Annotated in this window: 70 protein-coding genes (2 of these 70 running past the window's edge); 31 read left to right on the forward strand and 39 right to left on the reverse strand. The window is 61.8% G+C overall.

Features of this window, described 5'->3' with window-relative positions; genetic code table 11:
• The 3 genes in view from coaA to mscL are tightly spaced (at most 24 nt apart) and all read left to right on the forward strand, a layout consistent with a single transcriptional unit that may run on beyond the window.
• Positions 1 to 112, forward strand: the 3' end of a protein-coding gene (gene coaA / locus SMD14_RS14205) for a type I pantothenate kinase (RefSeq protein ID WP_321214048.1). It extends 884 nt beyond the left edge of the window; 112 of the gene's 996 nt are visible here — the last part of the coding sequence; its start codon lies off the left edge, out of view; the stop codon is at positions 110 to 112.
• Positions 113 to 117: 5 nt separating this feature from the next.
• Positions 118 to 999: a M15 family metallopeptidase gene (locus SMD14_RS14210; RefSeq protein WP_321214049.1), complete on the forward strand. Its 882-nt coding sequence runs from the start codon at positions 118 to 120 to the stop codon at positions 997 to 999.
• A gap of 24 nt (positions 1000 to 1023) precedes the next feature.
• On the forward strand, positions 1024 to 1428 hold the full coding sequence (gene mscL, locus SMD14_RS14215; protein ID WP_157241631.1) for a large conductance mechanosensitive channel protein MscL: 405 nt from the start codon (positions 1024 to 1026) through the stop codon (positions 1426 to 1428).
• A gap of 66 nt (positions 1429 to 1494) precedes the next feature.
• On the opposite strand, the gene glmM is transcribed toward mscL, so the two are convergent.
• A complete protein-coding gene (glmM, locus tag SMD14_RS14220) occupies positions 1495 to 2856 on the reverse strand; it encodes a phosphoglucosamine mutase (protein WP_321214050.1) in 1362 nt (453 codons plus the stop codon).
• Between the two features lie 194 nt (positions 2857 to 3050).
• Here glmM and SMD14_RS14225 point away from each other — a divergent pair, with 194 nt between their 5' ends.
• The 3 genes from SMD14_RS14225 to SMD14_RS14235 all read left to right on the forward strand — a co-directional run bounded on the left by SMD14_RS14225 (position 3051) and on the right by SMD14_RS14235 (position 8027).
• Positions 3051 to 4286 (forward strand): bifunctional glycosyltransferase family 2/GtrA family protein, encoded by a 1236-nt coding sequence (locus SMD14_RS14225; RefSeq protein ID WP_321214051.1) that lies wholly within the window; start codon positions 3051 to 3053, stop codon positions 4284 to 4286.
• Positions 4283 to 6160, forward strand: coding sequence for a glycosyltransferase family 39 protein (locus tag SMD14_RS14230; RefSeq protein ID WP_321214052.1), 1878 nt, complete (start codon positions 4283 to 4285; stop codon positions 6158 to 6160). The genes SMD14_RS14225 and SMD14_RS14230 overlap by 4 nt, the downstream gene beginning before the upstream one ends.
• Before the next feature lie 244 nt (positions 6161 to 6404).
• The gene (locus SMD14_RS14235; protein WP_321214053.1) at positions 6405 to 8027 is read left to right on the forward strand and encodes a glycosyltransferase family 39 protein; all 1623 of its coding nucleotides are present in this window, start codon (positions 6405 to 6407) and stop codon (positions 8025 to 8027) included.
• An 89-nt stretch (positions 8028 to 8116) separates the two neighbouring features.
• Here SMD14_RS14235 and rpsI read toward each other — a convergent pair whose 3' ends face one another.
• Entirely contained in the window at positions 8117 to 8623 is a 507-nt protein-coding gene (gene rpsI, locus SMD14_RS14240) for a 30S ribosomal protein S9 (protein WP_050684362.1), read from the reverse strand.
• Between the two features lie 38 nt (positions 8624 to 8661).
• Positions 8662 to 9105 (reverse strand): 50S ribosomal protein L13, encoded by a 444-nt coding sequence (gene rplM / locus SMD14_RS14245; RefSeq protein WP_015937805.1) that lies wholly within the window; start codon positions 9103 to 9105, stop codon positions 8662 to 8664.
• Positions 9106 to 9430: 325 nt separating this feature from the next.
• Here rplM and SMD14_RS14250 point away from each other — a divergent pair, with 325 nt between their 5' ends.
• The 10 genes from SMD14_RS14250 to SMD14_RS14295 all read left to right on the forward strand — a co-directional run bounded on the left by SMD14_RS14250 (position 9431) and on the right by SMD14_RS14295 (position 17529).
• Complete coding sequence (locus SMD14_RS14250; RefSeq protein ID WP_321214054.1) at positions 9431 to 10066, forward strand: prepilin peptidase; 636 nt, start codon at positions 9431 to 9433, stop codon at positions 10064 to 10066.
• A gap of 278 nt (positions 10067 to 10344) precedes the next feature.
• A complete protein-coding gene (locus tag SMD14_RS14255; RefSeq protein WP_321214055.1) occupies positions 10345 to 10545 on the forward strand; it encodes a Flp family type IVb pilin in 201 nt (66 codons plus the stop codon).
• A 9-nt stretch (positions 10546 to 10554) separates the two neighbouring features.
• Entirely contained in the window at positions 10555 to 10755 is a 201-nt protein-coding gene (locus SMD14_RS14260; protein WP_321214056.1) for a Flp family type IVb pilin, read from the forward strand.
• Positions 10756 to 10830: 75 nt separating this feature from the next.
• Positions 10831 to 11223, forward strand: a complete 393-nt coding sequence (locus SMD14_RS14265; protein WP_321214057.1) for a TadE/TadG family type IV pilus assembly protein — start codon at positions 10831 to 10833, stop codon at positions 11221 to 11223.
• A gap of 53 nt (positions 11224 to 11276) precedes the next feature.
• Positions 11277 to 12221, forward strand: a complete 945-nt coding sequence (locus SMD14_RS14270; protein ID WP_321214058.1) for a pilus assembly protein TadG-related protein — start codon at positions 11277 to 11279, stop codon at positions 12219 to 12221.
• Between the two features lie 21 nt (positions 12222 to 12242).
• Positions 12243 to 13019, forward strand: coding sequence for an RcpC/CpaB family pilus assembly protein (locus SMD14_RS14275; RefSeq protein ID WP_321214059.1), 777 nt, complete (start codon positions 12243 to 12245; stop codon positions 13017 to 13019).
• Positions 13016 to 14221, forward strand: a complete 1206-nt coding sequence (locus SMD14_RS14280) for an AAA family ATPase (protein ID WP_321214060.1) — start codon at positions 13016 to 13018, stop codon at positions 14219 to 14221. Before SMD14_RS14275 ends, SMD14_RS14280 begins: the two co-directional genes overlap by 4 nt.
• The gene (locus tag SMD14_RS14285; RefSeq protein WP_321214061.1) at positions 14218 to 15693 is read left to right on the forward strand and encodes a CpaF family protein; all 1476 of its coding nucleotides are present in this window, start codon (positions 14218 to 14220) and stop codon (positions 15691 to 15693) included. Before SMD14_RS14280 ends, SMD14_RS14285 begins: the two co-directional genes overlap by 4 nt.
• 2 nt (positions 15694 to 15695) lie before the next feature.
• Positions 15696 to 16643: a type II secretion system F family protein gene (locus SMD14_RS14290; protein WP_321216279.1), complete on the forward strand. Its 948-nt coding sequence runs from the start codon at positions 15696 to 15698 to the stop codon at positions 16641 to 16643.
• Between the two features lie 10 nt (positions 16644 to 16653).
• Complete coding sequence (locus tag SMD14_RS14295) at positions 16654 to 17529, forward strand: type II secretion system F family protein (RefSeq protein WP_321214062.1); 876 nt, start codon at positions 16654 to 16656, stop codon at positions 17527 to 17529.
• On the opposite strand, the gene SMD14_RS14300 is transcribed toward SMD14_RS14295, so the two are convergent.
• Positions 17526 to 17690 carry a hypothetical protein gene (locus SMD14_RS14300; RefSeq protein ID WP_321216337.1) on the reverse strand — a complete coding sequence of 55 codons (165 nt, stop codon included), beginning with the start codon at positions 17688 to 17690 and terminating at the stop codon, positions 17526 to 17528. The genes SMD14_RS14295 and SMD14_RS14300 overlap by 4 nt on opposite strands.
• Between SMD14_RS14300 and SMD14_RS14305 the strand changes: the two genes are divergently transcribed.
• The 10 genes from SMD14_RS14305 (at position 17637) to SMD14_RS14350 (ending at position 25698) form a co-directional block, all read left to right on the forward strand.
• Complete coding sequence (locus tag SMD14_RS14305; RefSeq protein WP_321216280.1) at positions 17637 to 17753, forward strand: hypothetical protein; 117 nt, start codon at positions 17637 to 17639, stop codon at positions 17751 to 17753. The genes SMD14_RS14300 and SMD14_RS14305 overlap by 54 nt on opposite strands.
• Before the next feature lie 267 nt (positions 17754 to 18020).
• A complete protein-coding gene (locus SMD14_RS14310; RefSeq protein ID WP_321214063.1) occupies positions 18021 to 18260 on the forward strand; it encodes a Flp family type IVb pilin in 240 nt (79 codons plus the stop codon).
• A gap of 90 nt (positions 18261 to 18350) precedes the next feature.
• Positions 18351 to 18740, forward strand: coding sequence for a TadE/TadG family type IV pilus assembly protein (locus SMD14_RS14315; protein ID WP_321214064.1), 390 nt, complete (start codon positions 18351 to 18353; stop codon positions 18738 to 18740).
• Positions 18728 to 19762, forward strand: coding sequence for a Tad domain-containing protein (locus SMD14_RS14320; protein ID WP_321214065.1), 1035 nt, complete (start codon positions 18728 to 18730; stop codon positions 19760 to 19762). The genes SMD14_RS14315 and SMD14_RS14320 overlap by 13 nt, the downstream gene beginning before the upstream one ends.
• A gap of 39 nt (positions 19763 to 19801) precedes the next feature.
• Complete coding sequence (locus SMD14_RS14325) at positions 19802 to 20572, forward strand: RcpC/CpaB family pilus assembly protein (RefSeq protein ID WP_321214066.1); 771 nt, start codon at positions 19802 to 19804, stop codon at positions 20570 to 20572.
• Positions 20569 to 21765, forward strand: a complete 1197-nt coding sequence (locus SMD14_RS14330; RefSeq protein ID WP_321214067.1) for an AAA family ATPase — start codon at positions 20569 to 20571, stop codon at positions 21763 to 21765. The genes SMD14_RS14325 and SMD14_RS14330 overlap by 4 nt, the downstream gene beginning before the upstream one ends.
• Positions 21766 to 23316, forward strand: a complete 1551-nt coding sequence (locus SMD14_RS14335) for a CpaF family protein (protein ID WP_321214068.1) — start codon at positions 21766 to 21768, stop codon at positions 23314 to 23316. It abuts the gene before it with no gap.
• 6 nt (positions 23317 to 23322) lie between these two features.
• The gene (locus SMD14_RS14340; RefSeq protein ID WP_321214069.1) at positions 23323 to 24255 is read left to right on the forward strand and encodes a type II secretion system F family protein; all 933 of its coding nucleotides are present in this window, start codon (positions 23323 to 23325) and stop codon (positions 24253 to 24255) included.
• An 8-nt stretch (positions 24256 to 24263) separates the two neighbouring features.
• Complete coding sequence (locus SMD14_RS14345; RefSeq protein ID WP_321214070.1) at positions 24264 to 25148, forward strand: type II secretion system F family protein; 885 nt, start codon at positions 24264 to 24266, stop codon at positions 25146 to 25148.
• 85 nt (positions 25149 to 25233) lie between these two features.
• The gene (locus SMD14_RS14350; RefSeq protein WP_321214071.1) at positions 25234 to 25698 is read left to right on the forward strand and encodes an Hpt domain-containing protein; all 465 of its coding nucleotides are present in this window, start codon (positions 25234 to 25236) and stop codon (positions 25696 to 25698) included.
• A gap of 7 nt (positions 25699 to 25705) precedes the next feature.
• Here the strand turns inward: SMD14_RS14350 and SMD14_RS14355 are convergent, their stop codons facing one another.
• Complete coding sequence (locus SMD14_RS14355) at positions 25706 to 26497, reverse strand: response regulator transcription factor (protein WP_157241613.1); 792 nt, start codon at positions 26495 to 26497, stop codon at positions 25706 to 25708.
• A 253-nt stretch (positions 26498 to 26750) separates the two neighbouring features.
• Between SMD14_RS14355 and SMD14_RS14360 the strand changes: the two genes are divergently transcribed.
• A complete protein-coding gene (locus SMD14_RS14360; RefSeq protein WP_321214072.1) occupies positions 26751 to 28421 on the forward strand; it encodes an ATP-binding protein in 1671 nt (556 codons plus the stop codon).
• 67 nt (positions 28422 to 28488) lie between these two features.
• On the opposite strand, the gene SMD14_RS14365 is transcribed toward SMD14_RS14360, so the two are convergent.
• The 8 genes from SMD14_RS14365 to SMD14_RS14400 form a co-directional block, all read right to left on the reverse strand.
• Complete coding sequence (locus tag SMD14_RS14365; protein WP_321214073.1) at positions 28489 to 29382, reverse strand: tRNA pseudouridine synthase A; 894 nt, start codon at positions 29380 to 29382, stop codon at positions 28489 to 28491.
• A 32-nt stretch (positions 29383 to 29414) separates the two neighbouring features.
• Complete coding sequence (gene rplQ / locus SMD14_RS14370) at positions 29415 to 29996, reverse strand: 50S ribosomal protein L17 (RefSeq protein WP_157241611.1); 582 nt, start codon at positions 29994 to 29996, stop codon at positions 29415 to 29417.
• Between the two features lie 71 nt (positions 29997 to 30067).
• Complete coding sequence (locus tag SMD14_RS14375; protein ID WP_013601812.1) at positions 30068 to 31078, reverse strand: DNA-directed RNA polymerase subunit alpha; 1011 nt, start codon at positions 31076 to 31078, stop codon at positions 30068 to 30070.
• 130 nt (positions 31079 to 31208) lie between these two features.
• Entirely contained in the window at positions 31209 to 31610 is a 402-nt protein-coding gene (gene rpsK, locus SMD14_RS14380; protein WP_018769149.1) for a 30S ribosomal protein S11, read from the reverse strand.
• A 54-nt stretch (positions 31611 to 31664) separates the two neighbouring features.
• Complete coding sequence (rpsM, locus tag SMD14_RS14385; protein ID WP_003803743.1) at positions 31665 to 32039, reverse strand: 30S ribosomal protein S13; 375 nt, start codon at positions 32037 to 32039, stop codon at positions 31665 to 31667.
• A 183-nt stretch (positions 32040 to 32222) separates the two neighbouring features.
• Positions 32223 to 32336 carry a 50S ribosomal protein L36 gene (rpmJ, locus tag SMD14_RS14390; protein WP_009358722.1) on the reverse strand — a complete coding sequence of 38 codons (114 nt, stop codon included), beginning with the start codon at positions 32334 to 32336 and terminating at the stop codon, positions 32223 to 32225.
• A gap of 70 nt (positions 32337 to 32406) precedes the next feature.
• The gene (gene infA, locus SMD14_RS14395; protein ID WP_009358723.1) at positions 32407 to 32628 is read right to left on the reverse strand and encodes a translation initiation factor IF-1; all 222 of its coding nucleotides are present in this window, start codon (positions 32626 to 32628) and stop codon (positions 32407 to 32409) included.
• Positions 32629 to 32795: 167 nt separating this feature from the next.
• Complete coding sequence (locus SMD14_RS14400) at positions 32796 to 33731, reverse strand: P1 family peptidase (protein ID WP_321214074.1); 936 nt, start codon at positions 33729 to 33731, stop codon at positions 32796 to 32798.
• A gap of 239 nt (positions 33732 to 33970) precedes the next feature.
• On the opposite strand from SMD14_RS14400, the gene SMD14_RS14405 reads away from it, so the two are divergent.
• From SMD14_RS14405 to SMD14_RS14415, 3 genes are all read left to right on the forward strand, one after another.
• On the forward strand, positions 33971 to 34927 hold the full coding sequence (locus SMD14_RS14405; RefSeq protein ID WP_197432481.1) for a carbohydrate ABC transporter permease: 957 nt from the start codon (positions 33971 to 33973) through the stop codon (positions 34925 to 34927).
• A complete protein-coding gene (locus SMD14_RS14410; RefSeq protein ID WP_321214075.1) occupies positions 34924 to 35844 on the forward strand; it encodes a carbohydrate ABC transporter permease in 921 nt (306 codons plus the stop codon). Before SMD14_RS14405 ends, SMD14_RS14410 begins: the two co-directional genes overlap by 4 nt.
• Before the next feature lie 74 nt (positions 35845 to 35918).
• Entirely contained in the window at positions 35919 to 37262 is a 1344-nt protein-coding gene (locus SMD14_RS14415) for an ABC transporter substrate-binding protein (RefSeq protein ID WP_321214076.1), read from the forward strand.
• Between the two features lie 86 nt (positions 37263 to 37348).
• Here SMD14_RS14415 and map read toward each other — a convergent pair whose 3' ends face one another.
• The 23 genes from map to rpsJ all read right to left on the reverse strand — a co-directional run bounded on the left by map (position 37349) and on the right by rpsJ (position 50519).
• Positions 37349 to 38176, reverse strand: coding sequence for a type I methionyl aminopeptidase (gene map / locus SMD14_RS14420; RefSeq protein ID WP_157241608.1), 828 nt, complete (start codon positions 38174 to 38176; stop codon positions 37349 to 37351).
• 72 nt (positions 38177 to 38248) lie between these two features.
• Positions 38249 to 38818 (reverse strand): adenylate kinase, encoded by a 570-nt coding sequence (locus tag SMD14_RS14425; RefSeq protein WP_197432583.1) that lies wholly within the window; start codon positions 38816 to 38818, stop codon positions 38249 to 38251.
• Positions 38819 to 38823: 5 nt separating this feature from the next.
• Positions 38824 to 40134 carry a preprotein translocase subunit SecY gene (secY, locus tag SMD14_RS14430; RefSeq protein ID WP_321214077.1) on the reverse strand — a complete coding sequence of 437 codons (1311 nt, stop codon included), beginning with the start codon at positions 40132 to 40134 and terminating at the stop codon, positions 38824 to 38826.
• A gap of 215 nt (positions 40135 to 40349) precedes the next feature.
• Positions 40350 to 40835, reverse strand: a complete 486-nt coding sequence (gene rplO / locus SMD14_RS14435; protein ID WP_157241606.1) for a 50S ribosomal protein L15 — start codon at positions 40833 to 40835, stop codon at positions 40350 to 40352.
• Positions 40836 to 41042, reverse strand: a complete 207-nt coding sequence (rpmD, locus tag SMD14_RS14440; RefSeq protein WP_078027228.1) for a 50S ribosomal protein L30 — start codon at positions 41040 to 41042, stop codon at positions 40836 to 40838. It abuts the gene before it with no gap.
• Positions 41043 to 41044: 2 nt separating this feature from the next.
• A complete protein-coding gene (rpsE, locus tag SMD14_RS14445) occupies positions 41045 to 41767 on the reverse strand; it encodes a 30S ribosomal protein S5 (RefSeq protein WP_321214078.1) in 723 nt (240 codons plus the stop codon).
• Positions 41764 to 42147, reverse strand: a complete 384-nt coding sequence (gene rplR, locus SMD14_RS14450; protein WP_157241605.1) for a 50S ribosomal protein L18 — start codon at positions 42145 to 42147, stop codon at positions 41764 to 41766. Before rplR ends, rpsE begins: the two co-directional genes overlap by 4 nt.
• A 2-nt stretch (positions 42148 to 42149) precedes the next feature.
• Positions 42150 to 42686, reverse strand: coding sequence for a 50S ribosomal protein L6 (gene rplF, locus SMD14_RS14455; protein WP_050054319.1), 537 nt, complete (start codon positions 42684 to 42686; stop codon positions 42150 to 42152).
• Positions 42687 to 42704: 18 nt separating this feature from the next.
• Positions 42705 to 43103 carry a 30S ribosomal protein S8 gene (gene rpsH / locus SMD14_RS14460; protein ID WP_041652213.1) on the reverse strand — a complete coding sequence of 133 codons (399 nt, stop codon included), beginning with the start codon at positions 43101 to 43103 and terminating at the stop codon, positions 42705 to 42707.
• A gap of 93 nt (positions 43104 to 43196) precedes the next feature.
• Entirely contained in the window at positions 43197 to 43778 is a 582-nt protein-coding gene (gene rplE, locus SMD14_RS14465) for a 50S ribosomal protein L5 (protein WP_102975105.1), read from the reverse strand.
• On the reverse strand, positions 43778 to 44140 hold the full coding sequence (gene rplX, locus SMD14_RS14470) for a 50S ribosomal protein L24 (RefSeq protein WP_102975106.1): 363 nt from the start codon (positions 44138 to 44140) through the stop codon (positions 43778 to 43780). The genes rplE and rplX overlap by 1 nt, the downstream gene beginning before the upstream one ends.
• Positions 44141 to 44143: 3 nt before the next feature.
• Positions 44144 to 44512, reverse strand: coding sequence for a 50S ribosomal protein L14 (gene rplN / locus SMD14_RS14475; RefSeq protein WP_009358299.1), 369 nt, complete (start codon positions 44510 to 44512; stop codon positions 44144 to 44146).
• A 636-nt stretch (positions 44513 to 45148) separates the two neighbouring features.
• Positions 45149 to 45454 carry a 30S ribosomal protein S17 gene (gene rpsQ, locus SMD14_RS14480; protein ID WP_013601827.1) on the reverse strand — a complete coding sequence of 102 codons (306 nt, stop codon included), beginning with the start codon at positions 45452 to 45454 and terminating at the stop codon, positions 45149 to 45151.
• Entirely contained in the window at positions 45451 to 45780 is a 330-nt protein-coding gene (gene rpmC, locus SMD14_RS14485) for a 50S ribosomal protein L29 (protein ID WP_013601828.1), read from the reverse strand. The genes rpsQ and rpmC overlap by 4 nt, the downstream gene beginning before the upstream one ends.
• A gap of 2 nt (positions 45781 to 45782) precedes the next feature.
• Positions 45783 to 46199 carry a 50S ribosomal protein L16 gene (gene rplP / locus SMD14_RS14490; protein ID WP_013601829.1) on the reverse strand — a complete coding sequence of 139 codons (417 nt, stop codon included), beginning with the start codon at positions 46197 to 46199 and terminating at the stop codon, positions 45783 to 45785.
• Positions 46200 to 47045, reverse strand: coding sequence for a 30S ribosomal protein S3 (gene rpsC, locus SMD14_RS14495; protein ID WP_321214079.1), 846 nt, complete (start codon positions 47043 to 47045; stop codon positions 46200 to 46202).
• The gene (gene rplV, locus SMD14_RS14500) at positions 47046 to 47411 is read right to left on the reverse strand and encodes a 50S ribosomal protein L22 (protein ID WP_009358304.1); all 366 of its coding nucleotides are present in this window, start codon (positions 47409 to 47411) and stop codon (positions 47046 to 47048) included. It abuts the gene before it with no gap.
• 38 nt (positions 47412 to 47449) lie between these two features.
• On the reverse strand, positions 47450 to 47731 hold the full coding sequence (gene rpsS, locus SMD14_RS14505) for a 30S ribosomal protein S19 (protein WP_003803803.1): 282 nt from the start codon (positions 47729 to 47731) through the stop codon (positions 47450 to 47452).
• Between the two features lie 12 nt (positions 47732 to 47743).
• Positions 47744 to 48583 carry a 50S ribosomal protein L2 gene (gene rplB, locus SMD14_RS14510; RefSeq protein ID WP_066277871.1) on the reverse strand — a complete coding sequence of 280 codons (840 nt, stop codon included), beginning with the start codon at positions 48581 to 48583 and terminating at the stop codon, positions 47744 to 47746.
• A 29-nt stretch (positions 48584 to 48612) separates the two neighbouring features.
• Positions 48613 to 48918, reverse strand: a complete 306-nt coding sequence (gene rplW, locus SMD14_RS14515; protein ID WP_102975110.1) for a 50S ribosomal protein L23 — start codon at positions 48916 to 48918, stop codon at positions 48613 to 48615.
• On the reverse strand, positions 48915 to 49538 hold the full coding sequence (gene rplD, locus SMD14_RS14520; protein WP_104998635.1) for a 50S ribosomal protein L4: 624 nt from the start codon (positions 49536 to 49538) through the stop codon (positions 48915 to 48917). Before rplD ends, rplW begins: the two co-directional genes overlap by 4 nt.
• Before the next feature lie 4 nt (positions 49539 to 49542).
• Positions 49543 to 50193 carry a 50S ribosomal protein L3 gene (rplC, locus tag SMD14_RS14525; protein ID WP_013601833.1) on the reverse strand — a complete coding sequence of 217 codons (651 nt, stop codon included), beginning with the start codon at positions 50191 to 50193 and terminating at the stop codon, positions 49543 to 49545.
• A gap of 17 nt (positions 50194 to 50210) precedes the next feature.
• Complete coding sequence (gene rpsJ / locus SMD14_RS14530; protein ID WP_003803825.1) at positions 50211 to 50519, reverse strand: 30S ribosomal protein S10; 309 nt, start codon at positions 50517 to 50519, stop codon at positions 50211 to 50213.
• Between the two features lie 410 nt (positions 50520 to 50929).
• Here rpsJ and SMD14_RS14535 point away from each other — a divergent pair, with 410 nt between their 5' ends.
• The gene (locus tag SMD14_RS14535) at positions 50930 to 52366 is read left to right on the forward strand and encodes a GH1 family beta-glucosidase (RefSeq protein WP_157241604.1); all 1437 of its coding nucleotides are present in this window, start codon (positions 50930 to 50932) and stop codon (positions 52364 to 52366) included.
• A 31-nt stretch (positions 52367 to 52397) separates the two neighbouring features.
• Here the strand turns inward: SMD14_RS14535 and SMD14_RS14540 are convergent, their stop codons facing one another.
• The 3 genes from SMD14_RS14540 to fusA all read right to left on the reverse strand — a co-directional run.
• A complete protein-coding gene (locus tag SMD14_RS14540; RefSeq protein ID WP_255428758.1) occupies positions 52398 to 52523 on the reverse strand; it encodes a hypothetical protein in 126 nt (41 codons plus the stop codon).
• Between the two features lie 101 nt (positions 52524 to 52624).
• Positions 52625 to 53815: an elongation factor Tu gene (gene tuf / locus SMD14_RS14545; protein WP_104998637.1), complete on the reverse strand. Its 1191-nt coding sequence runs from the start codon at positions 53813 to 53815 to the stop codon at positions 52625 to 52627.
• A gap of 264 nt (positions 53816 to 54079) precedes the next feature.
• Positions 54080 to 54808: the 3' portion of an elongation factor G gene (gene fusA / locus SMD14_RS14550; RefSeq protein ID WP_321214080.1), read on the reverse strand. The gene runs 1386 nt beyond the window's last position; only the last 729 of its 2115 coding nucleotides appear in the window; its start codon lies beyond the right edge, outside the window — the gene reads right to left on this strand; it ends in the stop codon at positions 54080 to 54082.

Raw genomic sequence — 54808 nt, forward strand, 5'->3', positions numbered from 1 at the left:
CAACGAGCCCAACCTGGAAGAAAACGTCCTTCCCACCCGGGGCCGTGCGCAGCTGGTGCTGACGAAGGAGGCGGACCACTCGATCCGCCGGATGCTGCTCCGGAAGGTTTAACTCAGGTGTGCCACAACTGCTCGCCCGGTGCGGCTGTCCCCCCGGTTGAATCAGGGGCGCCCAGCCGGCGCAGCTTCACCCGGTTCCTGGCAGCCGGCGCAGGACTGACTGTTTTGGCAGCGTGCACGCCGGAGGCACCCGCGGCGGTGGCGCCGTCGTCCACCTCCCCCGCGGGCGGTGCCCCCGCACCCGCCCCGGAAAGCACGACGGCGGCGCCCCCCACCGAGGTTGCCGCACCTGCCGCTCCGTCCCCCGCGCCGTCGCCCTCCGCAGTGCTGCCGGGGCAGTTCTCGCTCACAGACCCCGCGAGCCCCTGGCTGGTGGTCAACAAGCACCGCCCCCTGGTCCCGGCCGACTACGTCCCGGCTGATTTGGTGCCGCCTGCCGTCGCAATGACCGCGTCCGGCGAGGCAGCGCTGCTGAACAGCACGACGGCGGCGGCTGCGGAGGCGATGTTCGCCGCTGCCGGGCGGGACGGCGTGGCGATGGTCCTGGCCAGCGGGTACCGCTCGTACGGCACGCAGGTGGGGACCTACAACAACTACGTCGCTGCGCGGGGGCAGGCCGACGCGGACACGGCCAGTGCGCGCCCTGGCTACTCGGAACACCAGACGGGCTGGGCGTTCGACATCGTCGACGGCGGGGGCGCGTGCAGTTTCCAGCCGTGCTTTGCCGACCAGCCCGCCGCCGTGTGGGCCAAGGCGAACGGGCACCGGTTCGGCTTCGTGGTGCGGTACCCGTGGATGTTCCACCCCGTCACGGGGTACTACTACGAGCCGTGGCACCTGCGGTATGTCGGCGTGGAGGCGGCCACGGACATGGTTGCGCGCGGGATTTTCACGCTCGAGGAGTACTTCGGCGTGGAGGCGGCGCCGGGCTACCCATAAGGCAACTGCGCTAGTTTGGTTCCTATGCTGACTGGATTCAAGAACTTCATCATGAAGGGCAACGTCGTTGACCTTGCCGTCGCCGTGGTTATCGGCACCGCCTTCGGCGCGGTGGTGACTGCTTTGGTGAACAAAGTGCTCATGCCGTTCATCGCCGGGCTGACCGGTTCACCCAACTTTGACAGCTTCGCCAAGATTGACTTCAACGGGAACGCCATCGAGTTTGGCGTCCTGCTGACGGCGATCGTCAATTTCCTGTTGATCTCGGCCGCCATCTACTTCGTGGTGGTGATGCCCATGAACCTCATGGTGGAACGCCGCAACCGCAGGCTGGGGATCGGCCAGGACGTTAAAAAGGAGTCCGCGGAAGACCCGCAGATCGCGTTGCTTACCGAAATCCGGGACGCCCTCAAAACCCGCTCTTCCTAGCCACATTCCAGACGAAAGTGGCCCGTTTCCTTTTGGAAACGGGCCACTTCTTGTTATGTCGGTTTGTTACTCGCTGACCAGTTCCAGGGCGAGCTCGGTGCGCACCACCTGGGCCAGGTGTTCGGCGATGGACTGGGCTGTATCTTCGTCGGCTGCCTCCACCATCACGCGCACGACGGGCTCGGTGCCGGAGGGGCGGAGCAGGACGCGGCCAGTCTCGCCGAGGGCGGCCTCTGCCGCCGCCACGGCCTGGGCCAGGACTTCGTTCCTGCCCACCCGTGTGCGGTCAACGCCCTTGACGTTGATGAGCACCTGGGGAAGCTTGGTCATCACGGTGGCCAGTTCCTTGAGCGGCTTTCCGGTCAGGGCGATCTGGGCCGCCAGTTGCAGGCCGGTCAGGACGCCGTCGCCCGTGGTGGCATGGTCGGCGAAGATTACGTGCCCGGACTGTTCTCCGCCCAGGTTGAAGCCGCCGTCGCGCATTTCCTCCAGGACGTAACGGTCCCCCACGGCCGTTTCGCGGATGTTGATGCCCGCGTTGCGGAGCGCGATCTTGAGGCCGAGGTTGCTCATGACCGTGGCCACCAGGACGTCGTCCTTGAGTTTGCCGGACTTTTTCAGGGCAACTGCGAGGATGGCCATGATCTGGTCGCCGTCCACCTCGTTGCCCTCGTGGTCCACCGCGAGGCAGCGGTCGGCGTCGCCGTCGTGGGCAATACCGAGGTCGGCCTGGTATTTGACCACTGCTTCCTTGAGCGGGCCAAGATGCGTGGAGCCGACGCCGTCGTTGATGTTGTGGCCGTCGGGTTCGGCGCCGATGACGACGACGTCCGCGCCGGCGTCCTTGAAGACCTGGGGTGAGCAGCCGCTGGCGGCGCCGTGCGCGCAGTCCAGGACCACCTTGATGCCCTCGAGGTTGTGCGGCAGCGTGCGCAGGAGGTGGACGATGTAGCGGTCCTCGGCGTCGGAGAAGCGCTGGATCCGGCCCACATCAGCGCCGGTGGGCCGCACCGCTTCCTTGGACATCTGCGCCTCGATGGCATTCTCAACGTCGTCCGGCAGTTTCTGGCCGCCGCGGGCAAAGAACTTGATGCCGTTGTCCGGTGCGGGGTTGTGGGAGGCAGAGATCATCACGCCGAAATCTGCGTCCAGGTCAGCGACCAGGTAGGCCGCCGCGGGCGTGGGGAGGACGCCGGCGTCGTAGACGTCCACGCCTGAGCTTGAGAGCCCGGCTTCCACGGCAGCGGCGATGAACTCGCCGCTGGCCCGCGGGTCACGCGCCACCACGGCGCGCGGCCGCGTCCCGTTGGAGTTGCGGTCGTGGCCGAGCACGACGGCGGCCGCCTGGGCCAGCTGCAGCGCCAGCTCAGCAGTCAACAGGCCGTTCGCCAGTCCCCGGACACCATCAGTTCCAAATAATCTAGACACCGGTCAAGTCTAGAGGATGGGTTCGGGCCGGGGCGCGTTGGACGGACTCGCGCGACGTTTCTACTTGTTGGCGGGAGGCCAAGTACCTAGGTGCCATCAGGGCCAATTACTGGGACTACTTGGTTTATTTGGCCGGTACCTGTCTTTGCCCAAAAGCCTCGCCACGGCCATTTCGTCGCCCCTACGATCCATGCATGACACCTAGCTATGGGGGCTTGGCGCTCGAAATTGTTGTACCGGTCTTCAACGAAGAAGCGGTACTCGAAAGCAGCATCACGAGGCTCGCCGAATATCTGACGCACGAAATGCCGTCGGCGTGGAAAATCACGATCGCCGACAATGCAAGCACCGATCGGACTCCGGTGATTGCCGCTCGGCTCAGCGAGCACATGCCGAACGTTGAATACCGACGCCTTGAAGTCAAGGGACGCGGCTACGCCCTCAGGGATGCGTGGGGCGCATCTGAAGCAAAGGTCTTAGCGTACCTGGACGTAGACTTGTCCACCGATCTTGCGGCCTTGCCCCCTTTGGTTGCTCCCTTGCTGTCGGGGCATTCGGACATTTCCATTGGCACCCGGCTGGGGCAAAGCTCCCGGGTAAGCCGGGGACCCAAGCGTGAATTCATATCCAGGTCCTACAATCTTCTGCTGCGCCGGACAATGCAGGTGCGCTTTTCGGATGCGCAGTGTGGATTCAAGGCCATTCGTGCTGACGTAGCCAAGCGCCTCCTGCCGCATGTGGAGGACAACGGCTGGTTCTTCGACACCGAGCTCCTGATAATTGCGGAGCGTTCTGGTCTCCGGATTCACGAAATCCCTGTTGACTGGGTGGACGACCCCGACAGCCGGGTGGATATCAAGCAGACCGCCCTGGATGATCTGAGGGGCATGGTGCGCGTGGCAGGCTCCCTGGTAAAAGGGGTAATTCCCGTCCAAGCGATATACGCCGAACTGGGGCGCCGTCCCATTGTTCCGGAGAGCCGACCAAGCTTCTTCGGCCAGGTCCTTCGCTTCGGCATGGTTGGCGCGGTGTCAACCTTGGCCTTCGCGTTGCTTTACCTGGTTCTGCAGGGTCCCTTCGGGGCGCAGGAAGCAAACTTCTTGTCCCTGCTTATGACGGCCGTGGGCAACACGGCGGCCAACCGCCGGTTCACGTTCGGCATCAGCGGACCGGCGAAGCTGTTCACCCAGCAGTTCCAGGGTTTGATGGTGTTCCTGCTGGCCTGGACAATCACGTCGTCATCCCTGCTGGTTCTGCACGCCGTAAACCCAGATGCAGCACCGAATCTGGAACTGCTGACCCTGACGGCGGCTAATATCTTCGCCACTCTGCTGAGGTTTATCCTCTTGAGGCTCTGGGTGTTTAGGGTGCGGCAAGGAGAACAGGCGGCCGTACGTGGACTGCGTCCTGCCGGGGAACCTGTCCGGTGAGTGTGGCCGAGGCCAGCCGTGCCGCGGCTCCTTCAACGGTCCGTGGCGTCCGCACGCCACTGCCGTGGGAGTACATCGGGCTTGCCGCCCTCCTCACCGCCACAGCAGCAACATTCCTCTGGGGACTGGACAGGAACGGATGGGCCAACCCGTACTACTCCGCCGCAGCACAAGCCGGCTCCCAGGACTGGAAAGCCTTCTTCTATGGCTCCCTCGACGCCGGCAACCTCATCACCGTAGACAAGCCGCCCCTGAGCATCTGGATCATGTCCCTCTCAGTCCGACTCTTCGGACTGAACTCCTGGGCCCTGCTCGTACCCCAAGCACTTATGGGCGTCGCCACCACGTGGCTGATCTACAAAATCATCCGCCGCAGCCACTCCGCCGCACCCGCCCTCCTCGGCGGCCTGATCTACGCGACCACTCCCGTCGTTGTCCTCATGTCCCGGTACAACAACCCCGAACCGCTTATGGGTCTGCTGACCGTCGCAGCGGTCTACTTCGTCATGCGGGCCACCGAAGACAACCGCTGGACCTGGTACCTGCTCGCCGGCACTTCACTCGGACTGGGCTTCATGGCCAAGCAGATCCAAGCCTTCCTACCCATCCCCGCCCTCATTCTCGCCGTCCTGCTCTTCGGCGCGGGAACCATGGCATCCCGGTTCCTCCGGCTCCTCGCTTCGCTCGCCGCACTGGTCATCAGCGGCGGCTGGTGGATGACGATAGTCGAGCTCACACCCGCCGCCAACCGACCTTACGTCGGCGGATCCGCAACCAACAGCATCCTCGAACTCACCCTCGACTACAACGGCCTCGCACGATTCTTGCGTTTCAGCGCTGATCCTCAAACAGCGCCCGCAGCTCCGGGACCTGCCCCAGAGTACGACGGCGGGCTAAGCCGCCTGTTTAACGCAAACTTTGCTCCTGAGGGGGCGTGGCTCCTCTTTGCCGCGGCGACGTGCTCGCTGGCTTTGATACTGCTTTGGCAGCAGGCTGGCGGAAGCCGGACCGCGAAAGCATTGATCACCTGTGCCGTGCTTTGGCTCCTCACCGCCTACGTGGTGTTGAGTTTCATGGGCACCATGACACACACCTACTACGTATTTTCACTCGCGGCGCCGATGGCTGTAGTTGTTGCGTTGGGAACGCAGTTGCTGTGGAGCCAACGGCAGCGGATTGTGCCCCGGTGCTTAGGGGCGGTCCTCCTTGCCGGGACCGGGTACATGGCAATTCGTATTTTCCAATACAGCGATGCTTGGGGGGCCTGGCCCGCTGTTCTGCTTGGCGTAACGCTCCTGGCTGTGGTGGGGTGGCTGTTCCTCCGGCCACGATACTTAGAGCTTCTTGCCTTGGCGATGGTATCTATGGCCTTGGTGCTCGGCCCACTCGCGACAGACGTGATAACGCTATCCAAACCACACTCCGGAACTAATCCCCTTTCAGGACCAGTCGGGAACAATTTGGGCTCCCTATCGGCCCACTTGGACGCCGCCCGCCGAGGTGACCCGCCGCTTGCTAGACATCTGGGATTCGGTGTTGAGCCGTCTCACGAAATCACGTCGCTTCTTCGCGATTCTTCGCCGTCGACATGGGCCGCCGCAACATATACCGCGCAGAACGCAGCACAATATCAGCTCGCGTCCGAACGGCCCGTTATTGCCCTGGGAGGCTGGCTGGGCAACGACCCCGCACCAACGATCGACCAATTCAAAGCGTTCGTGCAGGAAGGAAAGATCACCTACTTCATTTGGCAACAGCCAATCCTTGATGAAGTACCGCTAGGAAGCGACGCCAGGGCCATAACCGACTGGGTTCATTCCAATTTCAAGGGGGAGGTTATCGATGGAGTCACGATCTACGATCTTAGGCAGTAGGGAGGCCTTCCGGCCAAAACAGGGCGTAGTCGCCCGCGGGCGATGGGAAAAATACTGTCTGGCCGGGATTCTGTCACTTGCCGCTATCTCGTATTCCTGGGCCCTTGGAGCAAACGGCTGGGCAAATGCGTACTATTCGGCAGCAGTCCAGTCCGGTCTTCATGATCCCTCTGCATTCTTGTTTGGTTCCGCCGACTGGGGCAATTCCATAACAGTGGACAAGCCTCCCTTGAGCCTTTGGATCATGGGACTCTCTGTCCGCCTTTTCGGGCTGAATACCTGGGCTATGCTGCTCCCACAAGCGGCACTGACGCTTGGCAGTGCCGCGCTCCTTTACACAATGACGCGCCGTCACCTCCCTGCGACAGTCGCCCTACTCTCGACTGCTGTCTTTGCCGCGACACCCATCACCTTGCTGCTCGCCCGCTACAACAATCCTGACCCTCTTATGGTTCTTCTGATGCTCTGCGCACTCCATGCGGGCATCAAAGCGACCGAATCATGCCAGGGCCGCCACTTATATCTCAGTGCAGGATTTCTCTCCCTCGGGTTCATGGCGAAACAACTGCAAGCTTTCCTGGTGCTTCCCTCGATCGTCCTGGTCTTCTGTGTCTTTTCGATTGTGATTTGGCGTGCGCGCCTCTTGTCGCTTGTCGCCGCAGGACTAATGCTCATCTCCGGGTCGCTTGCGTGGCCACTGATAGTGGACATAGTTGATCCAAGACGCCGCCCCTACATAGGCGGTTCCTCGAGCAACAGCATGGTCGAACTGACGTTGGGCTATAACGGCGTCGATCGTGTTCTAAAACGCGAAAATGATCCATGGTCAGCTCTCCTGCCGGAAAGCATGAGAACAGTAGAGACAGACTCCGGATTCTTCCGGCTCTTCAACGGAAACTATGGGCAGGAGATTGGCTGGCTTTTGCTACCGGCGCTGCTGTCAAGTTTGGCAGTTCTCACTTGCGTTGTGAAAAAGAAATACACGAGGGAAAAATCAGTATTTGCTGTAGCCGCAGCATCCTGGCTTTTGCTCACCTACTTGGTACTCAGCTTTATGGGAAGCAGTTTTCACTCCTACTACACCGCGTCCCTGGCCGCGCCTTTGGCACTATGCCTTGGCTTGGGCATGGAACTCGTGCTTGGGAGCGGGAGAACGCTATGGAGCCGTCTTTTTGTTTTCTTAGGCATGCTGATCAGCGCCGTCTTCTCCCATGCCATGTGGCAAATAAGCGATGCCTATCCGCAGTGGATTGGCCAACTATTGCTCTATATTGGCCTATCTGCGAGTGTCCTGGTGCTGATCCCGCCGCCGGCAAAATGGGTCATCCCTGCGGCCTCATGGTTGGTGTTATGCACCCTTATGGTCGGGCCCATATTTTGCTCCGTGATCACAGTGGGTTCTCCCCAAACTGGCTCAAATCCGTTGTCCGGGGGCATCTCCTCCAACCCAAATACGCTGAGTCGGTTTATGGCAGGGGCCAAGTCATTGGATCCGGCATGGGCAACAGGACTCGCCATCGGAAATGCGCCCGGGTCGTCCCTTAAACCCGTGCTTGAAAGCTCCAATTCTTCATGTACGTGGGCTGCGGCGACCTATCCGGGCCAAACTGCAGCCCGCTTCCAACTCGAGACAAACCGTCCGATCATGCCGTTGGGTGGGTTCGCCGCTACCGACCCAAGTCCTACCTTGGAACAATTCCAAGATTGGGTAGCTGGAGGTCGGCTCTGCTACTTGGTAGTTCAACCTGAGCAGCTCAAGGTCCCAGGCAACAGTGCAGAACTATTGGCCATCCATGAGTGGGTGCAGGGCGCATTTGACCCAGAAGTAATAGAAGGATTCACGGTTTATCGCCTGACCCGGGACTAGCCTGTCGGCGCCTACCATCCCACCTGCCGTCCAATTGCACGAAGAAGCCCGCCCCGCCAAAGGCGGGACGGGCTTCTGTGCAGGCGGATTTAGCGCTTGGAGTACTGCTGGGCCTTGCGGGCCTTCTTGAGACCGGCCTTCTTACGCTCGATGACGCGGGCGTCACGGGAGAGGTAACCGGCCTTCTTCAGGGTGGCGCGGTTGTTCTCGACGTCGATCTCGTTCAGGGAACGGGCGATGCCGAGGCGCAGGGCGCCGGCCTGGCCGGAGATGCCGCCGCCGTGGATGCGGGCGATGACGTCGTAGGCGCCTTCGAGATCAAGGATCTTGAAGGGCTCGTTGACGTCCTGCTGGTGCAGCTTGTTCGGGAAGTAGTTGTCCAGCGCACGGCCGTTGATGGTCCACTTGCCGGAGCCGGGGACAACGCGAACGCGTGCAACAGCTTCCTTGCGGCGGCCAACAGCTGCGCCGGCGACGGTCAGTGCCGGGCGCTCCTTCTTCGGCGCAGCAGCGTCGGCTGCTGAGCTTTCAGAGGTGTAGCTGGTCAGGGTTTCCTCAGCCTCAACGGCTTCGGTGGTCTCTTCGTTCTGAGCCACGATTCTCCTTGTATAGATAAGTTGTTTGGTGGCCAGGACTACTGGGCGACCTGGGTGATTTCGAAAGTCTTGGGCTGCTGGGCGGCGTGCGGGTGCTCAGCACCGCGGTACACCTTCAGCTTGCCGAGCTGCTGGGCAGCGAGGGAGTTCTTGGGGAGCATGCCCTTGATGGCCTTCTCCACGGCGCGGACCGGGTTGGACTCCAGGAGTTCCGCGTAGTTGACGGAGGTCAGGCCGCCCGGGTAGCCGGAGTGGCGGTATGCGCGCTTCTGCTCCAGCTTGGCGCCGGTCAGGGCGACCTTCTCAGCGTTGATGATGATGACGAAGTCGCCCATGTCCATGTGGGACGCAAAGGTGGCCTTGTGCTTGCCGCGCAGCAGGATTGCGGTCTGGCTCGCGAGACGACCAAGGACAACGTCTGTGGCGTCAATGACGTGCCACTGGCGGTTGATATCGCCGGGCTTCGGGGTGTACGTACGCACGGTGTTTGCCTCGTTCTTGTTCTGGCGTTCTTGTTTAGGTGTCACTAGCTCGTGCACCTACTATCTGCGCGCTACCGGAACAGAGGTGAGGGCTCTATGTAACCAGTCATCCTTTGCTTCCGAATGTGCACGTTGAGTAGTCATCCTGCAACCGGATTCTCAAGCGGGCACGCACCATCGGAATAGGACACGCACAACGACTACCAAGATTAGCGCGTTAAGGGGTTCAGGGTCAAAATGGGGTAGCCGGACGCTGGTGCGTGCCGAGCCGGATCGATGTTCGCAGGGGGACACAGTGCATTCTTGGGTCAACGATGGGTCCGCTGTGTGGCTTTTCGTCGTCGGAGCCGGCGTGCTTGGCGGCATCCTCTCCCCTGCCGCGGAGGTTGCCATCGCCCGCTTCCTGCCCAGGGCAGGAATCCGCCCCAGCATCCCTGTCCAAATTACGACGGCGGCAATTACCTTCGCAGCGTGCGCGGCCTTTTCCCTTCGCTTGGGAATTACCTTAAGCCTGCCCGCTTTTCTATTCTTGGCGGTTATGGGTACGCAGCTGGGGCGAATTGACGTAGCCCGGCACCTGCTGCCCAACCCACTTGTCTTAACGCTTCTTATTGGCGGCCTCCTCCTGTTAATGCTGCCGGCCCTATTCGATAATCAAGCTGGTGCACTCGGGCGAGCACTTGCTGGCGGCTTGATTTTGTTCTTCGCGTACCTGATTCTGGCGCTGATTTCACCCGCGGGCATCGGGATGGGCGACGTTAAGCTCGCTGCCCCCATAGGCCTCTACCTCGGGTACCTAGGCTGGACCCAGCTTCTCTACGGGGGGCTCCTGGGCTTCATTATCAACGGACTGGTCTCGGCGCTGGCCGCCGGCAGAAACCGCCGGATTACCGGGGCAGAAGTGGCGCACGGTCCATCCATGCTGCTCGCGACCACCGTCGTCGCACTTTTCGTCATCTAGTTAGATTCGGGCTTCATTGCCCGTCCCACTCCGCCGAGGCACGGGGTCCCCCAAGTAGTCGACGTCGGCAAACGGCCGGCTTCTGAGTACAGCGACCTCCATCTGAGTACGGCCACATCCGGCCTGGAAAAAAATTCGAGTACAACTACGCATTGTTGCCCTTCCCCCTCACTGACAATCTTTTCTTAGCGAAGTCCAGCCGCTAAAGAATTATGGGGGCAGCTGGAAATTCGTTGAAATCAAATACACCCTATTTCACCGAATTAAAGGAAATTACAATGACTTCACTTATGGTCTCGATGATGGCATTCGTTGCCGGCGTCAAGGATCGTTTCTCTTCTGAGAAGGGCGCCACCGCGACAGAGTACTCCCTCCTCGTCGCCTTTATCGCCCTCCTCATCATCATTGGCGTCACCGCCTTCGGAACCGCGCTGAACAACTGGTTCTCCACCCTCGGCTCCCGCGTCGGCACCTGGTAAGGACCTGAAATGACTTCACTCATGGTCTCCGTGCTTGCCTTCGTAGCTGGCGTCAAGGAGCGGATCTCTTCGGAAAAGGGCGCTACCGCAACAGAGTATTCGCTGCTCGTTGCGTTTATCGCGCTCCTCATCATCATCGGCGTCACCGCCTTCGGAACGGCCTTGAACAACTGGTTCTCCAGCCTGGGCTCCACCGTCGGCACCTGGTAGTCGAAACCCTCTTGAATGTGCCGCGCGTCGAACCGCGCGGCACATTCAAAAATCCAACCATCCTCGGGGGATCCGTTGAAGAAGATCTTCGTGAAAGACACGGAAAACAAGAGCCGTGGCGCCATCGCGGTGGAGTTTGCTTTAGTCGCTCCCGTGTTGCTGGCGCTCGTTGTCGGCATCGTGGAGTTTGCCAACGCCTACAACGCCCAAATATCTGTCACCCAGGCTGCGCGTGAAGCTGCCCGTGGGATGGCGGTTAAGAACAGTCAAACGGACGCCAAAGCAGCGGCGGTCGCTGGTGCCCCCGGAGTCAACTCGGCAGCGTTCGCGTATTCGTTCAGCCCCGCATCCTGCGCGCCCAACGCTACAGCCAAGGTGACCATCACTTACCCGGCTGCAACGCTAACGGGGCTTTTTGGCAGCTCAGTAACGCTTACCGGCGTAGGAGCGATGAGATGCAACGGATAGTCAAGGACCACAAGGATCACGAGAGGGGAGCTGCCGGGGTCATGGTGGCGGTCATGATGATCGTCCTCATCGGCGCCGGCGCCTTGGCCGTCGATACGGGGCAGATTTACGCCGAACGCGCCCAACTGCAAAACGCAGCGGATGCCGGCGCCCTTGCTGGTGTGGACATCTGTTCCGAAGCCGGGGGCTGCACGCAAGCGGACGCAAATGCGGTGGCCGAGGCCCTTGCCGACAGCAACTCCAACGACAACAAGTCCACGGTTCAGAGCGTGGACCTTTCTGTCCCAGGGGAGGTGACTGTCACCACATCCACGAAGGACGGGACCACGAACGCAGGCTTCCTCACCAAGATGTTTGCCAGCGCCTTAAACGCCCCGGCAGCCACGGTAGGAGCAACGGCCACGGCTAAATGGTTGTACCCAACTAAGGGAATCACGGTCCTCCCCCTGACATTTGCCCCCTGCGAGTTCAAGGATGACGGGCTTCCTCACAAAATTCTGATCCAGGGCGGGGCGCAGGACTGCAATGGCCTCAACCCGTCGAACCAGATCATTCCTGGTGGTTTCGCATGGCTTAATCCCGATGGCTCGACAGGATGCAATGTCACAGCGGAAATCGGCCAATGGAGCAAAACAAGCGCAGGAGCCGCAGTCCCTAATGGATGCATTGACCTCTTCAACCCCTCTCTGAACCCTTCGCTGGCGGGGTCCACAGTGGCACTGCCCGTCTACAAATACACCTGCGATGGAATGCCCGCTGCGCAGTTCGGCACCTGCAACGGCAGTTCCGTCCAGTACTTCATCGAAAAATGGGCCGGCTTCAAAATCCAGGCCTGGAACTTGTCCGGTCAGGCCAAATATGACCCGACCCCAGTGTTCAGCGGAAGCGAGAAAGGCCTTTACGGCACCTTCGTCGGTTACTCCGCAGATCCCAACCTCTTCACCGGAGGAACAACCACACCCACGGGCAACGTCGTTGTCCTGGGGCTGATCAAGTAAGCATCATCAAAGGGGAAGAAAGTGAAAGCACGCCTACTGGGAGGCATCGCCGCGTTGGTTATTGCGATAGCCGGCACAGTCCTTCTGATCACCTATGTACAAAGTGCCGACGCGCGCGCAATGGCAGGAACCGAAACCACCGAGGTACTTGTGGTCCAGGCACCCATTCCAGCGGGAACACCGGTCAGCGAAATAGGCGGGCTGGTGGTAAAAAAGCCGCTGCCAAAGTCCGCGCTGACGAGTGACACAGTCACTGACCTTGCTGATGAAGGAGCCAAAGTCACCGCGGTGTCGCTCGTTCCTGGTGAACAGTTGCTCGCCAGCCGTCTGGTCGAAGCCAACTCGTTCCTTGGTCCTTCCAGGGTTGCGGTCCCCGATGGCATGCAGGAGATCTCGCTCAAACTTCCTATTGAACGTGTTGTGGGCGGAAAAATAACCGCCGGTGACACCGTGGGCATCTTCGTCTCCCTGACGGACTCAACCGGAGAAGGCGCGAACGCCACTCAGTCCGCCGGCACGCAGCTGACATTCCACAAGGTCCTCGTAACCGCCACCCAGTTCAGCAACGGCAGCCCCGCCCAGCCGGACGCAGCGAAGGAAGGGCAGTCTGACGGCAAGCTGAGTTCCGGAGAAAACCAGAGCGACGGCACCTACCTCATCACGGTTGCCCGCAACTCCGTAGAAGCCGAACGGCTCGTATACGCTGCCGAATTCGGAAGGATCTACCTCTCCAAGGAACCCAGCGAAGCCACCGAGGGCAACAACGGTGTTGTGGATAAGACGAAGGTATTCCGATGAGCCGCTTCGTACTGATCACACCCAATACGGATTTTGAACGCCGGGTTCGTATGGCAACAGTCGGCATGCCCGGCTCCCTCCAGTACTTCCAAGCCGATTACCTCCCGCAGGGCCCTGAAGAGGTCCTCAGGCAGCTGCTGGGGGAACCACCCGAGGTATTCGTCCTCGGTCCGGGCCTTCCTGCGGACGACGCTCTGAAGTTCGCCGCCGTCATGGACCTGCAGTATCCGGAGATCAGCATGATCCTGGTGGCCGGTGAGTCCTCGGACGTGGCAATCCAAGCGATGCGCGCCGGAATCCGCGATCTTTTGGATCCAGCAGCGGACGTGGACCATATACGGATCATTGTGGAACGTGCCAGCCTGGCATCAGCAGGTCGCCGGCGCGGTTTGGCGCCAAGCAGCTCCGAGCACCACGAGCATGCCGCCGGCGGACGCATCATCGCTGTCATCTCACCGAAGGGCGGCGTCGGCAAGACAACCGTTGCAACGAACATCGCCATAGGGCTGGGGAAGATTGCACCAATGGGTGTGGTCATCGTCGACCTCGACCTCCAGTTTGGCGACGTTGCGAGCGGGCTGATGCTGGAACCTGAGCACACCATCACGGATGCTGTTGTGGGCGCGGCCAGCCAGGATTCCATGGTTCTCAAGACATACCTGACAGTTCATCCAGGCGGAATCTATGCACTGTGCGCGCCAAAAAACCCCGTCGAAATGGACAGGATTAGTGGAGAAAACGTCAGTCATCTCCTCTCACAGCTCCGCCAGGAATTCCAGTACGTTGTGGTTGACACTGCACCTGGGCTCGGCGAGCACGTTCTGGCCACGCTTGACATGGCCTCCGACGCCGTATGGATCTGCGGAATGGACGTTCCAAGCATCCGCGGCCTTCGCACCGGCAACCAGATTCTTGCGGAGTTGAACCTTCTGCCGGAACGGCGGCACGTGGTGCTCAACATGGCTGACCGCAGAAGCGGACTGACCCTTCAGGACGTCGAAGCAACTATCGGTGCGCCGGTGGATGTCGTACTCCCCCGTTCAAGGACCTTGCCGTTCTCAACCAACAAAGGCATACCGCTGCTCCAGGACGGCACCAGGGACCCCGCAACAAGGGGGCTCCGGCAGCTGGTAGAGCGTTTCAAGCCCAATTGGGAAGAAAGACCACACAAGAAGTTGCATAGAAGGGCGGTTGTCCAGTGAACCTCTCACGCAGGCTTGAAAAGGTACGCGGTACTGAGTCAACCGCGCCAGTAGCGGAAGTCGAGCCGCAAAACGTCTTCGTGCCAGCGATGGGCCCTCTTGAACCGGCCACTCTCGGGCGGATCCATGAGGCGAAATCAGCGGAAATAGCCGAGGTCGTTGAGTTGGCACCCACAGCCGCCGTGGCCAGCGGCGCTCTCAGCGCCCTGAAGGAACGTGCTAGCCAAGCGCTTTACGAGCGCCTGGGCGCGCGCATCACTGACTCGTCGCTTGAGGAGGCAGAGCTCCATCAATATGTCAAAGACGAGCTGAAAATCGTCGTCGACGAGGAGCAGGTCCCCCTCACATCCGCTGAACGGCAGCGGTTGATTCGGGAAATCATCGACGACGTCCTTGGCCACGGGCCCATCCAGCGATTCCTGGATGATCCGTCGGTCACCGAAGTCATGGTGAACCGGTTTGACCAGGTCTACGTGGAGCGCGCCGGCAAACTGACACTCACGGATACCAAGTTCGCTTCCGACGACGCATTGCGTCGCGTCATCGAACGTATCGTCTCCAAGGTTGGCCGCCGTATTGACGAGTCCTCTCCCCTGGTGGACGCACGTTTGGCTGACGGCTCCCGCGTCAACGCAATCATCCCGCCGCTGGCGGTCAACGGACCGGCACTGACCATCCGAAAGTTTGGAGGTGATGCGCTCACCGTACAGAAGCTGATTGGTTTTGGCAGCCTGTCCCCTGAGATGGCAGAACTTCTCCAGGCCTGCGTACTGGCACGAATGAACATCATCGTTTCCGGCGGTACGGGTACAGGCAAAACCACTTTGCTCAACGCACTGTCGTCCTTCATCCCGGCTTCGGACAGGATCGTTACTATTGAGGACGCGGTAGAGCTCCAACTGCAGCAGGACCATGTAGTGAGGTTGGAGAGCCGGCCCGCAAACATCGAGGGCAAGGGCGAGGTTGCCATCCGGGACCTTGTCAGGAACTCGCTGCGCATGCGGCCTGACCGAATCGTTGTAGGCGAAGTCCGCGGCGGCGAATGTCTCGATATGTTGCAGGCCATGAACACCGGGCACGACGGTTCCCTCTCAACGGTCCACGCGAACTCACCCAGGGACGCAATCGCCCGCCTGGAGACTTTGGTTCTGATGGCCGGCATGGATCTGCCGCTCCGAGCAGTAAGGGAACAAGTAGCTTCCGCCGTGAACCTCATCGTCCACATTTCCAGGCTCCGCGACGGAACCCGGAGAGTCACTCACATCACCGAGGTTCAAGGGATGGAGGGGGATATCGTAACCCTTCAGGATGCCTTCGTCTTTGACTACTCGGCCGGGGTAGATGCAAGCGGACGCTTCCTCGGGAAGCCCATTCCTACAGGCGTTCGCCCACGGTTCACTGACCGGTTTATTGAGCTCGGGATCCACGTTTCACCCCACATCTTTGGGGCCGACCCGATCAGGGGTCGATGACAATGGCAGTCGACACTCCTGTCGCGATGTTCATGGCCGGACTGTTCCTGGTCTATGCTGCACTGGCCTTGGTATTCACGGTTGTGTGGAGAGGCTCCGCCGTCCCCCTCTCGCGGAGACGTCCGGACATTGCCCAGCACTCTTCGAGCCTGTCCCGCCTGACCAACCAGGCCGTCGGGGTCCTGAACCGCAGCCTTAAGAAGCGACCCACCGGCCTCTTCAACAGGGAAAAGCTTGAGCAGGCAGGCCTCAATAAAGAGCCGGGAGACTACCTCCTGATGGCGGGAGCCATCACTCTTGCGGCAACGGTGGCTGGCTTCTTCCTCGGCGGTCTCGGCATCAGCATCCTCGCCTTCATCATGGCCCCAGTCCTCCTGTACGTTGCCCTCAACTTGCTTATTTCCCGGCGTCGAAAGACGTTCGATTCCCAAGTACCTGACACGCTTCAAATGTTCTCGGGAGGTCTTCGTGCAGGCCACAGCCTGCTCCGTGCCATCGATGCAGCCGCCCAGGAAAACGATGGTCCAATGGCCGAGGAGCTTAGCCGCATCGTCAACGAAACCAGGATCGGCCGGGACCTGGGCGAGTCCATGGCAGATGTTTCACGCAGGACGGCCAGCGAGGACTTCTATTGGATTGCCCAAGCCATAGAAATTCACCGCGAAGTGGGTGGTGACCTGGCGGAAGTATTGGACCACGTGGGTGACACCATCCGTGACCGGAACCAGGTGAAAGGCCAGGTAAGGGCTCTCAGCGCGGAAGGACGAATCTCCGCCTTGGTTCTCATGGCCTTGCCCATCCTGATGTTCATCGGATTGGTGACGTTCAACCCGACCTACGCGCGGGTGTTCACGACGACCTTCATTGGATTCGTTATGTTGGCCGCCGCGATCGCACTCCTCTCTCTCGGCGGGTTTTGGCTCAGCCGCATCATCAAGCCAAAGTACTAGGGGACACGACATGCAACCCATCGCTCTAGCAGCAATCTTGGCAATTATCGTTCCTATCTCCGGCATGGTCTGGCTGTCCTTCACGGGAGATCGTGCAGGATTGCGTCGAATCAAGGCCAACCTTGGCGGCCGCCCAAGTCAAGCCGTGCAGTCCCTCAACATCAGCCAGCAGGTCACGGATCTGTCAAAGCGCATTACGCCCAAGAGCTACGAAGCCTGGCTGGACAAGCAGCTGGCTGGTGCAGGTCGGCCGAAGCAGTGGCCGCTGACCCGGATTCTCATGGTGAAGCCACTGCTCGCTTTCGCTGGTGCGCTTCTTGGCCTCCTGGTTTTCCTGGGCGCACCCTCGGCCGGCAGGTTCGCCATCGCTGTGGTCATGGTTGCGCTGGCCTACTTCGTTCCCGACCTTCTTATCCGAAACCGGGCCCAAAAGCGGCGGGAGGAGATCCGTCTTGAACTCCCCAACGCCTTGGATCAGATGCTGATCTCCGTCCAGGCAGGGCTGGGTTTTGAATCTGCCATGGGCCGGGCGGGCGAGAACGGCCGGGGCCCATTGGCCGACGAGCTGATCAGGACCCTGCAGGACATCCAGGTGGGACGCTCCCGTAAGGAAGCTTATTTGGCGCTTTCGGAACGAGTCGATGTTCCGTCCGTCCGTACTTTCGTACGGGCCGTCGTGCAGGCCGACACGTACGGCATTGCCATCGCGGGCGTCCTCAAGGCGCAAGCGAAGGACATGAGAATCAAGCGCCGGCAGCTCGCTGAAGAACACGCAATGAAGATGCCGGTCAAGATGCTCTTTCCTCTCATCTTCTTCATCCTGCCTACGCTCTTCATCGTCCTGCTGGGGCCGGCCGTGCTTCAAATCATCTCGGTGTTCTCCTAGGGGAAGTCATGCATCGCCATATCAGCAGAAGCCCCGTTCGGCTTCCAGGGGCGCTCAAGACCCTTCTTGAGGACCAACGTGGCGCCACCGCCACGGAATACGGGATTTTGGTTTCGTTCCTGGCTCTGGCGCTGGTCCTTGGAGTCATGGCTTTCGGTCACGCCTTGAATCTTCACTATCAAAGCCTTACTGCGTCTCTAAGCGCAGCCTTAGGCATCCCTTAGCTCACCGGATGAAAGTACCGCGCCGCCTTGGCGCCCTATAGACCGGACCCCCTCGGCACCCAGAACCGAGGGGGTCCGTTTGTGTGCCCGGGCAATTCCAAACCCAGCGTTAGCGCAGCGAAAACCAAGGATAAGCGCAAGAAAAATACACTGCGTAAAGCCTTCGCGCAGGATGCTCCAAGATCCGGCCGCAGGGCTAGCGTCCGTTGCTACCTTGGTTTCAGAGCTGGTGCAGGACCAGCTTCCCCACTCGCTCAGGAGTCTCAAATGCTTTCTCTCTACACCAATCTCTCAGTCCGTCTTCGCAGCAACGAAAAAGGTGCCACCGCCGTCGAATACGGCATCATGGTCGCGCTCATCGCTGTGGTCATCATCGTTGCCGTTAGCCTCCTCGGTGGGTCGCTGAACGCCATGTTCGAGCAGGTAAAGTGCCAGGTCGGTGGCGGCACGTGGACGGCCGTCGCGCAGACAACCACAACCTCCGCGGGTGGAACCTGCACCCCCTAAGGCACCCCCAACAAAACACGTGAGAGTGGCGGTGGCATTCAAGCCGCCGCCACTCCGTGTGTCGAAGCAAGACCGAGTGAAAGGCGCCCCGTGTCCAAGGCATCCGAGCGCGGAGCAGTTGCGGTGGAGTTCGCCATCGTGGCCCCCGTCCTGGTCATGCTGCTCTTGGGCATCATGGAGTTCAGCCGCGCGTACAACGCTCAGGCCTCGCTCTCGGCTGCTGCCCGCGAAGGGGTTCGGGTGATGGCAATCACCGGCAACCAAACGACAGCCAAGTCAGCAGCAAAGACCACAGCTGTTTCTCTAAAGCCCGGGTTGCAGGACGCCGACATAGTCTTTGGGACGCCATGCCCCTCAACGGTCAGCACCGGGACCAGCCCCCAGGCCACCATTACCATCACCTATTCCCTATCCACGCTGACCGGAATAGCTGGACCGTTCACCTTGACCGGCAAGGGAGCCATGCTATGCGGCGGCTAGCACCAACGACGAAGAATAACGACGGCGAACGCGGCGCCGTGAGCGTGATCGTCGCCATTACGCTGGTGGTTCTTTTGGGCTTCGGCGCCATGGCCGTGGACGTGGCCATGATGTATTCAGAACGCGCTCAACTCCGGAATGGAGCAGACGCAGCTGCCTTGTCCGTGGCCCAAAAGTGCGCGAAGAACGCCGGCGACGTCGACTGCTCGAACACCTCCTCCCTGGCAAAGAGCCTCGCGAACCGCAACGCGAATGATGGACTGAGCAATATCAAGTCGATAGTGCTCAACACGACTACCCGCACCGTGACGGCCACCGTCGGATCCCAGGAAGCCGGTCACGCCCCAAACCAGGTGTCCCTCTTCCTTGCTCGCGCCCTGGGCTTCAACACCGCCGAGATCAATGCCTCCTCAACCGTCGCTTGGGGCAGTCCGGTCAAGGGACCGACTGTCTTTCCCATCACCGTCTCCATCTGCCAGGTCCGCGACAAGGCAGGAGTGATGCAGCTCTTGCAGCTGCATGGAAAGAACGCTAACGAAGACTGCAACTACGGACCGTCCGGCGCCGCGGTGCAAGGCGGGTTCGGAGGCCTAAAACAGGACCCCGGCCAGTGCGGCGCGCTAATCGACATCAAGGCGAGCACCGGCACCGCCGGCGGATCCACTGGCGTTGATCCGCCCTCCAATTGCGAAGCCCTCCTGAATGGCTGGGCGGCGGACATCAATGCAGGCAAGGACGTCATCATCTTGCTGCCGATATTCAATTCCGTCACAGGAACCGGCACGGGCGCTGTGTACGGACTCACCACCTTCGCCGCTTTCAAGGTGGCTGGCTGGAAGGTCGGCAACACGGGACTTCCCTACACTTTCCGCAACCGAACACCCGACGTTCCGGCCGCGCTTGAGTGCCGCGAGCCCTGCCGAGGCATCATCGGAACGTTCGTCAAATATGTTTCCCTCGCCAAGGGTTACACCTTGGGTGACGTCAACTCCGATGGCGCAACCGTCGTTGAACTCCGTTAGCCGGCAAACCATGATTTTTAGGATATTCAGGAGCAGTCAGTGAAGTCTCGTTTGTTAGCCGGTGTGGTGGCGGTACTGCTTGCCATCGTCGGCGCGGTCATTGTGGTGACCTACGCCCAGGGTGCCGACCAGCGGGCAGTCGCCAACCTCGATCCCGTGGGAGTCCTTGTGGTTAACAAAGCCGTGCCCGCAGGATCGTCGGTCGAAACTTTGAAAGCCTCCGTGGCGCTTCAGCAGTTGCCCGGCACCGCCGTCGCAAAGACCGCCCTGAACACCCTCGACGGATCGGCCGGAAAGGTCACTTCGGCGGACCTTGTCCCCGGTGAGCAGCTCGTAGCAGAGCGTCTGGTGTCCCCCGAAGAACTGAAGACATCCGGCTCCGTACCTGTACCCGCAGGGCTCCAGGAAGTCTCGTTCCAGCTTGAGCCGCAGCGCGTTGTGGGCGGCCGCTTGGCTCCTGGCGACACTGTCGGCATCTTCATCTCCCTGCCCAACGGCGGCCTTGAGGCGAAGCCAGACAAGGAAACTGTCCAGCTCTCGATCCACAAAGCCCTGGTGACGGCAGTCCAGCGGGCGCCTGAAGCAACAGCGGCAAAGCCTTCCGCCGCCGCAACCGACCCTGCCCAGCCGGACCCCCAGGACGTGAACCTTCCTACTGGCATGCTGATGGTCACGGTGGCCGTCAACGATGTGAACTCGAACAAAATTGTTTTCGCTGCAGAATACGCCTCCCTCTGGCTCAGCCGCGAACCAGTCGACGCCCAGGACAGCGGGCCGCGCGTCATGACCCGGCAGGACCTCTACAAGTGAGCCGCTTCGTCCTTATCACCCCTGACACCGACTTCGACGCCCGATTACGGCAAGCCGTTGCAGGTGGCCTTCAGGGTGGAGTGCAGACGTTCTTTACCAGCCTGCTGCCCGCTGACCCGCACCAGCTTTTCGCGAGCCTGGACCAGGAGCAGCCTGAGGTCCTGATTTTGGGGCCTGAGGTTCCCTTGGACGAAGCGCTTCGGTTCGCCACCGTCCTGAACGTCAGCTTCCCGGCGCTGGGCGTGATTGTGGCCGCCGAGCCCGAGCCCGACTTCCTCCTGCATGCCATGCGGGCAGGCATCAAGGACATCGTCGCCCCCGATTCCGACGCCGCCCAGCTGCGCGTCCTGCTGGAGCGTGCCAGCCAGTCCTTCGCCAGCCGCCACCGTACACTCGCACCCCAGCAGGCGGCCGAGAGCAACAAGGGACTGGTGATCGGAGTCTTCTCGCCCAAGGGCGGCGTGGGCAAAACCACCATTGCCACCAATATTGCCATCGGGCTGGGGAAGATCGCCCCCATGGGCGTTGTCATTGTGGACCTCGACCTCCAGTTCGGGGATGTCGCTTCAGGGCTCTACCTGGACCCGGAGCACACAGTGACGGACGCCGTGTCTCCGGCCGCCAGCCAGGATTCCCTGGTCCTCAAGGCCTTCCTCACGGTGCATCCAAGCAGCATCTATGCCCTTTGCGCTCCCCCCACACCGGTCGACGCGGACGAGATCACGCCGGACCAGATCAGCCGGCTCATCGAACAACTGTCACAGCAGTTCCAGTACGTGGTGGTGGACACCGCGCCGGGGCTGCCCGAGATTGGGCTGGCAGCCATGGAAAAGTGCACCGATGTGGTCTGGGTCAGCGGCATGGATATCCCAAGCGTGCGCGGCCTTCGTTCCGGATTGGATATCCTGCGCCAGCTGGACATCAGCCCCGATACCCGCCATGTGGTGCTGAACATGGCCGACTCCAAGACCGGCCTCACCGTCCAGGACCTCGAATCAACCATCGGGGCGCCCATTGACGTGAGCATCCCGCGATCCCGTGCGGTTGCCCTGTCCACAAACCGGGGAATCCCGGTGCTCCAGGAGCCGGTAAAAGACCCGGCCGTCAAGGGCCTTAACCATCTCGTGGAGCGATTCAACCCCGCGTGGCGGGCAAAATCCCAGCGCAAACTGCATCGAAGGGTAGTGGTCTAGATGAAACTTTCAGAGCGCATCAACGCCGCACAGGCGAAATCCCAGCCGTCTGCCCAGCCCGTCCCTGCCAAGGCCGCAGCTCCCACGCTCGACGCGCCGCGCCCCGAGGTTCCCGCCCAGCGGGTGCAGTGGCTGGAACAGTCCCGAGAAAAGCGGACGACGGCGGCACCGGCTGCCGCCGTCGTCGCACCCAATGCACTCTTTGAAGAGCCGAAGCCGAAACTCCAGCAATCCGTCGACGTCTTCGCAGCACTTAAGCAACGGGCCGCGACAGCCTTATTTGAACATATGGGCGCCCGGTTCAATGACTCCGCCATAACGGAACAAGAATTGAAGTCTTCGGCCCGCGATGAGCTTACGAGGATCATCGACGCAGAACAGGTCCCGCTCTCCCCCGAGGAACGTACACGCCTGGTCCAGGACGTGGCCGATGACGTTCTGGGCTACGGCCCGCTGCAGCGATTGCTCGATGATCCGGCCGTCACCGAAATCATGGTCAACCGCATGGACCAGATCTACGTGGAGCGTAAAGGGCACCTTACCCTTGCAGACTCGCGTTTCAGCTCGGAGGAGCACCTGCGGAAGGTCATCGAGCGCATTGTGTCCAAAGTGGGCCGCCGCATTGACGAGTCCTCTCCCTTGGTGGATGCCCGTCTCGAAGACGGCTCCCGTGTCAATGCCGTCATCCCGCCCCTGGCGGTAGGCGGATCCTCGCTGACTATCCGTAAGTTCAGCAAGACCCCGCTGACGGTGCGGAACCTGATTGATTTCGGAACCTTGACTCCGGAGATGGCCGAGCTGCTTAACGCCTGCGTCAAGGCAAAGCTGAATATCATCGTCTCCGGTGGTACGGGCACCGGCAAAACCACGCTGCTTAATGTGCTGTCCTCCTTCCTGCCCTCGGACGAGCGGATCGTCACCATCGAGGATGCCGTGGAACTCCAAATCCAGCAGGAGCACGTGGTCCGGCTGGAGAGCCGCCCGCCGAACACGGAGGGCAAGGGCGAGGTAACCATCCGTGAGCTGCTCCGCAACTCGCTCCGTATGCGGCCGGACCGCATTGTGGTGGGTGAGGTCCGCGGCGGGGAATCCCTGGACATGCTCCAGGCCATGAACACCGGCCACGACGGTTCCCTATCAACGGTGCACTCCAACTCACCCCGCGACGCCGTGGCCCGGCTCGAAACCCTGGTGCTGATGGCCGGCATGGATCTGCCGCTCCGGGCCATCCGTGAACAGATTGCCTCGGCGGTGAACCTGATTGTCCAGATTTCCCGGTTGCGTGATGGGTCCCGCCGGATCACGCACGTGACCGAGGTCCAAGGCATGGAAGGGGACATCGTGACCCTGCAGGATGCGTTTGTCTTTGATTACTCTGCAGGTGTTGACCAACACGGTCGGTTCCTCGGCAAGCCTGTGGCCACCGGCATTCGGCCCCGGTTCATCGACCGGTTCGAGGACCTTGGCATCCATGTTTCGCCTGCTGTCTTCGCGACACCAAGCGGTGCTGCTCCGGCTGGTGCGAACCCTTCCGGAACCGGAAAGGCTTAGGACCGCATGTTGATCTACCTCGGAGCGACCCTCCTGTTCCTCGCCCCCGTTATGGTGGGCGTGGCGCTGATGCTGCCGCGAACCCCTGACATCGCGCTCGAAAGGCGCCGGCCCTTTCAGGCAGATCCTCCGTCGAACCTTACCCGACTGGCCGACGCTACGGTTGGTGCCCTGGATCGGTTCCTGGCAACCCGCAACGTCCGGCTCTACAGCCGCGAAACACTCGAAAACGCCGGCCTCCGGTTCAGCCAGACCGAATATATGGTGCTGGTCATTGCCGGTGCCATCGTTGGCGTATTGGTGGGACTGGTGATCGGAGTACCTGCGGTCTCCGTCCTACTGTTTATCCTGGCGCCCTTTGTAGGCCACCTTGTGCCCGGATTCCTGGCAGGCAGGCGGCGCGCGAAGTTCGACAGTCAGCTTGGCGATACCCTTCAACTTCTTTCCGGCGGGCTGCGCGCCGGCCACAGCATCCTCCGGGCGATCGACGCCGCAGCCACTGAGTCGCTAAGCCCCACGTCTGAGGAAATGCGGCGCGTTGTTACGGAGACAAGCCTGGGACGCGATCTGTTGGCCTCTCTAACTGACACATCGGAACGCATGCGCAACGAGGACTTCATCTGGATTGCCCAGGCCATCCAGATCAACCGCGAGGTGGGTGGAAACTTGGCTGAGGTGCTGGACCAGGTAGGCGAAACCATCCGCGAACGCAGCGAAATCAAAGGACACATTAAGTCCCTCGCCGCAGAAGGCAAATTCTCCGCCTACATCCTCATCGCGATGCCCTTCGGCATTGTGTTGATGCTGATGACAGTCAACCCCGGCTACATGAACTCGATGTTCACCCACCCATTGGGATGGGGCATGATCGGCGCATCGGCAGTGCTGATGACCATAGGCAGCCTGTGGATGCGCAAAATCATCGATCTGAAGTTCTGAGGGTGATCATGAATCCGACAGTGTTGTTTTCCCTGTTACTGGTCTCTATGCCTATCGGCTATCTGGCATGGTCCATCCTGTCCGTAGACCGCAAGGCCCGCTTGGCCACTGCAGCCATTCTCAACCGGGGACGAATGGTTCCCGAAGCCGCTGAGAAGAAGACGTCGGCTTTGTTGGCGGGAGTCGGCTACCGGCTGACTCCCCCGGCTTACGTCCGCAAACTTGATCGCTTACTATCACTTGCAGGCCGGCCGCTTTCCATGCCACTGGAGAAAGTCCTAGCCGGCAAGATTGCCCTCGGGCTGGCCGGTGCCGCCTTTGGCCTCTACCTTGCCGCAGTCGGCAGCACGCCCATCATGAAGCTTGCGGGCCTGTTCCTGCTCGTCCTGGGGTACTTCATCCCCGACCTGCTGCTCTATAGCAAGGGCACGGAACGGCAGAAGGCCATGCAGCTGGAACTGGCCAACACCTTGGACCAGATGCTGATCTCCGTTGAGGCAGGCCTGGGTTTTGAAGGCGCCATGGCCCGGGCAGGGGAAAACGGCAAGGGGCCGCTGGCCGAGGAGCTGGTCCGCACCCTGCAGGACATGCAGGTGGGCCGCAGCCGCAGGGAGTCATATCAGGCGCTCGCCGAACGGACCAGCATACCCGAGCTGCGTAGTTTTGTGCAGGCCGTGGTCCAGGCGGACACCTACGGCATTGCCATCAGCCGGGTACTTCGGATCCAGGCGAAGGTGATGCGCGTAAAGCGGCGGCAGCGTGCGGAAGAAAAGGCGATGAAACTCCCTGTGATGATCCTGTTTCCACTGCTCTTCTTCATTTTCCCGGTCCTCTTCATCGCCATCCTTGGACCGGCCGTCATCAATACCGTAGTCACTTTCAGTAGCCAGTAGCTTGCTGGCTGAGTAATCGCTCAAGGTTTCCACAGGATCACCCGAAATAGGACAACGGAAGAATTACAGGAAGTAGCCTTGAACAATGCACAGTCAAGATCCCGGCTTCAGCAGCGAGGCCGCCGCTGCGGGCTCCCTGCCGTCCGGGGTCGCATCGGCCGCAGGAACCCCACACTCACAGGAAGCGGCCGGGCTCTTGCCGCTCGTTGACGCAGCCGTCCTCGAAGAGCTGGAAGACGAGCTCGCCGGCTCCGGCCTGGCCCGGCGCTTCGCCCGCGACTACGCCGCCATGTGGGACGAGCGCTACGCCCGGCTGGCGGCAGCCGTTGCGAACCAGGACCGGGCCTCAGCCCTTGATGCCGTGATCAGCCTGAAGATCACGTCAGCCATGGTGGGCGGGCTCCGGCTGGCCAAACTTGCCGAACTGCTGGAAGCGGTGATCCGCATGGGTGACTTCCGCCGGGGCCAGGTGCTGATGGTGCGGGTGGCTGAGGACGGCGGGCAAACGGTGTCCGAGCTCCAGGCCAACTACATCCTGGAAAACGACTGAGCCCAACCTAACCCTCGGGGGGCCTGCTGGGCGCCAGCCGGTAGCCCACGCCGCGGACCGTCTGCAGCCAGCGCGGGGACACCTGGTCCTCTTTGAGCTTGCGCCGCAGGTTGCCCACATGCACTTCGACGGCGCGTTCGTCCGCCTCGCTGATGTACGTGTCATGGTCATAGAACTCGCCGCGCACGGCCCGGACCAGGTCAGCCCGGGTACACACCGCACCGCCGCCACGCAGCAGCACATGGAGCAGGTCGAACTCGCTGCGGGTGAGCCCCAGCGGTTGACCTTTGATCTCCACCGTACGGGTGCGGTGGTTCAAGGTAAGTCCATTGTGGTGCAGGACGGCGGAGTCGTGGGTCCGCGGGACGGCGGCCGGGGCGGGAGGTGCTCCCCAGGCGGACCCGGCCGACTTCTGCCCTTGGATTTCGTGGCGCGGCCGGCGCATCATGGCTGCTACGCGGGCCCGCAGTTCCCTGGGCCGGAAAGGCTTGGCGATGTAGTCGTCCGCACCCGCATTGAGTGCAGAGAGCAGGTCCGGCTCCTCAGTCCTACCGGTCAGCATCACCACATAGGCGTTACTGAAATGTCGGATCCGCCGCAGTACTTCAAAACCATCGATATCAGGAAGCCCGATATCCAGCGTCACCACATTCGCCTGCTTGTCGCGGACCACTTCCACGCCGGCCCGTCCGTCTGCCGCTGTATGCACTTCAAACCCTGCCTGCGTCAACACTCCTTCTAAAAGGTTGCGCACGTCGGCATCGTCTTCAATTACCACAGCCACGCCAAGTTCGTCCATTGATATCCCCATGCCAGGCGGACATGGCCCCCCATCAGCCCAGCGCCAATGCCATATCCGCTCCAACCATTTATACGCTACTCGTTACCTCTACTGACCACATCTACTTCCCCATTCATTTCGGAAAGTCAATTATCATGACAAGACATGTGGATTACGAGCCGAAAGGATGTGCTAACGGTGACCATCAGGAATTCGAACGCACTTGCCGCCCGGCATTCCATTCCAAGTCCGCGGGGTTTGAATCGCACTCATGGCTGAGCACTTGTTCCAGCGTGGACCTATACGGTTCTTCCGGGGTCTCGGACCCCGGGCCCAGGTGGTGCTGTGCCAGCTTCCGCTGACGTTGATTGTTGCCGGCCTTGCGGCGGCTACGCCCGTCGCCTGGCCATCGTTGCTGCACAGTCCCCTCTATATGACCGGAATCCTGCTCCATGGGATCCTCTTCCTGGGCTGTTTCCTGGTGCCGTGGGAGCGCCTGGGCCACCGGTCCTATCTGTTTGTCCCCGTCCTGGACTTCGCGGCCATCGGGTTTCTGCGCAACGGCGCCGCCCCGCTCCTGCCTGGGCTCGCTGTCCTGGTGGTCTTTCCGGTGATCTGGCTTTCCGCCTCAGGAATGCTCACACGCACCAGCCTGGTGTTGAGCTTTGTTGGCCCAATGTTCATCATGCTTCCCCCAATTGCGGGACGTTTCCCCAACCTGAACGCCACGGACATCACCACCGTTGTCCTCTTTCCCCTCATGATGCTCTCGGTATCGCTCGCCATCCGGTTTGCCAGTATCCATGTCCGGCTCCAGCAGCGTGAACTCGCGGAGAAGGACAGGGAGCTCAGGACGCTGCTGCGCGAAAGCCGGGAACGGGAAAAGCTGCTCCAGACGGTCCTGGACGCCACCGACGTCGGAATTGCCGCCGTCGACCGTTCCGGCCGCTTCCTCGTCTCCAACGACCGGCAGCGGAACTTCCGCCGGGCCACCGGCGCCGACGATGCCGCCCCGGGGCAGGGCCACCAGCTGATCTTCGGCCAGGACAGGCGGACCCTGCTGCCGCCGGAAAAGCGTCCCATCAGCCGGGCCATCGCAGGTGAGTCCTTCGCTGACTACCTGGTGTGGGCCGGTGAGGGAGCAGAACAGCGCGCCGTGTCCACGGCCGCCCGGCCCCTGGTCAGCGAGGACGGCAGCTTCAACGGTGCGGTGGTGGTCTACAGCGATGTCACCGGCTGGGTGGAAGCACTCGCCGCCAACCAGGAACTCGTCACGAACGTCTCCCACGAGTTCAAGTCGCCCCTGAATTCCATCATCGGAAACATCGACCTTGTCCTGGATGACGCCGGCGCTGAACTGCCGCCACAGGTGGCCCAGCGCCTGCTGGTGGTCCAGCGGAACGCGGAACGGCTGGTTGCCCTGGTGTCCGACCTGACGGCGACCGCCTCCACGGCCCTGAACGTGCACCCCAAGCGGACAGACCTGGCCAGCCTGGTGGAAACCAGCCTGGGCTCCGCGCAGGCCCAGGCCGAGCGGGCACATATCCAGCTCAGGGCCGACGTTCCCTCGCCTCTCTGGGCCTACGCCGACCCGCTGCGCATCGGCCAGGCGCTGGACAACCTCGTCTCCAACGCCATCAAGTACTCCCCCGACGGCGGGACGGTCAGCGTCAGCGCCAGCTTCAGTGAGGAGTGGGTCCGGCTCAGCGTCAGCGACACGGGAATGGGGATGAGCCGGGAAGACACCGCGAGGGTCTTCAAGCGCTTCTTCCGGACGGAATCTGCACGGAAAGCGGCCATAGCCGGCGCCGGGCTTGGCCTGTCCATCACCAAGATGATCGTGGAGGGCCACGGCGGCAGCATCACCTGTGAGAGCGGCCAGGGCAAGGGCAGCACGTTCACGCTGACACTACCGGCGGACGGGCCCCCGCCGTCGTTCTAGGGAATCGATTGCTCCGTAGATGCCGTTTTGACGGCTCAAAACGGCATCTACGGAGCAACCGATGGGTTCAGTGCTCCCGGAGCGCCCTTGTCAGTTCCGCACGGGCCAGCAGCTCGTCGTCGGACGGGTAGGCCACTTCCTCCAGCACCAGCGGGTGCGGCGCGGCGAGCACGGACTTGGCGTCCCGCTTCCTGGCCAGCAGGCGCTCGTGCAGCCAGCCCGCTTCCTCAACGCCCTCCCCCACGTACAGGGCAGAGCCGACCAGGGCGCGCACCATGTTGTGGCAAAAAGCGTCGGCCTGGACAGTGGCCACGATGACGCCGTCTTCGGCCCGCGTGAACTCGAAGCGCTGGAGCTCGCGGATAGTGGTTGCACCCTCCCGCGGCTTGCAGAAGGACAGGAAGTTCTGCAGCCCCAGGAGCTTGGAGGCACCCTCGTTGAGCAGGTCCACGTCCAGCGGGTTCTTATGCCACAGGGTGGAGTACCGGCCCAGCGGGTCCCACAGGGCGGGCCCGTCCGCGATGCGGTAGCTGTAGCGCCGCCACAGGGCCGAGAAACGGGCGTCAAAGCCTTCGGGTGCCAGCGTAATCCTGTGCACCTCCACGGCGCCGGTGAGGTCCCCGAGCACCCGGCTCAGGGCGCCGCGGATCCTGCGGAGCATGGCGACGGCGGGATCCAGTTCGTGCCCGCGGGGCAGTCCCCGCCACTCGGCTTCCGTGAGGTCCAGGTGGACAACCTGGCCGCGTGCGTGCACTCCCGCGTCCGTCCGGCCCGCAACGGTGACGCGGACCGGCCGCCGTACCAGCAGGTGCAGGGCCTCCTCGAGGACCCCCTGGACAGTGCGCAGGCCAGGCTGCAGTGCCCACCCGCTGAAAGGGCCGCCGTCGTACGACAAATCAAGCCGGACACGCAAAAACCCGCCGCCCCCCAATACGGGGGCCGCGGGTTTTTGGTCGTTCATAGACTCAAGTCTATGCGAAGGAAGTCAGCGAATTACTTCGCGTCCTTTTCCTCGGCTGCGGGAGCCTCGGGGGCTTCCTCAGCGGCCGGAGCCTCTTCGGTTGCAGCCTCTTCAGCCGGAGCCTCAGCAGCGTCGGCTTCAACAGCCTCTGCCTCGGGAGCCTCTTCTGCAACGGGTGCAGCAGCGGCTTCCTTCTTGTCAGCGTCGCGCTTCGCAGCGGAGGTAGCCTCGGCTACAACAGCCTGCTTGGCGGAAACCGGCTCGAGGACGAGCTCGATGACAGCCATGGGAGCGTTGTCGCCCTTGCGGTTGCCGATCTTGGTGATGCGGGTGTAGCCGCCGTCGCGGTTCTCCACAGCCTGGGCGATGTCGGTGAACAGCTCGTGGACGACGCCCTTGTTGCTGATCAGGCCGAGGACCCGGCGGCGGGAAGCGAGGTCGCCACGCTTGGCGAAGGTGACCAGGCGCTCTGCGTACGGCTTCAGGCGCTTGGCCTTGGTCACCGTGGTGGTGATCCGCTTGTGCTCGAACAGGGATGCTGCCAGGTTCGCGAGCATGAGGCGCTCGTGAGCCGGGCCGCCTCCGAGGCGCGGACCCTTAGTGGGGGTAGGCATAATTGTTTCTCCTCAAATGGAAGCCGTGGGCGCTGCACACCGTGGTGCCTGCCCGCCGGCCAAGGTCTGGTTTAGAGTTCGTCGTCGCCGAAGGCGGCGTCGTCCTCTTCGATTGCTGCGGCGCGTGCTGCGAGGTCAAAACCGGGAGGCGAGTCCTTGAGGGACAGGCCCAGTTCAACCAGCTTTGCCTTGACCTCGTCAATGGACTTGGCACCGAAGTTGCGGATGTCCATCAGGTCAGCCTCGGAGCGGGCAACGAGTTCACCCACGGTGTGGATGCCCTCACGCTTGAGGCAGTTGTAGGAACGGACGGTGAGGTCCAGATCCTCGATCGGCAGTGCCATGTCGGCTGCCAGGGCAGCGTCGGTGGGCGACGGGCCGATCTCGATACCTTCAGCTGCGGTGTTCAGCTCACGTGCCAGACCGAAGAGCTCCACCAGGGTGGTGCCTGCGGAAGCAACAGCATCGCGCGGGGCGATGGCCTGCTTGGTCTCGACGTCGACAATCAGCTTGTCGAAGTCGGTGCGCTGCTCAACACGGGTTGCTTCCACGCGGAAAGTAACCTTCAGCACCGGCGAGTAGATGGAGTCGACCGGGATGCGGCCGATCTCTGCATCGCCGGACTTGTTCTGAGCTGCCGAAACGTAGCCGCGGCCGCGCTCGATGGTCAGTTCGAGTTCGAACTTGCCCTTCGAGTTCAGCGTGGCGATGTGCAGATCCGGGTTGTGGAATTCGACGCCGGCCGGCGGAGCGATGTCCGCGGCGGTGACGACTCCGGGGCCCTGCTTGCGCAGGTATGCAACAACCGGCTCATCGTGCTCGGAGGAGACCGAGAGGCTCTTGATGTTCAGGATGATCTCAGTGACATCTTCCTTGACACCCGGAACCGTGGTGAACTCGTGCAGCACGCCATCGATCCGGATGCTGGTTACGGCAGCACCGGGGATGGAGGAGAGCAGGGTACGGCGGAGGGAGTTTCCGAGGGTGTAGCCGAAGCCCGGTTCCAGCGGTTCAATGATGAAACGCGAACGGTTTTCGGAGACTACCTCTTCGGAGAGGGTGGGGCGCTGTGCAATGAGCACTTAGGTTTCCTTTCGGCGAGCATCCGCTATATGACGCAACACAGGTGGTGGAAATTCGGTCTGAAGACTTAACGCGCTGGGCTTGCCCGGACCGTCGACGGTCCGGGCAAGCTCAAACGGCGGAAAAGCCTTAGACGCGGCGGCGCTTCGGCGGGCGGCAGCCGTTGTGCGCGGCGGGGGTGACGTCCTGGATGGAGCCAACCTCGAGGCCGGCGGCCTGGAGCGAACGGATCGCGGTCTCGCGTCCGGAGCCCGGGCCCTTGACGAAAACGTCTACCTTGCGCATGCCGTGCTCCTGCGCACGCTTGGCAGCAGCTTCGGCGGCCATCTGGGCTGCGAACGGGGTGGACTTACGCGAGCCCTTGAAGCCAACCTCACCTGAGGAAGCCCAAGAGATAACAGCGCCGTTCGGGTCCGTGATGGAAACGATGGTGTTGTTAAAAGTGCTCTTGATGTGCGCCTGGCCCAGCGCGATATTCTTCTTGTCCTTCTTACGCGGCTTGCGAACCGCGCCACGAGTCTTCGGGGGCATTTTTTCTCCTACAGAAAGTTATCGGGGGAAAGTCCGTTAGTCCCGGCGGGGATTTTAACGGGCCTTCTTCTTGCCGGCGACGGTACGCTTCGGGCCCTTGCGGGTACGTGCGTTGGTCTTCGTACGCTGTCCGCGTACGGGCAGGCCCTTGCGGTGGCGCAGGCCTTCGTAGCTGCCGATTTCAACCTTGCGGCGGATATCTGCTGCTACTTCGCGGCGAAGGTCACCCTCAACCTTGTAGTTGCCTTCAATGTAGTCACGCAGCTCAACCAGCTGGGCGTCAGTCAGGTCCTTGACGCGAACGTCAGCGCTGATGCCCGTGGCAGCCAGGGTTTCGTGTGCACGGGTCTTGCCCACGCCGTAGATGTAAGTAAGCGCAATTTCCAGCCGCTTTTCGCGGGGAATGTCTACGCCAGCGAGACGAGCCATAGTGGCAGTACTCCTTGATAAACCGGAGGTCCTAGGCAGTACACCCGCACGTTCTGTGCGGCCCCAGCCTCCGACCGGGGGTTAGCTGTCCGGACTCTTTCGAGCTCAATGTTCCAGATCAGCTTGTGCTGCCTTTATTTACTTGCGTGGGTTAGCAACCCAGGATTTCCCGATGAAGGGAAATTAGCCCTGGCGCTGCTTGTGGCGCGGGTTCTCGCAGATCACCATGACCCGGCCATTACGGCGGATCACTTTGCACTTTTCGCAGATCTGCTTGACGCTCGGCTTGACCTTCATGGCATTCCTTTGCGTGTAACAGTTGGTCAACTGGAGCGGCGCTCAGCTCGCGCTGAAGCCGCCCAGCAATTTACTTGTAGCGGTAGACGATACGACCACGGGTGAGGTCGTACGGGCTCAGCTCCACCACTACGCGGTCCTCTGGGAGGATTCGGATGTAGTGCTGACGCATCTTTCCAGAGATGTGTGCCAGAACGATGTGCTTGTTGGTGAGCTCAACGCGAAACATCGCGTTAGGCAGCGCCTCGGTCACAACGCCTTCGATCTCAATGACCCCGTCCTTCTTGGCCATACCCTCCGCTAACTGTTGTTGCCGCAGCCCTGCCGGATTGCACCGGGCATGGCCACGAACGTTTTGGTTGGATCGATTGCCGGCTCCAGACCCAAAAGGGCGTGGCAGTCCAGACAACCAACAAACAACACTACGCCACTTTGCAGCGAAAGTTAAATCCAGCCATGCTAGCGCATCCCGCCGCCGTACGCACCATATTCCCCCGCCGGAGTGCTCACGGCCCGGGCACTGGCTACGCCGTCGAGGATGGCCAAACGTACGACGTCGGCTGCCGCACTCTGCAGGGTGATGAGGCTGAGCCGCCGGGCAGCTTCGTCCGAACGATCGAGTGCCGCAGCCTGGGTGGCCAGGCAAAATACAGTGTCCCCGTCAGCCAGGGTGTGGCTTGGATTCAGGGCCCTTGCTATCCCGGCGTGCGCCGCCGAAGCAGTTCGCTTGCACTCGGCAACATCGAGCACCGCATTGGTGGCGACAACAACGAGGGTGGTGTTCAGCGGGGCGTCTGCATCATGGCGATTGGGCTTTTCGAACCCCAAGGGGAGTCCCAACGCATTGACTATGGCAAGGGCGCCGACAACGATGCCGTTGTCCAGCGTGATGGAGGCCGTTCCTGCGCCGCCTTTGAACTGTCCCCTGCCGATGAGGGCCCCGGTGCCGGCGCCCACGTTGCCGCGCCCGACGTCGTGCCCTTCCGTTTGCGACGCAGCGGCGGCGGTTGCCGCGTAGCCCATGTCCGCCGTCGGACGTGCGGAGAAGTCCCCGCCCCTGCCCAGGTCGAAGATCGCGGCGGCCGGCACGATAGGGACTACTCCCCCGGGCACCGGGAACCCGCGGCCGTTCTCCTCGCACCAGCGCTGGGCGCCGGCGGCGGAGGCTAGGCCGTACGCGCTGCCGCCGGTGAGGACCACGGCGTCGACGGCGCTGACCAGGGTGGTGGGGTCCAGGGCGTCCGTCTCATGTGTGGCCGGTCCGCCTCCCTGGACATCCACCGAACCCACCGTGCCCGGCGGCGGAAGGACCACCGTCACCCCGGTCAGCCAGCCGTCGTCGGACTTTTGCGCGTGGCCAACCCGGATCCCGGGGACATCGGTGATCGCTCCCATGGCATCCATTCTGCCCTTTTGACCAGCAAACTGATGAATACGGCGGGTCCCTGACTTTCAAACAAAGTTTGTGCAAGACTGCAGGCAGCACAGCGTTAACAGGCAATGAAGCCTCGTATAACAGTCCCCCTCACGAGGGCATTCGTAGCTTTCCGCCTACTGACTTTGTGGTGAAGTAATGGCTAGACTCCCCCGACCACGGCCGGCCACGAGCAGGCACGAATCCCGTGAGAGACCGCATGACCCGTCAACTCGCACCCCATCCGTCCACCGATCCCACGAAGCCCGGACCCGCCGCCGCCCCTGGACGCCGGCGCTGGACGCAGCGAACCCGGCGTGACTTCTTCGTGTTCCTTGCCCTCGCTTTGCCCAACCTGGTGCTGATCGCCGTCTTCACATACAGGCCGTTGGTCAGCAACATCTACTACTCCACGCTGGACTGGACCCTGGGGTCGCCCTCAGCCACGGTGGTGGGCATCAATAACTACGTCACCTTCTTCACCAGCGACGACGCCTCCAAGGTACTGGGCACCACGGCGATCTTCACTGCAGTCACGGTGGGCGGATCCATGATCCTGGGGCTGCTCATCGCCCTGGCGCTGAATGCGAAAGTCCCGGGAACCACCTTCGCCCGTTCGGCGGTATTCGCTCCCTACGTCCTGTCCGGCGTGGGCGTGGGCCTGGTGTGGCTCTTCATTTTCGATCCCGGCTACGGCGTCCTGGCCTGGCTGCTCCGTGGCATCGGCCAGCAGAGCCCGCAGTGGATCAATGACCCGCAGCTTTCCCTGGTCATGGTCATCCTCGTCTACGTCTGGAAGAACCTGGGGTACTGCGCGGTGGTCTACCTGGCCGGGCTGCAGTCCCTGCCGCAGGATGTCATGGAGGCGGCGTCCCTGGATGGCGCGAACGGGTTCCGGCGGTTCATCAGCATGTCGTTGCCGCTACTGTCCCCCACCACGTTCTTCCTGCTGATCACCACCATGCTGTCCTCGCTGCAGGCCTTCGACCTGATCCGCATCATGACCCCGTTGGGAACCGGTACCAGCACCCTGATCTACGAGGCGTATCTCCAGGCCTTTGGTGCCTTCAACCGCGCAGGCTATTCGGCGGCCATCTCGGTGGTCCTGTTCGCGATCCTCCTGGTGATCACCGTGTTCCAACTGCGTTTCGTGGAGCGGAAGGTGCACTACTCGTGAGCTCCCTGTCACCGGTCAACCCGGACCCCACCGTCCCGGCAACGCAGGAAGCCGAACCACTTCTTCCCCGCGATCGGCCCTTCTCGCGGCGCAACCTGGCGCAAGCCGTCCTCGGCGGCTACGTCCCGCTGGTCCTGGCAACCCTGGTGGTCTTCCTGCCGCTGCTCTGGATGGTGCTCAGCTCATTCAAGCAGCCTGGTGAGATCATCACCATGGACCTGAAGATCCTGCCGGAAAGCCTCAACCTGCAGAACTACCAGATCGCGATGACCACTGTGCCCTTCGGCCAGTTCTTCCTGAACAGCACCATCGTCACGGTGACGGGCGCCAGCGTGAAAGTCATCCTGGCCATCCTGACGGCCTACGCCCTGGTGTTCGTGCGCTTCCCGTTCAAGAACGCGATTTTCGTCCTGATCCTGGTGGCCCTTATGGTGCCGCCCCAGGTGTCCATCCTGCCCAACTACATCCTGATCTCGGGAATGGGCGGAAAGAACACCCTGTGGGGCATCATCCTCCCGGGCCTCGGAACCGCCTTCGGAACCTTCCTCCTGCGCCAACACTTCCTCACACTGCCCGCCTCCATCCTTGAGTCGGCGGAAATCGATGGCGCCGGCCACTGGCGCCGCCTCTGGCGGATCGTGGTGCCGGTCTCCGTTCCCTCGATCGCCACGGTGGCACTCGTGACCATTGTCAGCGAGTGGAACGAGTACATCTGGCCGCTGATCATCACGGACCGTCCCGACACCATGACCCTGCCGGTGGGCCTGACACTGCTCCAGAACTCCGAGGGCAACGCCTCCGGATGGGGCATCCTCATGGCTGGCGCCGTCCTGGTCATCGTCCCCATCCTTATCGTTTTCGCAGCCCTCCAGCGTTACATCGTCGCCGGGCTCACCCAGGGCAGCGTCACCGGGTAAGCCCGTGCCGCCGTCGTTCGTCACAGAAGAAGCACCCAACTCCTCAATGCGGCACCCAATGAAAGGACCTGCACATGACACAGCACCTCGATCGGAGGCACTTCCTGGGACTCGCCGGGGTCACGGCGTCGGCCGCTGCCCTGGCAGCCTGCGGCGGCCCGTCCACGAGCGGCACGCCCAAAGCCAGCGAAGCCGCGGAACTCGACTTCAGTGGAGTGAAACCGGCCGCGAAAATCGACTTCTGGTCCAACCACCCCGGAAAGTCGCAGGACGTCGAAAAGGCCATTATTGAGAAGTTCCACGCCAAGTTCCCGGACATCCGGGTCAACCTGGTCACAGCCGGCGCGAACTACGAGGAAATCGCGCAGAAGTTCCAGACCTCGCAGGCGGCAAAATCCGGCCTCCCGGGCGTCGTCGTCCTCTCCGATGTCTGGTGGTTCCGCTACTTCACCAACGGCAGCATCATCCCGGTGGACGCCCTCGTCAAGCAGCTGGACATCAAGCTGGACGATTTCCGAAAGTCACTCGTGGACGACTACAAGTACAACGACAAGCAATGGGCGCTCCCCTACGGGCGTTCAACTCCCCTGTTCTATTACAACAAGGACCACTTCAAGGCGGCCGGGCTGCCGGACCGGGCACCCAAGACCTGGCAGGAGTTCGGCGAGTGGGCGCCCAAGCTGAAGGCCAGCTCAGGCGCGCAGTACGCCTACATCTATCCTGCGCTGGCGGGCTACGCGGGGTGGACCCTGCAAAACAACCTCTGGGGCTGGGGTGGCTCCTGGTCCAAGGAATGGGAGATCACCTGCGATTCGCCTGAATCCATCGAAGCGCTGCAGTGGGCCCAGGACTCCATCTACAAGAACGGATGGGCCGGCGTCTCCTCCAAGGAAGCTGCGGACGACTTCTCCGCCGGGCTGACCTCGTCCACGATCTCCTCCACCGGATCCCTCCTTGGCGTGCTGAAGTCCGCGCCGTTCAATGTGGGTGTGGGCTTCCTTCCCGGCGGACCGAAGGCCGAGACCAACGTCTGCCCCACCGGCGGCGCAGGGCTGGGCATCCCCAGCGGCATCACCAAGGAAGAGCAGCTGGCAGCCGGCACGTTCATCAAGTTCATGACCGAGCCGGAAAACAGCGCAGCCTTCTCGGCTGCCACCGGCTACATGCCCACCCGCGAGTCGGCGGACATGAAGGCGGTCCTGGCCCGGACGCCGCAGATCCAGACTGCCGTGGACCAGCTGGCTGTTACGCGGGTCCAGGACAATGCCCGCGTGTTCCTCCCGGGTGCTGACCAGGAACTGGCCAAGGCGGCCGCAGCGATCCTTACCCAGCAGGCGGACGTCAAGTCCACCATGACCAGCCTGAAGAAGACGCTGGAGGGCATCTACGAAAAGGACGTGAAGCCGAAGCTCGGTTGAGTTTCTCCTTAAGGACGAAGCGCCGGCTGACGTTGTGGAATCACAACGGCAGCCGGCGCTTCTGCCTGGGCAGGAAGGCCGCGGGGCTACGGGACCGGCACCGGGGTGACCCCGAGGGGCACCAGGTGCTCCGCGCCGCCGTCGGGCGCTGACAGCACCCAGATGCCCTTCTCATGGACAGCCACTGAGTGCTCCCACTGGCAGGAGCGCTGGCCGTCCGTGGTCACCACGGTCCAGTCGTCCTCAAGGACAGCGGTGTCGATGCCGCCGCGGACCAGCATGGGCTCGATCGCGAGGCAGAGGCCGGGCCGGATTTTGGGTCCACGGTGGCTGGTGCGGTAGTTCAGCACATCCGGGGCCATGTGCATTTCGGAGCCGATGCCGTGGCCTACGTAATCTTCGAGGATCCCCAACGGCTTGCCGGGGACTGCGGAAACGTAGTCGTCGATGGCGGCCCCGATGTCACCCACATGCTTGCCAGTGGCCAGTGCCGCGATTCCGCGCCACATGGCTGCATTGGTCACGTCAGACAGGCGCTGGTCCTCCGGATCGGCGGTGCCCACGATGACGGTCCTGGCGGAGTCGGAGTGCCAGCCGTTCACGATTGCGCCGCCGTCGATCGAGATGATGTCCCCGTCCTTGAGCACGCGGCTGCCGGGGATGCCGTGCACCACTTCCTCGTTGACTGAGGTGCAGATGGTGGCCGGAAAGCCGTGGTAGCCGAGGAAGTTCGACTTTGCGCCCGCCTCGTTCAGCACGGCGGCGAAGACGTCGTCCAGGTGCTTGGTGGTCACTCCGGGCACGGCCGCGGCAACGGCAGCGTCAAGCGCGCGGCTCAGGACCAGGCCTGCCTCGTGCATGATGCGCATCTGGGCATTGGTCTTGTATTCGATGCGGGGCTGGCCAAAGGCCATGGTGTTCCTTCTTTCAAATGGCTGAGGCTCCTCCCGGATGACGGGAGGAGCCTCGGATAACTGCCGCCTGGATCAGGCTGCCTGCGCTGCCTTGATGGCCTGCATCACGCGGTCGGTGACCTCGTCGATGGGGCCGATGCCGTCCACCTGGGTGAGGATGCCGCGCTCGGCGTACTTGGCCACCACGGCTTCGGTCTGCTCGTGGTACAGGTCAAGGCGGTGGCGGATGACGGCTTCGTTGTCGTCGCTCCGGCCCGTTTCCTTGGCCCGGCCGAGCAGCCGGTGCACCAGTTCCTCATCGTCGGCAGTCAGCTGCAGGACGACGTCGAGCTTTTCCTCACCCTTGGCGAGGATCTCGTCCAGGTAGTCCACCTGGGCGGTGGTGCGGGGGTAGCCGTCCAGCAGGAAGCCGTTTTCGACGTCGGACTCGCTGAGCCGGTCCCGCACCATCTTGTTGGTCACGCTGTCCGGAACGAAGTCGCCGTTGTCCATGTACTTCTTGGCCTCGATGCCAAGCGGCGTTTCGCCCTTCACGTTTGCACGGAAGATGTCGCCGGTGGAGATGGCCACAACGCCGAGGCGCTCTGAAATCCGTTCCGCCTGCGTTCCTTTTCCGGAGCCCGGAGGCCCAATAATCAGCATTCTCGTCATCGCAAAAGCCCTTCGTAGTGACGTTGTTGTAGCTGTGCGTCAATCTGCTTGACGGTCTCCAGACCCACGCCCACCATGATCAGGATCGAGGTGCCACCGAACGGGAAGTTCTGGTTCGCGTTGATCAGTACCAGTGCAACCAGCGGAATCAGCGCCACGAAGCCCAGGTACATGGCTCCTGGCAGGGTGATCCTGGAGAGCACGTACTGCAGATAGTCAGCGGTCGGCTTACCCGCGCGGATACCCGGGATAAAGCCGCCGTACTTCTTCATGTTGTCCGAGACCTCTTCAGGGTTGAAGGTGATCGCGACATAGAAGTAGGTAAAGAACACGATCATGGCGAAGTACAGCACCATGTAGATCGGGTGGTCACCGCGTGTCAGGTTGTTGTTGATCCATTCAACCCACGGCTGGAGCTGCTCGCCCTGCTTGGGCTGGTTGAACTGCGCAACCAGGCCCGGCAGGTACAGCATGGAGGACGCGAAGATCACCGGGATGACACCGGCCATGTTGACCTTGATGGGGATGTAGGTGCTGGTGCCGCCCACGGTCCGGCGGCCGATCATCCGCTTCGCGTACTGAACAGGAACGCGGCGCTGCGATTGCTCAACGAAGACCACCAGGGCCACGGTGAGCAGGCCCACGGCAAGGACGATAAAGAAGGTGCCGGGACCCTGCGAGGTCCAGATGGCGCCCAGGGAGGTGGGGAAGGTGGCAGCAATGGACGTGAAGATCAGCAGCGACATGCCGTTGCCCACGCCCTTCTCGGTCACGAGTTCGCCCATCCACATGATCAGGCCGGTGCCGGCCGTCAGGGTGATGATGATCAGGATGGTGGTGATCACGCTGCTGTCGGGAATGATCTGCAGGTTGCAGCCGGGCAGCAGCTGGCCGGAACGCGCCAGCGACACCAGGGTGGTGGCGTTGAGCAGGCCCAGTGCGATGGTGAGGTAGCGCGTGTACTGGGTCAGTTTCGACTGGCCGGACGCGCCTTCCTCGTACAGTTCCTGGAACCGGGGAATGACCACCCGGAGCAACTGGACGATGATGCTTGCCGTGATGTACGGCATGATACCCAGGGCGAAGATGGACACCTGCAGCAGGGCTCCGCCGCTGAACAGGTTCACGAGCTGGTACAGCCCGCCTGCCGTCTGACCGCCCTGCAAGCATTGCTGCACGTTCTGGTAGTTCACACCAGGCGAGGGAATGAAGGCACCCAAGCGGAAGATGGTGATGATTCCCAGCGTGAACAACAACTTGCGTCGCAGATCAGGCGTGCGAAAGGCCCGGCCAAATGCGCTAAGCAAGCGTCCTCCTGTGGTGTCTATAAGAGTGGTGTGATGGGGATCGATGAATCCCAACAACCGAGTCTAACGGGTGTATGCGCCCTGCGAACAATCCGCGGAAGCGGCGCTGCGCCGGATGGCGGCGAAAAAACGCCGGGCGGATGGAAAAAACTCCCGGTCCCGGGGCCGTAGCCCCGGGACCGGGAGTTCAACAACGGGCTTGGCGCCCACCGGCTCTAGAGAGCGGTGGTGCTTCCGCCTGCTGCGGCAATCTTTTCAGCGGCGCTGGCCGAGAATGCGTGGGCGGTGACGTCAACCTTGACGGTGATGTCGCCGGTGCCCAGCACCTTGACGGGCTGGTTCTTGCGAACGGCACCCTTTTCGACCAGGTTCTCCACGGTGACTGCGCCACCTTCGGGGAACAGCTCGTTGAGCTTGTCCAGGTTTACAACCTGGTACTCGACCCGGAACGGGTTCTTGAAGCCGCGCAGCTTGGGCAGGCGCATGTGCAGCGGCAACTGGCCGCCGGCAAAGCCAGCCTTGATCTGGTAGCGGGCTGCAGTACCCTTCGTGCCACGGCCAGCGGTCTTACCCTTGGATGCTTCACCACGACCAACACGGGTCTTGGCGGTCTTGGCACCCGGGGCGGGACGCAGGTGGTGAACCTTCAGGGCGTTCTGCTTCTCAGCAGCCTGTGCCTTATCAGCAGTGTTCTCTGCCATTTACTTCGCCTCCTCTACCTTTACCAGGTGCGGAACCGTGTTGAGCATTCCAACAGTCACGGCATCGGCGGTGCGGACAACAGTCTGTCCGATCCGCTTCAGGCCGAGGGACCGCAGGGTGTCGCGCTGGTTCTGCTTGCCGCCAATGGCGGACTTGATCTGAGTGATCTCCAACTGCGCGTCGGAGGGAATCAGGTTCTTAGCCATGACTAGGCACCTGCCTTCATGTTCAGAAGGGCCTTCACCAGTGCCGGCGGAGCGATCTCGTCGAGGGGCAGGCCGCGGCGTGCTGCCACTGCTGCCGGCTCTTCGAGGCGCTTCAGGGCGTCAACAGTCGCGTGAACGATGTTGATGGCGTTGGAGGAACCGAGCGACTTGGAGAGGATGTCGTGGATGCCCACGCACTCCAGTACTGCACGGACCGGGCCACCGGCGATAACACCGGTACCGGCGGAGGCCGGACGCAGCATTACGACGCCTGCGGCAGCCTCACCCTGAACGCGGTGCGGGATGGTGCTGCCAACGCGGGGAACGCGGAAGAAGGACTTCTTAGCTTCTTCTACGCCCTTTGCGATTGCGGCAGGAACTTCCTTAGCCTTGCCGTAGCCAACGCCGACCATACCGTTGCCGTCACCGACGACGACCAAGGCGGTGAAGCTGAAGCGACGACCACCCTTGACCACCTTGGAAACGCGGTTGATGGTGACGACGCGCTCTACGAACTGGCTCTTCTCGGCTTCACGGCCGCCATCGCGGCCGCCACGGCCACCACGGTCGCCGCGGCCCTGGCCACGGTCGCCACGCTCGCCGCGACGAGCGCCACCACGGCGGTCATCGGCAGCTGCGGGGGCAGTGGTCTCAGTGGCAGCTACGGCTTCAGTAGCCTTCTGATCTGCAGACACAGTGTCCTTTTCCTTGTTTGCTTCCGTCACAGTGACAGCCCACCTTCACGTGCACCGTCAGCGACGGCGGCGATCCGGCCGTGGTACTTGTTACCACCGCGGTCGAAGACAACAGCTTCGATACCGGCAGCCTTGGCACGCTCTGCGACGAGTTCGCCAACGCGCTTGGCCTTGGCAGTCTTGTCGCCGTCGAATGCACGAAGGTCGGCTTCCAGAGTGGAGGCGCTCGCTACGGTCTGGCCCTTGGTGTCATCGACAACCTGGACGAATACGTGGCGTGCGGAACGGTTGACGACCAGACGCGGACGTACAGCCGTACCGGAGATGCGCTTACGGATACGAAGCTGGCGGCGGCTGCGCGAAGCAGACTTGCTCTTGTTCGTACGCTTCTTGTTAATTGAGATGGCCATGGTTACTTACCAGCCTTTCCGACCTTGCGGCGGATGACTTCGCCGGCGTAACGGATGCCCTTGCCCTTGTAGGGGTCCGGCTTCCGCAGCTTGCGAATGTTGGCAGCAACCTCGCCGACCTGCTGCTTGTTGATACCTGAAACAGAGAGCTTGGTCGGGGTCTCAACTGCAAAGGTGATGCCCTCCGGTGCGGAGACATTGACCGGGTGGCTGAAACCGAGAGCGAACTCAAGGTCAGATCCCTTGGCCTGAACGCGGTAACCGGTACCGACGATTTCAAGCTTCTTCTCGTAGCCCTTGGTGACGCCCTCGATCATGTTGGAGATCAGGGTGCGGGTCAGGCCGTGGAGTGAACGGGAGGCGCGCTCGTCGTTCGGGCGGGCGACAGTCAGGGTGTCTGCATCCAGGGTGACCTCGATCGGGCTGGCCACAGTGTGGTTCAGCTCGCCTTTGGATCCCTTGACGCTGACGACAGAGCCGTCAACCTTGACCTCAACGCCGGCAGGAACGGTGATGGGGAGACGTCCAATACGTGACATTATTCTCTTCCTTTCCCGTTACCAGACGTACGCGAGGACTTCGCCGCCCACGCCCTTCTTGCCGGCCTGCTTGTCAGTCAGGAGGCCGGAAGAGGTGGACAGGATTGCGACACCCAGGCCACCGAGCACGTGCGGCAGGTTGGTGGACTTTGCGTAAACACGCAGGCCCGGCTTGGAGATACGGCGAACGCCAGCGATTGAACGCTCGCGGTTCGGTCCGAACTTGAGCTCGATGGTCAGCTTCTTGCCAACCTCAGCGTCCTCTTCCTTCCAGCCGGCGATGAAACCTTCGGCCTTGAGGATGTCGGCGACGCGTGCCTTGAGCTTGCTGTACGGCATGGTCACGGTGTCGTGGTATGCCGAGTTTGCATTGCGCAGACGCGTAAGCATGTCTGCGACAGGATCTGTCATTGTCATGGTGGGCTCTTGCCCTTCCTCGTAACGGTTTCCGCGGCGCAGCTTCCCTGACCGGAGTCAGGGCCGTGCCGCCGGACCTTTTACGTAGTTAGATTAGTCTTCGGCCTTGAACGGGAAACCAAGCGCCTTGAGCAGCGCACGGCCTTCGTCATCGGTCTTGGCAGTGGTAACAACCGTGATGTCCATACCGCGGACGCGGTCGATCTTGTCCTGGTCGATTTCGTGGAACATAACCTGCTCGGTCAGACCGAAGGTGTAGTTGCCGTTGCCATCGAACTGCTTGCCGCTCAGTCCGCGGAAGTCGCGGATACGGGGCAGTGCCAGGGTGACAAGACGATCCAGGAATTCCCACATGCGGTCGCCACGCAGGGTAGCGTGCGCACCGATGGGCATGCCTTCGCGCAGCTTGAACTGTGCGATCGACTTGCGGGCCTTGGTTACCTGCGGCTTCTGGCCGGTGATCTGGGTGAGGTCGCGGACAGCGCCGTCGATCAGCTTGGAGTCCTTGGCGGCATCTCCAACACCCATGTTCACAACGACCTTCACGAGGCGGGGAACCTGGTTGACGTTCTGGTACTTGAATTCCTCAATGAGCGTGCTCTTGATGGATTCTGCGTACTTGGTCTTCAGACGAGGAACGATCTTCGTTGCCGGAGTCTCGAGAGTCTCAGTCATTAGATGTCCTTCCCTGAGCTCTTGGCCACGCGGATGCGGACTTCGCGCTGCTTGCCGTTACGCTCAACGGTCTCAGTGCGGAAGCCGACGCGGGTGGGCTTCTTGGTGGACGGGTCAACCAGAGCCACGTTGGAGATGTGGATCGGGGCTTCAACAACCTCGATGCCACCGGTCTTGGTGCCGCGCTGCGACTGACCGACCTTGGTGTGCTTGGTTACGCGGTTAACGCCTTCAACCAACACGCGGTTGGTGTCGGTGAAAACACGCAGGACCTTGCCCTGCTTGCCGCGGTCGCCGCCGCGCTCAGCCTTGGCGCCAGTGATGACCTGAACGAGGTCACCCTTCTTGATCTTAGAAGCCATGGACTAGAGCACCTCCGGAGCCAGAGAAACGATCTTCATGAACTTCTTGTCACGGAGTTCACGACCAACCGGTCCGAAGATACGGGTACCGCGGGGGTCACCGTCGCCCTTCAGGATCACAGCTGCGTTCTCGTCAAACTTGATGTAGGAACCATCCGCACGGCGGCGTTCCTTCTTGGTACGGACGATGACTGCCTTGACAACATCGCCCTTCTTTACGTTGCCGCCCGGGATTGCATCCTTGACGGTGGCGACAATGACGTCACCGATGCCTGCGTAGCGACGGCCAGATCCACCGAGAACGCGAATGGTAAGGATTTCCTTAGCACCCGTGTTGTCGGCGACCTTGAGTCGCGACTCCTGCTGAATCACTATTTACTCCTTGCGTCGCGCCGGTTCTCAGACCGAAAATCTTCCTACGGAATGAGCCTTGCGGAACGGTTGATCGGGGTGTCTCTTGACCTGCCTGGATTTTGCCAGACCAGGCCTAAACTCCCGTGCCAGAAGCAGTTGCTCCCATCCGGTCCAGGACTGCTCCTGGGCGCAAGGGGGCACTATGCCGTGGCACGCTTGTTTACGAGGTTGATGACGGCGCACGAAAGGCGCCATACAAACTCAAAATCTTAGCACAGTTCCGGCCAGTCCCCATATCACCGCCGGCGCTCCCCCGCAAGGCGGACGACGCCGTTACGCACCGCAGCCTGACGGCCCGCCCCCGGCGCCGCTCCCCGCTGTCGGACGCTCTCTCACTTAATGCGCCTTTTCGGTCATCGCTCTCTCACTGTCCTCAGGAAAGTGAGAGAGCATCGGCCAAAAACCGACGTTAAGTGAGAGAGCGTCGGGGGGCACGACGGCGCCATGCGCAGGATTCTTTCGGCGCACCTTGCGTGCCACTCCCCCGGGAAGCCGCAGCACCGCCGTCGTGCGGTCACCACGCGTCCACGCCGTTAAAGCGGAAACCCCCGCTCCCAGGGGAGCAGGGGTTTCCGGTTACCGAAGCAGCAGGTGCTACTTGGCCTTCTCGAGGATTTCCACGAGCCGCCAGTTCTTGGTGGCGGACAGCGGGCGGGTCTCGGCGATAACAACGAGGTCGCCGATGCCGGCGGTGTTGTTCTCGTCGTGAGCCTTGACCTTGGAGGTACGGCGGATGACCTTGCCGTACAGGGCGTGCTTCACGCGGTCTTCAACCTGGACAACGATGGTCTTTTCCATCTTGTCAGAGACCACGTAGCCGCGACGCGTCTTGCGGTAACCGCGCTGCTCAGCCGTGGCTGCGGTAGCAGTTTCCGTCACGTTCTCGTCCTTTTCACTCACTTGGCATCCTCCTCGGTCTCAACCGTTTCAGCCGGCTCGGCCTTCTTGGTTGCGGCCTTCTTGGACTTCTTCTCTTCCTTGGCTTCCACAACCGGTGCGGCAACCTCGGCACGAATGCCCAGCTCGCGCTCACGGAGAACGGTGTAGATGCGGGCGATGTCCTTCTTTACCGCGCGCAGACGACCGTGGTTCTCCAGCTGTCCGGTGGCGGACTGGAAACGCAGGTTGAACAGCTCTTCCTTGGCCTTGCGGAGTTCTTCAACGAGACGCTCGTTGTCGAAACCGTCCAGCTGTGCGGGAGCCAGATCCTTGGATCCTACTGCCATTTCTATTCACCACCTTCGCGACGCAGAATGCGTGCCTTCAACGGGAGCTTGTGGATTGCCAGGCGCAGTGCCTCGCGGGCTACCGATTCCTCGACACCGGAGATCTCGAAGAGAACCCGGCCCGGCTTGACGTTTGCGACCCACCATTCCGGTGAACCCTTACCGGAACCCATGCGGGTTTCGGCAGGCTTCTTGGTCAGGGGACGGTCCGGGTAGATGTTGATCCAGACCTTACCGCCACGCTTGATGTGGCGGGTCATCGCGATACGGGCAGACTCGATCTGACGGTTGGTGACGTATGCCGGGCTCAGGGCCTGGATGCCGTACTCACCGAAGGAGACCTTGGTGCCGCCCGTAGCAGCGCCGGAACGACCCGGGTGGTGCTGCTTACGGTGCTTGACTCGACGTGGGATAAGCATTTAAGCCTGTCCTCCTTCTACAGCCTGTGCCGGTGCGGCTGCAGCTGCCTCAGCTGCCGGAGCCTCGGCAGCAGGAGCTGCGTCAGCGGCCGGGCGGTCGTTGCGACGGCGGCGGTCACCACGGTCAGCGCCACCCGGGCGGCCCGGACGGTCGCTGGCACCGCGGCCACGGGACGGGGCGGAAGCGGCCTGCTGGGCCAGTTCCTTGGCGGTGACGTCACCCTTGTAGATCCAGACCTTCACGCCGATGCGGCCGAAGGTGGTCTTGGCTTCGTAGAAGCCGTAGTCGATGTTCGCGCGGAGGGTGTGCAGGGGCACACGGCCTTCGCGGTAGAACTCCGAGCGGGACATTTCAGCGCCACCCAGTCGACCGGAGCAGGCGATACGGATGCCCTTGGCACCTGCACGCTGCGCAGACTGCATGGCCTTCTTCATTGCGCGGCGGAACGCCACACGTGAAGTCAGCTGCTCAGCAACGCCCTGGGCAACAAGCTGGGCTTCCATCTCGGGGTTCTTGACCTCGAGGATGTTCAGCTGGACCTGCTTGCCGGTGAGCTTTTCGAGCTCGCCGCGGATGCGGTCTGCTTCTGCTCCACGGCGGCCGATGACGATGCCGGGACGGGCCGTGTGGATGTCCACGCGGACGCGGTCACGGGTGCGCTCGATCTCAACCTTGGCGATACCGGCGCGCTCCATGCCCGTGGACATGAGCTGGCGGATGCGGATGTCTTCGCGAACGAAGTCCTTGTACCGCTGGCCGGCCTTGGTGCTGTCAGCGAACCAGTGCGATACGTGATCGGTGGTGATGCCGAGTCGGAACCCGTGCGGGTTTACTTTCTGTCCCACTTAGCGAGCCTCCTCTTTCTCCGGGGTAGCGACTACCACGGTGATGTGGCTGGTGCGCTTCTTGATCTGAAATGCACGACCCTGGGCACGCGGCTGGAACCGCTTCATGGTCGGGCCTTCATCAACAAACGCTTCGCTGATGATGAGGTCACCTTCGTCAAACGCCACGCCGTCGCGGTCCGCGAGGACCCGGGCGTTGGAGATTGCCGACTGTACTACCTTGAATACCGGCTCCGAAGCTGCCTGGGGGGCAAACTTCAGAATTGCCAGAGCCTCATTCGCTTGCAATCCACGAACAAGGTTGACGACGCGCCGGGCCTTCATAGGCGTTACGCGGATGTGGCGCGCAATTGCCTTGGCTTCCATTGCTTTCCTTCTCTCGTCTTTGACGTAAGTGCAGGCGCCTAGCGGCGCTTGCCCTTACGGTCGTCCTTGACATGGCCGCGGAATGTCCGCGTGGGAGCGAATTCGCCGAGCTTGTGCCCGACCATCGACTCAGTGACAAACACCGGAATGTGCTTGCGTCCGTCGTGTACGGCGATCGTGTGTCCCAGCATGTCGGGGATGATCATCGAACGGCGGGACCAGGTCTTGATGACGTTCTTGGTGCCCTTTTCGTTTTCCCTGGCTACCTTCACAAAGAGGTGCTGGTCGACGAAAGGACCTTTTTTCAGGCTGCGTGGCATGTGTCCAGGCTCCTATCGCTTGTTCTTGCCAGTACGACGGCGACGAACAATAAGCTTGTCGCTCTCTTTGTTGGGGCGGCGGGTGCGGCCTTCCCGCTGACCGTTGGGGTTGACGGGGTTACGTCCACCGGACGTCTTACCCTCACCACCACCGTGCGGGTGGTCAACCGGGTTCATGGCGACACCACGGACGGTCGGGCGGACGCCCTTCCAGCGCATGCGGCCGGCCTTGCCCCAGTTGATGTTCGACTGCTCGGCGTTGCCGACCTCGCCGACGGTTGCGCGGCAGCGCACGTCAACGTTGCGGATTTCGCCGGAAGGCAGACGCAGCTGGGCGAAACGGCCTTCCTTGGCAACAAGCTGGATGGATGCACCGGCGGAGCGGCCCATCTTGGCGCCGCCACCCGGACGCAGTTCAACTGCGTGGATAACGGTACCCACGGGGATGTTGCGCAGCGGCAGGTTGTTGCCAGGCTTGATGTCAGCGTTGGCGCCGGCCTCTACGAAGTCACCCTGGGACAGCTTGTTCGGGGCGATGATGTAACGCTTGGTGCCATCAACGTAGTGCAGGAGGGCGATGCGAGCCGTACGGTTCGGATCGTACTCAATTTCAGCAACGCGGGCGTCCACGCCGTCCTTGTCGTGACGACGGAAGTCGATCAGACGGTACTGGCGCTTGTGTCCGCCACCCTTGTGACGGGTGGTGATCTTACCGGTGTTGTTACGACCGCCCTTTTTGGGCAGCGGACGTACCAACGACTTTTCCGGAGTCGACCGCGTGATTTCGGTGAAGTCCGCTACGCTCGAGCCACGACGGCCCGGGGTAGTCGGCTTGTATTTACGGATTCCCATAATTTATTTCCTCGTTAAAGTGGTCTCCGCTACGAGAGCGGACCGCCGAAGATGTCGATGGTGCCTTCTTTGAGGGTGACAATCGCACGCTTGGTGTTCTTGCGGGTACCCCATCCGAATTTGGTGCGCTTGCGCTTACCGGCACGGTTGATGGTGTTGATCGAGTCGACCTTGACGGAGAAGATTTTCTCCACGGCCAGCTTGATCTCGGTCTTGTTCGAACGGGGGTCCACCAGGAAGGTGTACTTGCCCTCGTCGATCAGGCCGTAGCTCTTTTCCGACACGACGGGTGCAAGCACGACGTCGCGCGGATCCTTGATGGTGGCTGCACTCACTTGGCATCCTCCTCATTCTTTGCCACTGCCTTGCCGGCAACGAATGCGTCGTAGGCAGCCTTGGTGAAGACAACGTCATCAGACACGAGAACGTCGTAGGTGTTCAGCTGGTCTGCGTACAGAACGTGAACACCGGCGAGGTTGCGCACGGACAGTGCTGCAACATCGTTGGCGCGCTCGATGACGACCAGCAGGTTCTTGCGGTCGGAGACGCCGCGCAGCGCTGCAAGTGCAGCCTTGGCGGAAGGCTTGGAGCCTTCTACCAGCTCGGCGACAACGTGGATGCGCCCGTTGCGTGCCCGGTCAGACAGTGCGCCGCGCAGTGCAGCAGCAATCATCTTCTTGGGGGTGCGCTGGCTGTAGTCACGCGGGGTGGGACCGTGGACAACGCCACCGCCGGTCATGTGAGGAGCACGGATTGAACCCTGACGGGCGCGGCCGGTGCCCTTCTGCTTGAACGGCTTGCGTCCTGCACCGGAAACTTCAGCGCGGGTCTTGGTCTTGTGGGTACCCTGGCGAGCAGCAGCGAGCTGGGCAACGACAACCTGGTGCAGCAGCGGCACGTTGGTCTGGACGTCGAAGATCTCTGCAGGCAGGTCAACCTGGACAGTGTTAGCCATTGGACTAGGCTCCCTTCACGGCGGTGCGTACGAGGACGACCTGGCCGCGGGCGCCGGGAACGGCACCCTTGATAAGGAGCAGCGACTTCTCGACGTCAACCGCGTGGACCGTGAGGTTCAGCGTGGTGTGACGAACGGCGCCCATGCGGCCGGCCATTTTCATGCCCTTGAAGACGCGGCTCGGGGTGGATGCGCCACCGATTGAACCGGGCTTACGGTGGTTCTTGTGGGCACCGTGGGAAGCTCCAACGCCGTGGAAGCCGTGACGCTTCATAACACCGGCGAAGCCCTTACCCTTGGTGGTGCCGATGACGTCGATCTTCTGGCCGGCTTCGAAGACCTCTACGGAGAGCTCCTGGCCCAGCTCGTACTCAGCAGCATCTGCGGTACGGAGTTCGACGACGTGGCGGCGAGGCGTGACGCCCGCCTTTTCAAAGTGACCAGCCAGCGGCTTGGTGACCTTGCGGGGATCGATCTGGCCGTAGCCGATCTGAACGGCGACGTAGCCATCAGCTTCTGCGTTGCGCAGCTGGGTGATGACGTTCGAATCTGCCTGGACCACAGTGACGGGGATGAGCTTGTTGTTCTCGTCCCAGACCTGGGTCATGCCGAGCTTCGTGCCCAGCAGGCCCTTTACGTTACGGGTTGCGGTCATAGTCTCTCAGCACCTCCCTACAGCTTGATTTCGATGTTCACGTCAGCCGGCAGGTCGAGACGCATGAGCGAGTCAACAGCCTTCGGCGTGGGATCGATGATGTCGATAAGACGCTTGTGCGTGCGCATTTCGAAGTGCTCGCGGCTGTCCTTGTACTTGTGCGGAGAGCGGATCACGCAGTAAACGTTCTTCTCCGTAGGCAGCGGCACGGGGCCCACTACCGTTGCGCCTGCGCGCGTGACCGTCTCAACGATCTTCCGTGCTGAAACGTCAATGACCTCGTGGTCGTATGACTTCAGCCGGATGCGGATTTTTTGTCCCGCCATGTCGCCTGACTCTCTTTCAGTCTGTGCTTCCCCTGGTTAGGGCTGCCCTGTTCATTTCTCGTTGTATGGCTGCCGAAGCATTTGAAGTCGTAACTACCACCCGCCGCACAAGCTGAATCCGGATAATCCGGGTTCCTCACCTTGCCGGCGCAACCGACCCCCGCGGTCGGGCGTGTCGCGCTGTGCACGCATACAAATCCGCTATTCCATGGGGAGTGGGTTATGTTTGGTCTTCCACTTGGACCCTGGCATCCGGCATTATCCGGATCGGGACGCGAAGAAGCGCTTGAACAACTCATCTAGTATGCCGGAATTTGGCGGCAGAAGCGAATCGGCGCCGCTCACGCCCGGCTGCGGGTGCTTCTTCCGGGGCCATTGCCCCTCGTCCCAACCGAATGGATGATAGGGGCATGACCCTGGAAAGCACAGACTCGGCGACCGAACTCGCCAGCCGGATGCCGGCGTCGTTCACTTTGGGGGTAGCCGCTGCTGCCTTCCAGATTGAAGGAGCATTGGCCGACGGCGGGCGGGGGCCCTCCGGCTGGGATGCCTTCGCCGAGAAGCCGGGCGCCATCGTGGACGGCCACTCCCCCGCCGTGGCGTGCGACCACTACAACAGGCTGCCAGAGGACGTGGCCCTGCTGAAGGACCTTGGGGTGGACTCCTACCGCTTCTCACTGTCCTGGCCGCGGATCCAACCCGAAGGGCGCGGCGGTTTCAACAAAGAAGGACTGGACTTCTACGACCGGCTCCTGGACCAGCTGCTTGCGGCCGGGGTCAGCCCGATGGCTACGCTCTACCACTGGGATACCCCGCTGCCGCTGGAACACCGCGGCGGCTGGATGAACCGGGAGACAGCCGAGCGCTTCGGCGAATATGCCAGTGCCGCGGGCGAACGCTTCGGGGACCGTGTGGCGCAGTGGGTCACCTTGAACGAACCCGTCTCGGTGACCCTGAACGGCTATGCCCTGGGCGTGCATGCCCCCGGCCATGCGCTCATGTTCGACGCACTCCCGTCCATTCACCACCAACTGCTGGCCCACGGCCTTGGTGCGCAGGCACTGCGGGCAGCCGGCGTAACCGGAGGCATCGGGGTGACCAACCTGCACGCGCCCGTGCGGCCCGCCAGCGGCAAGATAGGTGACCGGCTCGTAGCCCACCTCTATGACCTGCTGATGAACCGGATCTACGCAGATCCCGTGCTGCTGGGCCGCTACCCGAAGCTTCCCCTGTATGCCAAGCCATGGCTGCGCTCCATCGGCAGGATCTCCGACGCCGATCTGCGGACCATCCACCAGCCACTGGACTTCTACGGCCTGAATTACTACTTCCCCGTGAAGGTGGCCCTGGGACGCGGCGCAGCATCAATCCCGGCAGATGTCCACAAAGCGGTGGCGCGACTGCCCTTCCACGAGGTGGGCTACCCGGAATACGACAGCACCGGGTTTGGTTGGCCTGTGGCCCCGGATCATCTGGGTGTCCTGCTGAAAGAGCTCCACGACCGGTACGGCGAAGTACTGCCGCCGGTGTTCATCACCGAGGGCGGCGCCAGCTTCCCTGAGCCCGAGACCGTGTCCGGAACATGGCAGGACGAGGAGCGGGTGCGCTACCTGGCCACGCACCTTGGGGCAGCCCTTGATGCCACCGCTCCGGGCGGGATCGCTTCCGGCGTGGACCTCCGGGGCTACTACGTGTGGACCCTCATGGACAACTTCGAGTGGGCGGCCGGATATTCACAACGCTTCGGACTGGTCCATGTGGACTTTGACACCCAGGCGCGCACCCCGAAACAGTCCTTCTACTGGTACCAGGAACTCAGCCGCGCAAGGAAAGCGGGCAAGGCCTAGTTTGTGCTCCCGGCGGGGGCGCCGTGAGCAGCTACAGCTCCTTGTTAGCCCTGTTGATGCGCTTCGCGCGGTCGATCTCGTGGCGGAAATACCGCCTGGCCCAAAACACACCGGCCACGACGGCAACCGCGATGATCAGGAAAATTAGCCAGCCCATGGTGAACTCCTTTCGGTCCAGCAACAGTATCAGGGCCGCGTTAACCGAAAAGAACAGCCCCGCTGCAGTAGCAGCGGGGCTGTTCTTCAGTTCAACAAGAATTACTTGATGATCTTGGTAACGCGTCCTGAACCAACGGTGCGGCCGCCTTCGCGGATTGCGAAGCCGAGGCCCTCTTCCATTGCGATCGGCTGGATGAGCGCAACGGTCATCTCAGTGTTGTCGCCGGGCATAACCATTTCCGTGCCCTCGGGCAGGGTGATAACGCCGGTTACGTCCGTGGTACGGAAGTAGAACTGCGGGCGGTAGTTGGAGTAGAACGGGTTGTGACGCCCGCCTTCGTCCTTGGAGAGGATGTAGACGTTAGCCTCGAAGTCGGTGTGCGGGGTGATGGAACCCGGCTTGACGACAACCTGGCCACGCTCGACATCGTCGCGCTTCAGACCGCGGAGCAGGAGGCCACAGTTCTCGCCGGCCCATGCTTCGTCGAGCTGCTTGTGGAACATCTCGATACCGGTAACCGTGGTCTTCTGGACCGGACGGATGCCGACGATCTCGACCTCGGAGTTGATGGCGAGGGTTCCACGCTCGGCGCGGCCCGTAACAACGGTGCCACGGCCGGTGATGGTGAAGACGTCCTCGATCGGCATCAGGAAGGGCTTGTCGCGGTCGCGGATGGGGTCCGGAACGGACTCGTCCACAGCAGCCATCAGGTCCTCAACGGACTTGACCCACTCGGGGTCGCCTTCCAGGGCCTTGAGGCCTGAAACGCGGACAACCGGTGCTTCGTCGCCATCGAAGCCCTGCGAGCTGAGGAGCTCACGAACTTCCATTTCAACGAGGTCCAGCAGTTCCTCATCGTCAACCATGTCAGCCTTGTTCAGGGCGACCAGCAGGTAGGGAACACCAACCTGGCGGGCGAGCAGAACGTGCTCGCGGGTCTGAGCCATGGGGCCATCGGTAGCAGCAACCACGAGGATTGCGCCGTCCATCTGGGCAGCACCGGTGATCATGTTCTTGATGTAGTCAGCGTGACCGGGAGCGTCTACGTGTGCGTAGTGGCGCTTCTCGGTCTGGTACTCCACGTGGGAGATGTTGATGGTAATACCGCGCTGACGCTCTTCGGGAGCAGAGTCGATCGACGCGAAGTCGCGCTTCTCGTTGAGATCCGGGTACTTGTCGTACAGCACCTTGGAAATGGCGGCCGTCAACGTCGTCTTACCGTGGTCAACGTGACCAATGGTGCCGATGTTAACGTGCGGCTTAGTCCGCTCGAACTTTGCCTTTGCCACAGGTTCCTCCTAGAACGTTTTCAAATGACGTACCCTTCAGCCGCGCTTGTCGCGGCGGAAACTCAGGTAAGTCTACTTGGGGGGCTTTGGATTGGTGAAATTGCAGATTCAGGAACTAATACTAGTGCCTTGAGCCTGTTCGTGCAGATGGCCGGGACCCGGCTTGACCGGATGAATCCGACCGGCCCGGCCACCTGCACCGGCTGCGCTGACCGCTTCCGGCAGGCGCACCCGAGGTTGTTCGCTTAGAAAAGTCCCAGGGGACTATTCGCCGCGGCTCTTCTGGATGATCTCGTCGGCAACAGCCTTCGGGACCTCGGCGTAGCTGTTGAACGTCATGGAGTACACAGCACGGCCCTGGGTCTTGGAGCGCAGGTCACCGATGTAGCCGAACATGCCGGACAGCGGGACGTGCGCACGGATGACCTTGACGCCCTGTGCATCTTCCATGGACTGCATCTGGCCACGGCGGGAGTTGAGGTCACCAATAACTTCACCCATGTATTCCTCAGGGGTGCGGACCTCGACATCCATCAGCGGTTCGAGCAGGACAGGGTTCGCCTTGCGTGCAGCTTCCTTGAAAGCCATACGGCCGGCGATCTTGAACGCCATTTCCGAGGAGTCGACATCGTGGTAGGCGCCGTCAATCAGCGTTGCCTTGATGCCAACAACCGGGTAGCCGGCCAGGACGCCGTCGTTCAGCGCATCCTGGATACCAGCGTCAACCGACGGGATGTACTCGCGGGGAACGCGGCCACCGGTGACCTTGTTCTCGAACTCGTACAGCTCGCCCTCGGCAGTGTCCAGCGGCTCGATCGCAATCTGGATCTTTGCGAACTGGCCCGAACCACCGGTCTGCTTCTTGTGCGTGTAGTCGTGACGCTCCACAGCACGCTTGATGGTTTCGCGGTAGGCGACCTGCGGCTTGCCCACGTTGGCTTCGACCTTGAACTCGCGGCGCATGCGGTCCACCAGGATGTCCAGGTGGAGCTC

This window comes from Pseudarthrobacter oxydans, assembly GCF_034258515.1.
Lineage (GTDB): Bacteria > Actinomycetota > Actinomycetes > Actinomycetales > Micrococcaceae > Arthrobacter.

Bases quoted from the DNA above. Each gene is read 5' to 3' on its own strand.
- mscL (WP_157241631.1), top strand. From the start codon at position 1,024: ATGCTGACTGGATTCAAGAACTTCATCATGAAGGGCAACGTCGTTGAC.
- SMD14_RS14225 (WP_321214051.1), top strand. From the start codon at position 3,051: ATGACACCTAGCTATGGGGGCTTGGCGCTCGAAATTGTTGTACCGGTC.
- SMD14_RS14235 (WP_321214053.1), top strand. From the start codon at position 6,405: ATGGGACTCTCTGTCCGCCTTTTCGGGCTGAATACCTGGGCTATGCTG.
- SMD14_RS14255 (WP_321214055.1), top strand. From the start codon at position 10,345: ATGACTTCACTTATGGTCTCGATGATGGCATTCGTTGCCGGCGTCAAG.
- SMD14_RS14260 (WP_321214056.1), top strand. From the start codon at position 10,555: ATGACTTCACTCATGGTCTCCGTGCTTGCCTTCGTAGCTGGCGTCAAG.
- SMD14_RS14270 (WP_321214058.1), top strand. From the start codon at position 11,277: ATGATGATCGTCCTCATCGGCGCCGGCGCCTTGGCCGTCGATACGGGG.
- SMD14_RS14280 (WP_321214060.1), top strand. From the start codon at position 13,016: ATGAGCCGCTTCGTACTGATCACACCCAATACGGATTTTGAACGCCGG.
- SMD14_RS14290 (WP_321216279.1), top strand. From the start codon at position 15,696: ATGGCAGTCGACACTCCTGTCGCGATGTTCATGGCCGGACTGTTCCTG.
- SMD14_RS14295 (WP_321214062.1), top strand. From the start codon at position 16,654: ATGCAACCCATCGCTCTAGCAGCAATCTTGGCAATTATCGTTCCTATC.
- SMD14_RS14310 (WP_321214063.1), top strand. From the start codon at position 18,021: ATGCTTTCTCTCTACACCAATCTCTCAGTCCGTCTTCGCAGCAACGAA.
- SMD14_RS14320 (WP_321214065.1), top strand. From the start codon at position 18,728: ATGCGGCGGCTAGCACCAACGACGAAGAATAACGACGGCGAACGCGGC.
- SMD14_RS14335 (WP_321214068.1), top strand. From the start codon at position 21,766: ATGAAACTTTCAGAGCGCATCAACGCCGCACAGGCGAAATCCCAGCCG.
- SMD14_RS14340 (WP_321214069.1), top strand. From the start codon at position 23,323: ATGTTGATCTACCTCGGAGCGACCCTCCTGTTCCTCGCCCCCGTTATG.
- SMD14_RS14345 (WP_321214070.1), top strand. From the start codon at position 24,264: ATGAATCCGACAGTGTTGTTTTCCCTGTTACTGGTCTCTATGCCTATC.
- SMD14_RS14350 (WP_321214071.1), top strand. From the start codon at position 25,234: ATGCACAGTCAAGATCCCGGCTTCAGCAGCGAGGCCGCCGCTGCGGGC.
- SMD14_RS14355 (WP_157241613.1), bottom strand. From the start codon at position 26,497: ATGGACGAACTTGGCGTGGCTGTGGTAATTGAAGACGATGCCGACGTG.
- SMD14_RS14360 (WP_321214072.1), top strand. From the start codon at position 26,751: ATGGCTGAGCACTTGTTCCAGCGTGGACCTATACGGTTCTTCCGGGGT.
- SMD14_RS14365 (WP_321214073.1), bottom strand. From the start codon at position 29,382: ATGAACGACCAAAAACCCGCGGCCCCCGTATTGGGGGGCGGCGGGTTT.
- rplQ (WP_157241611.1), bottom strand. From the start codon at position 29,996: ATGCCTACCCCCACTAAGGGTCCGCGCCTCGGAGGCGGCCCGGCTCAC.
- rpsK (WP_018769149.1), bottom strand. From the start codon at position 31,610: ATGCCCCCGAAGACTCGTGGCGCGGTTCGCAAGCCGCGTAAGAAGGAC.
- rpsM (WP_003803743.1), bottom strand. From the start codon at position 32,039: ATGGCTCGTCTCGCTGGCGTAGACATTCCCCGCGAAAAGCGGCTGGAA.
- rpmJ (WP_009358722.1), bottom strand. From the start codon at position 32,336: ATGAAGGTCAAGCCGAGCGTCAAGCAGATCTGCGAAAAGTGCAAAGTG.
- infA (WP_009358723.1), bottom strand. From the start codon at position 32,628: ATGGCCAAGAAGGACGGGGTCATTGAGATCGAAGGCGTTGTGACCGAG.
- SMD14_RS14400 (WP_321214074.1), bottom strand. From the start codon at position 33,731: ATGGGAGCGATCACCGATGTCCCCGGGATCCGGGTTGGCCACGCGCAA.
- SMD14_RS14405 (WP_197432481.1), top strand. From the start codon at position 33,971: ATGACCCGTCAACTCGCACCCCATCCGTCCACCGATCCCACGAAGCCC.
- SMD14_RS14415 (WP_321214076.1), top strand. From the start codon at position 35,919: ATGACACAGCACCTCGATCGGAGGCACTTCCTGGGACTCGCCGGGGTC.
- map (WP_157241608.1), bottom strand. From the start codon at position 38,176: ATGGCCTTTGGCCAGCCCCGCATCGAATACAAGACCAATGCCCAGATG.
- SMD14_RS14425 (WP_197432583.1), bottom strand. From the start codon at position 38,818: ATGCTGATTATTGGGCCTCCGGGCTCCGGAAAAGGAACGCAGGCGGAA.
- rplO (WP_157241606.1), bottom strand. From the start codon at position 40,835: ATGGCAGAGAACACTGCTGATAAGGCACAGGCTGCTGAGAAGCAGAAC.
- rpmD (WP_078027228.1), bottom strand. From the start codon at position 41,042: ATGGCTAAGAACCTGATTCCCTCCGACGCGCAGTTGGAGATCACTCAG.
- rplR (WP_157241605.1), bottom strand. From the start codon at position 42,147: ATGGCCATCTCAATTAACAAGAAGCGTACGAACAAGAGCAAGTCTGCT.
- rplF (WP_050054319.1), bottom strand. From the start codon at position 42,686: ATGTCACGTATTGGACGTCTCCCCATCACCGTTCCTGCCGGCGTTGAG.
- rpsH (WP_041652213.1), bottom strand. From the start codon at position 43,103: ATGACAATGACAGATCCTGTCGCAGACATGCTTACGCGTCTGCGCAAT.
- rplE (WP_102975105.1), bottom strand. From the start codon at position 43,778: ATGACTGAGACTCTCGAGACTCCGGCAACGAAGATCGTTCCTCGTCTG.
- rplX (WP_102975106.1), bottom strand. From the start codon at position 44,140: ATGGCTTCTAAGATCAAGAAGGGTGACCTCGTTCAGGTCATCACTGGC.
- rpmC (WP_013601828.1), bottom strand. From the start codon at position 45,780: ATGGCAGTAGGATCCAAGGATCTGGCTCCCGCACAGCTGGACGGTTTC.
- rplP (WP_013601829.1), bottom strand. From the start codon at position 46,199: ATGCTTATCCCACGTCGAGTCAAGCACCGTAAGCAGCACCACCCGGGT.
- rplV (WP_009358304.1), bottom strand. From the start codon at position 47,411: ATGGAAGCCAAGGCAATTGCGCGCCACATCCGCGTAACGCCTATGAAG.
- rpsS (WP_003803803.1), bottom strand. From the start codon at position 47,731: ATGCCACGCAGCCTGAAAAAAGGTCCTTTCGTCGACCAGCACCTCTTT.
- rplB (WP_066277871.1), bottom strand. From the start codon at position 48,583: ATGGGAATCCGTAAATACAAGCCGACTACCCCGGGCCGTCGTGGCTCG.
- rplD (WP_104998635.1), bottom strand. From the start codon at position 49,538: ATGGCTAACACTGTCCAGGTTGACCTGCCTGCAGAGATCTTCGACGTC.
- rplC (WP_013601833.1), bottom strand. From the start codon at position 50,193: ATGACCGCAACCCGTAACGTAAAGGGCCTGCTGGGCACGAAGCTCGGC.
- rpsJ (WP_003803825.1), bottom strand. From the start codon at position 50,519: ATGGCGGGACAAAAAATCCGCATCCGGCTGAAGTCATACGACCACGAG.
- SMD14_RS14535 (WP_157241604.1), top strand. From the start codon at position 50,930: ATGACCCTGGAAAGCACAGACTCGGCGACCGAACTCGCCAGCCGGATG.
- SMD14_RS14540 (WP_255428758.1), bottom strand. From the start codon at position 52,523: ATGGGCTGGCTAATTTTCCTGATCATCGCGGTTGCCGTCGTGGCCGGT.